Source organism: Roseateles noduli (assembly GCF_050626985.1).
Classification (GTDB): domain Bacteria; phylum Pseudomonadota; class Gammaproteobacteria; order Burkholderiales; family Burkholderiaceae_C; genus Roseateles; species Roseateles noduli_A.
Genome location: NZ_CP192463.1, coordinates 1804700 through 1862370, shown reverse-complemented (window position 1 = coordinate 1862370; position 57671 = coordinate 1804700). Strand labels below are relative to the sequence as shown.

47 protein-coding genes (2 of these 47 running past the window's edge) are annotated in these 57671 nt (G+C 70.8%); 36 read left to right on the top strand and 11 right to left on the bottom strand.

Going from position 1 to position 57671, the window contains the following annotated elements:
• On the top strand, positions 1 to 61 hold the final stretch of the coding sequence (locus ACQ4L4_RS08045; RefSeq protein WP_431103730.1) for an AraC family transcriptional regulator. Its footprint begins 878 nt before the window's first position; 61 of the gene's 939 nt are visible here — the last part of the coding sequence; its start codon lies off the left edge, out of view; the stop codon is at positions 59 to 61.
• 61 nt (positions 62 to 122) lie between these two features.
• On the opposite strand, the gene ACQ4L4_RS08040 is transcribed toward ACQ4L4_RS08045, so the two are convergent.
• From ACQ4L4_RS08040 to ACQ4L4_RS08030, 3 genes are all read right to left on the bottom strand, one after another.
• Positions 123 to 641 carry a DUF4148 domain-containing protein gene (locus tag ACQ4L4_RS08040; protein WP_431103729.1) on the bottom strand — a complete coding sequence of 173 codons (519 nt, stop codon included), beginning with the start codon at positions 639 to 641 and terminating at the stop codon, positions 123 to 125.
• A 59-nt stretch (positions 642 to 700) separates the two neighbouring features.
• Positions 701 to 1480: an alpha/beta fold hydrolase gene (locus ACQ4L4_RS08035; protein ID WP_431103728.1), complete on the bottom strand. Its 780-nt coding sequence runs from the start codon at positions 1478 to 1480 to the stop codon at positions 701 to 703.
• Positions 1481 to 1716: 236 nt separating this feature from the next.
• Positions 1717 to 2307: a MarR family winged helix-turn-helix transcriptional regulator gene (locus tag ACQ4L4_RS08030; RefSeq protein ID WP_431103727.1), complete on the bottom strand. Its 591-nt coding sequence runs from the start codon at positions 2305 to 2307 to the stop codon at positions 1717 to 1719.
• 161 nt (positions 2308 to 2468) lie between these two features.
• Here ACQ4L4_RS08030 and ACQ4L4_RS08025 point away from each other — a divergent pair, with 161 nt between their 5' ends.
• The 5 genes from ACQ4L4_RS08025 to ACQ4L4_RS08005 all read left to right on the top strand — a co-directional run bounded on the left by ACQ4L4_RS08025 (position 2469) and on the right by ACQ4L4_RS08005 (position 9430).
• Positions 2469 to 5429, top strand: coding sequence for an ATP-binding protein (locus tag ACQ4L4_RS08025; protein ID WP_431103726.1), 2961 nt, complete (start codon positions 2469 to 2471; stop codon positions 5427 to 5429).
• Positions 5430 to 5524: 95 nt separating this feature from the next.
• Positions 5525 to 6274 (top strand): LuxR C-terminal-related transcriptional regulator, encoded by a 750-nt coding sequence (locus tag ACQ4L4_RS08020; RefSeq protein WP_431103725.1) that lies wholly within the window; start codon positions 5525 to 5527, stop codon positions 6272 to 6274.
• Between the two features lie 220 nt (positions 6275 to 6494).
• Positions 6495 to 7037 (top strand): sigma-70 family RNA polymerase sigma factor, encoded by a 543-nt coding sequence (locus tag ACQ4L4_RS08015; RefSeq protein WP_431103724.1) that lies wholly within the window; start codon positions 6495 to 6497, stop codon positions 7035 to 7037.
• Positions 7034 to 7798, top strand: coding sequence for an anti-sigma factor (locus tag ACQ4L4_RS08010; RefSeq protein ID WP_431103723.1), 765 nt, complete (start codon positions 7034 to 7036; stop codon positions 7796 to 7798). Before ACQ4L4_RS08015 ends, ACQ4L4_RS08010 begins: the two co-directional genes overlap by 4 nt.
• Before the next feature lie 324 nt (positions 7799 to 8122).
• A complete protein-coding gene (locus tag ACQ4L4_RS08005) occupies positions 8123 to 9430 on the top strand; it encodes a nucleotide disphospho-sugar-binding domain-containing protein (protein ID WP_431103722.1) in 1308 nt (435 codons plus the stop codon).
• 52 nt (positions 9431 to 9482) lie between these two features.
• On the opposite strand, the gene ACQ4L4_RS08000 is transcribed toward ACQ4L4_RS08005, so the two are convergent.
• Positions 9483 to 10550: a helix-turn-helix domain-containing protein gene (locus ACQ4L4_RS08000; protein ID WP_431103721.1), complete on the bottom strand. Its 1068-nt coding sequence runs from the start codon at positions 10548 to 10550 to the stop codon at positions 9483 to 9485.
• 220 nt (positions 10551 to 10770) lie between these two features.
• Between ACQ4L4_RS08000 and ACQ4L4_RS07995 the strand changes: the two genes are divergently transcribed.
• From ACQ4L4_RS07995 to ACQ4L4_RS07855, 29 genes are all read left to right on the top strand, one after another.
• A complete protein-coding gene (locus tag ACQ4L4_RS07995; RefSeq protein ID WP_431103720.1) occupies positions 10771 to 12369 on the top strand; it encodes a GMC family oxidoreductase in 1599 nt (532 codons plus the stop codon).
• A gap of 64 nt (positions 12370 to 12433) precedes the next feature.
• Positions 12434 to 13093 carry a sigma-70 family RNA polymerase sigma factor gene (locus tag ACQ4L4_RS07990; RefSeq protein ID WP_431103719.1) on the top strand — a complete coding sequence of 220 codons (660 nt, stop codon included), beginning with the start codon at positions 12434 to 12436 and terminating at the stop codon, positions 13091 to 13093.
• 157 nt (positions 13094 to 13250) lie between these two features.
• Positions 13251 to 13748 carry a tetratricopeptide repeat protein gene (locus ACQ4L4_RS07985; protein ID WP_431103718.1) on the top strand — a complete coding sequence of 166 codons (498 nt, stop codon included), beginning with the start codon at positions 13251 to 13253 and terminating at the stop codon, positions 13746 to 13748.
• Positions 13749 to 13800: 52 nt separating this feature from the next.
• The gene (gene tssA / locus ACQ4L4_RS07980; RefSeq protein ID WP_431103717.1) at positions 13801 to 14850 is read left to right on the top strand and encodes a type VI secretion system protein TssA; all 1050 of its coding nucleotides are present in this window, start codon (positions 13801 to 13803) and stop codon (positions 14848 to 14850) included.
• A gap of 211 nt (positions 14851 to 15061) precedes the next feature.
• On the top strand, positions 15062 to 15616 hold the full coding sequence (tssB, locus tag ACQ4L4_RS07975; protein WP_431103716.1) for a type VI secretion system contractile sheath small subunit: 555 nt from the start codon (positions 15062 to 15064) through the stop codon (positions 15614 to 15616).
• Between the two features lie 23 nt (positions 15617 to 15639).
• Positions 15640 to 17154: a type VI secretion system contractile sheath large subunit gene (gene tssC / locus ACQ4L4_RS07970; protein WP_431103715.1), complete on the top strand. Its 1515-nt coding sequence runs from the start codon at positions 15640 to 15642 to the stop codon at positions 17152 to 17154.
• A gap of 200 nt (positions 17155 to 17354) precedes the next feature.
• Positions 17355 to 17891, top strand: a complete 537-nt coding sequence (locus ACQ4L4_RS07965) for an Hcp family type VI secretion system effector (RefSeq protein ID WP_431103714.1) — start codon at positions 17355 to 17357, stop codon at positions 17889 to 17891.
• A gap of 10 nt (positions 17892 to 17901) precedes the next feature.
• Positions 17902 to 18432, top strand: a complete 531-nt coding sequence (locus tag ACQ4L4_RS07960; protein WP_431103713.1) for an Hcp family type VI secretion system effector — start codon at positions 17902 to 17904, stop codon at positions 18430 to 18432.
• A 12-nt stretch (positions 18433 to 18444) separates the two neighbouring features.
• Complete coding sequence (locus tag ACQ4L4_RS07955; protein ID WP_431103712.1) at positions 18445 to 18957, top strand: type VI secretion system tube protein Hcp; 513 nt, start codon at positions 18445 to 18447, stop codon at positions 18955 to 18957.
• Positions 18958 to 18967: 10 nt separating this feature from the next.
• Positions 18968 to 19633: a type VI secretion system tube protein Hcp gene (locus tag ACQ4L4_RS07950; RefSeq protein WP_431103711.1), complete on the top strand. Its 666-nt coding sequence runs from the start codon at positions 18968 to 18970 to the stop codon at positions 19631 to 19633.
• Positions 19630 to 20322: a type VI secretion system baseplate subunit TssE gene (locus ACQ4L4_RS07945; RefSeq protein WP_431103710.1), complete on the top strand. Its 693-nt coding sequence runs from the start codon at positions 19630 to 19632 to the stop codon at positions 20320 to 20322. Before ACQ4L4_RS07950 ends, ACQ4L4_RS07945 begins: the two co-directional genes overlap by 4 nt.
• A 14-nt stretch (positions 20323 to 20336) precedes the next feature.
• A complete protein-coding gene (gene tssF / locus ACQ4L4_RS07940; RefSeq protein WP_431103709.1) occupies positions 20337 to 22268 on the top strand; it encodes a type VI secretion system baseplate subunit TssF in 1932 nt (643 codons plus the stop codon).
• Between the two features lie 10 nt (positions 22269 to 22278).
• A complete protein-coding gene (gene tssG, locus ACQ4L4_RS07935; RefSeq protein WP_431103708.1) occupies positions 22279 to 23448 on the top strand; it encodes a type VI secretion system baseplate subunit TssG in 1170 nt (389 codons plus the stop codon).
• Positions 23445 to 26216 (top strand): type VI secretion system ATPase TssH, encoded by a 2772-nt coding sequence (tssH, locus tag ACQ4L4_RS07930; protein WP_431103707.1) that lies wholly within the window; start codon positions 23445 to 23447, stop codon positions 26214 to 26216. Before tssG ends, tssH begins: the two co-directional genes overlap by 4 nt.
• A 10-nt stretch (positions 26217 to 26226) precedes the next feature.
• Positions 26227 to 28425, top strand: a complete 2199-nt coding sequence (locus ACQ4L4_RS07925) for a type VI secretion system Vgr family protein (protein WP_431103706.1) — start codon at positions 26227 to 26229, stop codon at positions 28423 to 28425.
• Positions 28422 to 29672: a hypothetical protein gene (locus ACQ4L4_RS07920; protein WP_431103705.1), complete on the top strand. Its 1251-nt coding sequence runs from the start codon at positions 28422 to 28424 to the stop codon at positions 29670 to 29672. Before ACQ4L4_RS07925 ends, ACQ4L4_RS07920 begins: the two co-directional genes overlap by 4 nt.
• A complete protein-coding gene (locus tag ACQ4L4_RS07915) occupies positions 29669 to 30436 on the top strand; it encodes a hypothetical protein (protein ID WP_431103704.1) in 768 nt (255 codons plus the stop codon). Before ACQ4L4_RS07920 ends, ACQ4L4_RS07915 begins: the two co-directional genes overlap by 4 nt.
• Before the next feature lie 41 nt (positions 30437 to 30477).
• Positions 30478 to 32208 (top strand): type VI secretion system-associated FHA domain protein TagH, encoded by a 1731-nt coding sequence (tagH, locus tag ACQ4L4_RS07910; RefSeq protein ID WP_431103703.1) that lies wholly within the window; start codon positions 30478 to 30480, stop codon positions 32206 to 32208.
• A gap of 77 nt (positions 32209 to 32285) precedes the next feature.
• Positions 32286 to 33623: a type VI secretion system baseplate subunit TssK gene (tssK, locus tag ACQ4L4_RS07905; protein WP_431103702.1), complete on the top strand. Its 1338-nt coding sequence runs from the start codon at positions 32286 to 32288 to the stop codon at positions 33621 to 33623.
• Positions 33620 to 35029 carry a type VI secretion system protein TssL, long form gene (gene tssL, locus ACQ4L4_RS07900; RefSeq protein ID WP_431103701.1) on the top strand — a complete coding sequence of 470 codons (1410 nt, stop codon included), beginning with the start codon at positions 33620 to 33622 and terminating at the stop codon, positions 35027 to 35029. The genes tssK and tssL overlap by 4 nt, the downstream gene beginning before the upstream one ends.
• A gap of 116 nt (positions 35030 to 35145) precedes the next feature.
• Positions 35146 to 38820, top strand: a complete 3675-nt coding sequence (tssM, locus tag ACQ4L4_RS07895; protein WP_431103700.1) for a type VI secretion system membrane subunit TssM — start codon at positions 35146 to 35148, stop codon at positions 38818 to 38820.
• Complete coding sequence (gene tagF / locus ACQ4L4_RS07890) at positions 38820 to 39518, top strand: type VI secretion system-associated protein TagF (protein ID WP_431103699.1); 699 nt, start codon at positions 38820 to 38822, stop codon at positions 39516 to 39518. The genes tssM and tagF overlap by 1 nt, the downstream gene beginning before the upstream one ends.
• Positions 39499 to 40896 carry a type VI secretion system contractile sheath domain-containing protein gene (locus tag ACQ4L4_RS07885; RefSeq protein ID WP_431103698.1) on the top strand — a complete coding sequence of 466 codons (1398 nt, stop codon included), beginning with the start codon at positions 39499 to 39501 and terminating at the stop codon, positions 40894 to 40896. The genes tagF and ACQ4L4_RS07885 overlap by 20 nt, the downstream gene beginning before the upstream one ends.
• A gap of 113 nt (positions 40897 to 41009) precedes the next feature.
• Positions 41010 to 41768: a hypothetical protein gene (locus tag ACQ4L4_RS07880; protein ID WP_431103697.1), complete on the top strand. Its 759-nt coding sequence runs from the start codon at positions 41010 to 41012 to the stop codon at positions 41766 to 41768.
• 33 nt (positions 41769 to 41801) lie between these two features.
• Complete coding sequence (locus tag ACQ4L4_RS07875) at positions 41802 to 42680, top strand: hypothetical protein (protein WP_431103696.1); 879 nt, start codon at positions 41802 to 41804, stop codon at positions 42678 to 42680.
• 66 nt (positions 42681 to 42746) lie between these two features.
• Positions 42747 to 43919: a hypothetical protein gene (locus ACQ4L4_RS07870; protein WP_431103695.1), complete on the top strand. Its 1173-nt coding sequence runs from the start codon at positions 42747 to 42749 to the stop codon at positions 43917 to 43919.
• Between the two features lie 37 nt (positions 43920 to 43956).
• Entirely contained in the window at positions 43957 to 45105 is a 1149-nt protein-coding gene (locus ACQ4L4_RS07865) for a hypothetical protein (protein ID WP_431103694.1), read from the top strand.
• A gap of 201 nt (positions 45106 to 45306) precedes the next feature.
• A complete protein-coding gene (locus ACQ4L4_RS07860) occupies positions 45307 to 45579 on the top strand; it encodes a hypothetical protein (protein WP_431103693.1) in 273 nt (90 codons plus the stop codon).
• A gap of 37 nt (positions 45580 to 45616) precedes the next feature.
• The gene (locus ACQ4L4_RS07855) at positions 45617 to 46147 is read left to right on the top strand and encodes a DoxX family protein (protein WP_431104900.1); all 531 of its coding nucleotides are present in this window, start codon (positions 45617 to 45619) and stop codon (positions 46145 to 46147) included.
• A gap of 135 nt (positions 46148 to 46282) precedes the next feature.
• Here ACQ4L4_RS07855 and ACQ4L4_RS07850 read toward each other — a convergent pair whose 3' ends face one another.
• Together ACQ4L4_RS07850 and ACQ4L4_RS07845 are read right to left on the bottom strand one after the other, a co-directional pair.
• Positions 46283 to 47074, bottom strand: coding sequence for an NPP1 family protein (locus ACQ4L4_RS07850; RefSeq protein WP_431103692.1), 792 nt, complete (start codon positions 47072 to 47074; stop codon positions 46283 to 46285).
• Between the two features lie 16 nt (positions 47075 to 47090).
• Positions 47091 to 49061, bottom strand: a complete 1971-nt coding sequence (locus ACQ4L4_RS07845; RefSeq protein WP_431103691.1) for a phosphatase PAP2 family protein — start codon at positions 49059 to 49061, stop codon at positions 47091 to 47093.
• Between the two features lie 161 nt (positions 49062 to 49222).
• Between ACQ4L4_RS07845 and ACQ4L4_RS07840 the strand changes: the two genes are divergently transcribed.
• Complete coding sequence (locus tag ACQ4L4_RS07840; protein ID WP_431103690.1) at positions 49223 to 51037, top strand: cellulase family glycosylhydrolase; 1815 nt, start codon at positions 49223 to 49225, stop codon at positions 51035 to 51037.
• A 33-nt stretch (positions 51038 to 51070) separates the two neighbouring features.
• Here ACQ4L4_RS07840 and ACQ4L4_RS07835 read toward each other — a convergent pair whose 3' ends face one another.
• From ACQ4L4_RS07835 to ACQ4L4_RS07815, 5 genes are all read right to left on the bottom strand, one after another.
• Positions 51071 to 51880, bottom strand: a complete 810-nt coding sequence (locus tag ACQ4L4_RS07835) for a hypothetical protein (protein WP_431103689.1) — start codon at positions 51878 to 51880, stop codon at positions 51071 to 51073.
• 136 nt (positions 51881 to 52016) lie between these two features.
• A complete protein-coding gene (locus ACQ4L4_RS07830) occupies positions 52017 to 54959 on the bottom strand; it encodes a GGDEF domain-containing protein (RefSeq protein WP_431103687.1) in 2943 nt (980 codons plus the stop codon).
• 205 nt (positions 54960 to 55164) lie between these two features.
• Positions 55165 to 55854, bottom strand: a complete 690-nt coding sequence (locus tag ACQ4L4_RS07825) for a response regulator transcription factor (RefSeq protein WP_431103686.1) — start codon at positions 55852 to 55854, stop codon at positions 55165 to 55167.
• Between the two features lie 87 nt (positions 55855 to 55941).
• Complete coding sequence (locus ACQ4L4_RS07820) at positions 55942 to 57543, bottom strand: sensor histidine kinase (protein WP_431103684.1); 1602 nt, start codon at positions 57541 to 57543, stop codon at positions 55942 to 55944.
• Between the two features lie 79 nt (positions 57544 to 57622).
• Positions 57623 to 57671, bottom strand: partial view of an SgcJ/EcaC family oxidoreductase gene (locus tag ACQ4L4_RS07815; protein ID WP_431104899.1) — the final stretch only. 398 nt of this gene lie beyond the right edge of the window; only the last 49 of its 447 coding nucleotides appear in the window; its start codon lies beyond the right edge, outside the window; it ends in the stop codon at positions 57623 to 57625.

Below are 57671 nucleotides of genomic sequence, written 5' to 3'. Positions count from 1 at the left end.
GACGCCGGGCGCCTTTCGCAAGGCCGGCGCGGACGCCCGGGCGGCGAGCTCCCGGACTTGAGGCGTGCGACGTGGCACGCAAGCCCGGATCGGCGTCGCCGGCCCGGGCTTCGGCTCAGCGCTCAAGTGCCTTGCGGCCGGTGTGCAGGCTCGCCCGTGCGCTCGGCCATCTGCGTCACGAGGGCGGCATATCGTTCACCGTGGCGCAGCGCGGCGTAGCGCTCACGCGCAGCGCCCAGTGCGGCGGTCTCGTGGCCCTGCTCCAGCGCCACGCGTTCGGCTTCGGCCAGGCCCGACTCCTGGTAGATCTTGAGATCGGCCAGCACTTCAGCCCGCGTCAGCGGCGCCGCGGGCGCAACGTGGCGTCGCGTCAGCGCGGCGTAGCGTTCGCGCGCGGGGCGCAGGTCGCTCGTCTCGTGTCCGTGCTCCAGTTGCACGCGCTCGGCGGCCGCCAGGCCCGACGCCTGGTAAGCCTTGAGATCGGCCACCACCTGGGCGCGCGTCGTCGTCGACGGCGCGCCGTTCCGATCGACGGGGTCCACCCGCGGATAGTGATCGGCATGGGCCGCGGCGCTGCCGAAGGCCGCGGCGCACACGGTCAGAGACAGGGCGATTCGATTCAGGGTGGATGGGTGGTTCATGGCAATTTCCTGGTGGGAGCGATGGTTGGCGGCGGGGGACGGGAGGGAACTCTCGGCCGTCACTTCGGCTGCACCTTGGCCGCGGCGATGATCGCGGCGGCGACTTCCGTCGTCTTCGAGAGCTGCGGCACGTGGCCGGCTTGCAGACGGATGGTCTTGGCCGAGATCCTCCGGGCGTTGTCCAGCTGCAGGGCGGGCTGGATCATCAGGTCGTCCTCGGACACGAGGAACCACGACGGCTTGGTGCGCCACGCCGCGGTCGTCACCTTCTCCTCGAAGTTCTTGCCACGGATCGGACCCTGCGTGGCCGCAATGAGCCGCGTCTCCGACAAGGGGACGTCCTGCGCGAAGTGCCGGGTGATGCCCTCGAAGGTCATCGAGATGAAGCCCTCCTTGTCGCTCACCACGTGAGAAAGGCCGCTCGGCGCCGGGTACTCCTTGTTGAGGTCGGCAATGGACTGCCCTTCGGACGGCGCGAAGGCCGCGACGTACACCAGCGACTTCACCCGCGGGTGATTGCCGATCTCGGTGATGACCATGCCACCCCACGAGTGGCCGACCAGCACCACCGGCCCGGTCTGCGCGTCCAGGGCGCGCCGGGTGGCCGCCACGTCGTCGGCCAGCGAGGTCAAGGGGTTGTTGACCGCGACGACGTCGATGCCTTCGGCCTGCAGCTTCGAGATGACCCCGTTCCACGAGGCCCCGTTGTCGAAGGCGCCGTGGACGACCACCACGGTGGTCTTGCCCACGGGCGTAGACGCCGATGCGGGCTCCGTCGCGACGATGGCCGCGAAGCTCAAGGTGGCGACCAGAAACGGCAGTTTGATGTTGGGCTTCATTTGAATCTCCTGGGAAAGGTGGTTGCGGAGGTCAGGCGACTGATGCAGCCTGTGGTCCGAACTTTCTGCTTCCCAGCCCTTTTCGCCATCACTCCCGTGGGCAGGAGATCAGGTCGACATCGGCACGATCAAATGAACATCAAACGGGACGTCCCTGCCCTGTCCAAAAGTGGCAGATCGCGCGTCACAGCGCTCGTCAGCGCTCGTCAGCGCTCGTCAGCGCTCGTCAGCGCTCGTCAGCGCTCGTCGGGCGTGAGGCACGCCTCGAACAGGCGCAGACCCGCCTCCAGGGTCTTCAAGCCGTCCGGGATAGAGGACAGGGGCGCCAACTGCTCCCGGTACAACGCGTCGGTGCGCGCCAGCACCGCATCGACGATCTTCTTGCCGCGAGGCGTCAGACGTATCAGGTAACCGCGCCGGTCGTTCGGATCGTTCATGCGTTCGGCCAGATCCTGCGCGGCCAACTTGTCGATCCGGTAGGTCGCCGTACCCGAGGTCACGCTGTGCATGCGCAGGATGTCCGTGGGCCGCAGCGCATAGGGTTCTCCGATGCGGCGCAGCGCCATGAGCAGCATGAACTCGTCGTACTTGATCCCCAGCGCCGTGCAGTGCTCGATGAGCAGCCGATCGATCAGCATGCCGATGCGCCGGATGCGGATGCCCAGCAGCATCGCTTCCGAGGCCTTGTCCCCCAACTCGCTGCGCCATTGGTCGATCAGCACGTCCGAGTTGCCCCACACCGGGCTCGTGTCAGGCGCATGAGGCTCGGGGAGCCGCTCGGCGAAATTGCTCAGCAGTTCGGAAACGCTCGTGCGTGGCTTGGCCAAGGTCTTGCCTCTTTGGAGGTATGGGGAAAAGCTGCTCCGTTGAAAGTATATCCAACATAAAGTATCTTGAAATTCAAGATACATTGCCGCGACGGGTCTCCCGCGCTTGCGGTGCATCCCTGTCCCGGAACAGACCCGAGTCGACCTCACGCCCACAGCCCATGAGCCCCCTGCCTGCCGACCCCCTGCCCCCGTCCCTCGCGCCAGACGCCGGATCGAGCAGCATCGAGCCTGGCCTGCTGCGCTTCGAGAACTTCGAGATCTGTCCTGGCCGCCGCACGCTGTGGCGCGACGGCGAACCCATGCGTCTGGGCAGTCGATCGTTCGATCTGCTGGTGGCCCTCTGCCGGCGTCCCGGAGAGATCCTCTCCAACCAGGACCTCATGGCGGCCGCGTGGCCGAATCGGGTCGTGGACGAAGGGGGCGTGCGCGTCCAGATCGCGGCGCTGCGCAAGGCGCTCGGCGACGGCGCGGGCGGACGGCGCTTCATCACGAACGTGCCGCTGCGCGGCTACTGTTTCGTTGCAGCGGTCGAGTCGCCCGATGCCGGGATGGCGCCAGCCCCCCTGCCCTCGGTGGCTCCGGAGCGGCCCACGGACCGCCAGGTGGGCGCCCGCGCCTGCGCGATGCCTTCGCTGCTCTCACCGCTTGTCGGCCGCGAGGACGACGTGGACGAGGTGACCCGTCGACTGCTGGAGCGGCCGTGCGTGACCGTGGTCGGTCCCGGGGGGATCGGCAAGACGAGCGTCGCCCGTGCGGCGGCGCAAAGGCTCAGCCAGCGGGAGGGATTCGACGTCGTCTTCGTCGAACTGGCCAGCCTGGCCACCGCCAACCGGACCCCGATGGCCGTCGCGTCGGCGCTGGGCATCATGGCCTCCGACACGGATCCGCTCCCTGCCATTGCGACCGCCTTGCGCCGCCAGGCGCTCACGCTCCTCGTGCTCGACAACTGCGAACACGTCATCGATGGCGCGGCCGCCACGGTCGAATACCTGCTGACCCATGCGCCCCACGTGCGCGTGCTGTGCACCAGCCGGGAGTCCCTGCGGATACAGGGAGAGTGGGTGCAGGGCCTCGGACCGCTGGCCCTGCCGCCCGCCGACGTCTCCAGCGCCGAAGAGGCCTTGCGTCACCCGGCCGTCGGCCTTTTCGTGGAGCGCGCCAACGCGACGGCCCGGGGATTCCAGATGGGAGACAGCGAGGCCCCGCTGGTCTCGAGCATCTGCCGCGGTCTGGACGGCATTCCGCTCGCGATCGAACTGGCAGCGGCAGCGGTCGACATCGTCGGCCTGGCCGGCCTGGCCGACCGCCTGGGCATCCGGCTGGCCCTGCTCGGCAGGGGGCGGCGCACCGCGGCCCCGCGCCAGCAGACCCTGCGGGCAACGCTCGACTGGAGCTACCAGCTGCTGTCCGCCGACGAGCAGTCGATGCTGGCCGCCTTTTCCATCTTCAAGGGCCAGTTCTCCTATGCGGCCGCCAGTGCGGTAGCGGGCCGATCGACGGACGCGCTCGACGCCGGTCTGGCGGGCCTGGTGAGCAAATCGCTGCTGGGGACGGACCGCAGCGGCAACGCCGTTCATTACCGACTGCTGGCGATCACGCGGGAGTACGCCTCGGAACGACTCGCCGCGGGCGACGAAGCACAGGACGTGGCGCTGAGGCACGCGACGTTCATCCGCGACCTCTTGAGAACGACCACCGACGCCGGTGAACAGGGCCGGCATCGGACGGCCGGGCAGGTCTGCGAACACGCTCGATGGATCGACGACGTGCGGCTGGCCATCCATGGGGCGTCCGCGCGCACCGAGACCCGGGCGCTGGGCGTCTCGATCGTGGCCCGGGCGGCGCCGCTGTACTTCTCGCTGTCGCTGCTGGCGGAATACCGCGAACTGGCGCAGCGCGCGCTGGAGATGATCGACGCCGTCGATTCCTGCGTCGACAGCGACGCCGAAGACGAGATGCACCTGTGCGAGGGCCTGGGGCACGCGCTCTGGCACACACGGGCGGACACCGCCGCGATGGCGACGGCGTTCCGGCGGGCGCTGGTGATCGCGGAACAGCGACAGGCGACCGCGTCCCGCATGCGTTGTCTCTGGGGCTTGTGGCTGGTCTGCAATGCCACGGGCGACTACGCGGGATCGCGCGCGCTGGCGGAGCGCTTCGGCGAGATCGAGGCTTCCGCCACGGATGCCTCCGCACGTCTCAGCCACGCCCGCATGATGGCGCTCGGCCTGCATCTGGACGGTGAACAGGACCAGGCGTCGCAATTCGCGCGACGGATCCTTGAGGAGCCCCCCGCCCCCAACGTCGCGGCGGGCACGGGCCTGTTCAAGTTCGACCAACGCGTGGCCGCACTGGCGGTCACCGCGCGGATCCAGTGGCTGCAAGGCCGGCCCGAATCGGCCCTCGCCGCGGCCGCCGAGGCGGTCAGGGAGGCCGTGTCGCTCGACCATGCGCTGTCCCTCTGCTACGCGATCGCCATCGGCGCCGCGCCGGTGGCGTTCTGGAGCGGCGATCTGGCACAGGCCAGGGCGTGGACCGGCCTCCTGCGCCAGAGTTCAGACGCCAGATCCCTGCACTTCTGGCGCGCCTTCGCCGACAGCTACCAGCAGTTGCTGGACCTCGAGGACGGGCGCCTGGCGCCGGGCGAGGTCTGCCCGAAGCCCGGCACGGACATCATGCTGCGGGACACGCTCTGCACGGTGCAGCCGTCGCTGGCGGATGATGTCGTGCTGGCGCGTGCGCGACGGGGCGAGTCCGGATGGTGCCAGCCTGAACTGCTGCGACTGGCCGGCGAGCGCCATCTGGAAGCCGGCGATCCCGAAGCCGGCCGGGACGCCATCAGGAAGGGCATCGCGGTCTCCCGGCGGCAGGGCGCGCTGTCCTGGGAACTCCGGTGTTGCATGAGCCTCGTGCGGTGGAGCCATCTGCTGGGCGACGCCGGGCATCATCGGGCCGAGCTCCGTGCCGTGTTCGCCAAGTTCCGCGAGGGATTCGACAGCCGCGACCTGCGCCTCGCCGCGCAGTTGCTGGAACGGTCCGACGCGCGGCAACGGATCGTGCCGGACCCGGTGGATCGTCGTCCCCATCGGATGTGCGACGCATCTCCTCTCAACGCTTAACAACGCTGAACTGGCCCGGCGAGGCCCTGCCCGCCATGATTGGATCCAAGACGAGCCCGGTCGGCCGTCCGTCCAGTCAACATCGAGGAGTGGCCATGAACAGCTTTGAATCCGCCCACCGCATCCGGGTCCTGGTCCTGTACGACGAATCCATCGTCGCCGCGGGGCTCTGCGCGACCCTGTCACTGCAACCCGACCTCGAGCTTCACTCGGGCGCCCGGGCCGATGCCAGCGGCGGTCCGTTCGACGTCGTCGTGTGCGACCACGAGACCGGCATCGCCCTGGCTCAGGAAGACCTCCGGGGCTCCGGCAGGAGCGGCGCGGAACCGCCGACGCTGATCCTGACGTCCCAGTCCAGCGAAACCGCGGTGATGCAGGCGATGGCGCGTGGCGTGCAAGGCTACGTGCTGCTCGGCAGCCCGCTGGAGGAACTGCTCGGCGCCATCCGGGACCTGGCGCGCGGCAAGCGTTATCTGAGCCAGGGGGTGGCCCATCGCATCGTCGAAAGCCTGGGGCGTGAAACCTTGACCACGCGTGAGAGTGAAGTGCTCCAGCTGCTCGGTCGCGGCCAGTGCAACAAGTCCATTGCTCGCGACCTGGCGATCTCCGTGGGCACCGTGAAGACCCACGTCAAGGCGGTGATGGCGAAGCTGGGGGCGGAGAGCCGGATGCACGCCGTGACCGTGGCTGCCCAGCGCGGTCTGATCGCGCTGGCCGAGGACACGGGCAAGTCGTCGACGTCTGCGCGCATGCGCACTCGCACAATCCCTCCAAAGAGTGACTCCGGCCGCTGGATCACGCACCATCAACAGGCAGATGCATTGAAGGCCGCACTCGTCGGCTGAGGACGTCACATCACCGCGCCGGTCGTGACGAACAATCGCCCCCCATTCCTTCGTCGCGCAGCCCGCCTCGGACCTGACCTCGTCGTCCGCCGGGCTGGCCGACCGTTTTTTCCCACCAGGAGGCCGCAGCCTCCCGTCGTCTCGGCGTCCTGATCCAGGAACCATGAACACAAGCGAACAAGCCTCCAGCCCTGAGTTTGCCGATCCTCTTCGTCCCCTGATGGCCCGGGTCGCCCTGCGGGACCGCGCCGCGTTCGAGCGCCTGTATCGCGCCACTTCGGCGCACCTGTTCTCCATCGCCCTGCGCGTGCTGCGCGATGAGGGCCGCGCCGACGAGGTGCTGCAGGAGGCGTACGTCAGCGTCTGGCAGAAAGCGGCCAGCTACCAGTCCGATGCGGCCACGCCGATGACCTGGATGATCAACATCGTGCGCAACCGCGCGATCGATGCGCTGCGCGCGGGCCGCAATGAACGCGCCAGCACCGTCGAGCTGAACGACGAGGCGATGGACGTCGCGGCCGATGCCGCCGGCGATCCGCACGTCCTGTTCGACCAGAGCCTCGTGAAGGCGCGCATCGACGACTGCATGCTGGGTCTGCCGCCGGCCCAGAGACAGGCCCTGGCACTCGCCTACTATCGCGGCATGGTGCATACCGAGATCGCCGAGATGCTTCACTCCCCCTTGGGCACGGTCAAGAGCTGGGTCCGTCGCGGACTCGAGCAGTTGAAGTCCTGCCTGGACAACGCGGGGGTGCGCAAGTGAACTACCTCCGCCCCGAACGACTGGATCCGCTCGCCCGCGACTATGCGGCGGGCACGCTGGCCGGCGGCGCACGTCGTCGCTTCGAGTCGCTGATGCGCGACTCGGCCGCCGTGCGGCTGGCCGTGGAGGTCTGGCAGCAACGACTGGCCACCCTGGAGGCCGCCACGCCGCCCCTCGCGCCGCCCGTGGGCACCTGGAACGGCATCCAGCGACGCCTCTTCCCCGACGAACTGCGCAGGGCCCCGCCCGCCCCCGCCGGCGGCGGCTGGTGGCGCTGGCTGGTACCCGGCGGCGGGCGCGGCGCGGCCGCGGTCTCGGGTTGGGCCGTCGTCGGCGCACTCGCCGGCGCGCTGGCCTGCGTGGCCGTGCTGCGCAGTGCTCCGACATGGATGGAAACGGTGCAGGCGGACCAGGCCACGCCCGCGAGCTATGTGGGCCTGCTGCATGACGCCAAGGGCCAGCCGACCCTGGTGGCAAACTCCCGCCGCCACGGCACGCTGATGACGGTGCGCCTGCTGCAGCCGCTACCCGTGCCTGCCGGCCAGGTGGCGCGCCTGTGGGCCCTCCCCGACAACGGCGCGCCGATCCTGCTGGCCACGCTGCCCGCCAAGGGCACGACGCAGGCGTCGCTCGCCGACACCTCGGAACGGCTGTTCAAGTCGGTGCGCCGCCTCGCGGTCAGCATCGAACCCGCGGCCACCGCGCCGACCGTGCCTCTCACGCCCTTCGTCTGGGAAGGCGACTGCGTGAAGGTCTGGTGATCCGCTGATCGCCCGCGGCGCCGTACCGACGGTGCCGCGGCATCCGGGGACCCTGTGCGTCTCATCGCCGGGGTCAGGTCTTGCGCCGATCTGCGTTACCAACCCTTTCATGCGCCCTGGCCATCCGTGCATGGCCTTGTTCCGTAGGTCCTGATGTGTCCCCGATTGCAATGACAGCCTGCAGCCTGCCGGGCGGCGCGATCGGCCTCTCACATCGACAGGGCCTGCCCATGAACGACAAGACCTCCTTCCCCTGCGCCGGGGATCCCCTCGACAAGGACCCGCAGCTGACCGCGCCGCTCAGGTCCCTGGAGTGAGGCCTGCATGCCCGTTGTCATTTTCGCGTGCACCCTGGATGCCCACGCCTTCGAATCGCTGCTGCCCTTCGCCTCCACCCTGGCGCGCCGCGGTTGCCGCGTGCTCTTTCTCGCCGAGCCGAGCTTTCGGGCGCGCGCGGAAGCTGCAGGCCTTGAGTTCGTGCGGATGAGCGACTTGGACGACGAGGAAGACGTCGATGTCGCCGGCCTTCCCCGCCGCACGGACGTGGCCAGGCGGCTGCTCGCCTTCGAGCGGACGATCCGTCGCCATCACGTCGATCGCCTGACCGCTCAGCACAGGTCGCTGCAATCGCTGCTGGCCCGCATCGCTGCACAGCACCCGGACGGTCCTGCGCCCGTGCTGGTCCACGACACGATGTTCCTCGGCGCCTGGCCGCTCCTGCTGGGAGCGGCTGGTCACCGTCCCGCCGCGATCCTGTCGATCGGCGTCATGCCTCCGCCTTTGTCGGATGAGTTCACCGCACCCTTCGGATTGGCCCTGCCGCCCGATGGCAGCGATGCGGGAAGGCGGCTGAACGCCGCCATGAACGCGCAGTTGCACGAACTGTTCGCAGGGACACAGGCCGCGCTCGACAGGGCGCTGCGACGCTGCGGCGCGACGCGTCCGCCGCCGTTCGTGCTGGACGGCGTGGTGTCGCTGCCCGACGGGGTCCTGCAGCTGAGCGTTGCGCAGCTGGAATACGCGCGCGGCAACGCACTGCCCACGCTGAGCTACATCGGGCTCGCGCCTGCCGGCGCCGGCGCCGCCGCCCTGCCCGCGTGGTGGTCCGATCTGGACACCGCGCGTCCCGTCGTCCTTGTGGCTGCGGGACGGCTTGCCGGAGGAGACCTGGACCCGCTCGTGCGCTCGACGCTCTACGCGCTCCGGAACGAGCCGGTACTGATCGTCGTGGCCGTCGACTGGAACGCCAGACGCTTCGGTCCCTTGCCGGTCAACGCGCGGTCCGCCCCGGAACTGCCGCTGGAGGCCCTGCTGGCGTGGGTCGACGTCGTGGTGAGCCATGGCGCGTATGCGGACACCCAGCGCGCACTGTCGCACGGCGTTCCGGTGATCATGGCGCCTCAGACCGAATCGGAGCGGGAACTCGCCGCGCGGGTGGTCCGGGCCGGCGCGGGCGTGCAGTTGACGACGGCCTTCTCCGTCGAGGAGATCCTGGTCGCGGTGCAGGCGGTCGTGGAGACGATGGCGTTTCTCGTGGCGGCCCGCCGCCTGCGCGACGCGTATCTCCGCCACGATGCCGTCGAGGCCGTGGTCGCGGCCGTCCTCGCGCACGCGACGCCGCCGAGGCCATGAACGCCTCCCGCGAGGAACGAGGACTGGGCGACGACGTCCTGGACAGCAGCGCTCAGTGGCCGCGGCTTCTCAGGTGCCGGAGCAGCACCGCGTCGCTGGCGATCGCGGCCAGGTCCTGCAGGGTCCGGCGCTGGCCGGGATCCAGCTGTCGCGGCCGGTAGTCGATGACGCAGATGGATCCCAGGGCGAAGCCGTCGGGGTCGTACACCGGCGCTCCCGCATAGAAACGGAAATTCGGCGCCTCCGCCACCGCCGGATTGGCGGCGAAGCTCTCGTGCCTGGACAGGTTCCTCACCTCGAAGACGTCCCGCTGCAGCACGGTGTGATTGCAGAAGGCCCAGCTCCTGGGCGTCTCCGGCAAGTCCAGCCCCTGGCGCGACTTGAACCATTGCCGATCCGCCGTCAGCAGCGTCATCAGCGCCACGGGGGCCTTGAGCTCGCTCGCGGCCAGCCGCGTCACCCGGTCGAAGGTCGATTCCGGCGCGGTGTCCACCAGCCCCGACCGCGCCACGGCCTGGAGCCGGCCCGTCTCGTTCGGCGGCACCGGGAAGCCGTCGCCGAGCGTCGCAACCGCCTGGACGTGGTCTTCCGTCAGCGGGATCAGCACGCCGCCCAGCCCGTCCAGGCTGGTCTTGACGACCCGCGCAGGCAGCTTCACGGTGCCGCGTCTGCCGGTGGGGATCACGGCGACGAGGGCCGCTTCCCTGAACTGGCCCGAGACGGCCAGCGCCTCGATCAAGCCGACCGCTGCGCCTTGAAAGGCGGCGACGTCGACGACGACCGCGGCGGGGACCCGCTCCCCGACCGCCGCGGCGGCGGCCCAGGTGTCGGTGTGGAACACGGGGGTGATGTGCGCGATCCGCCGCAGGACAGCCTCGAATCCGGGCCGCCCGGCCTCGTCGGTGACCACGAGCACGGTGGCCGACGCCACATGCGCGGCGACGACGGCGGAGGCCCCGCCCGGGAGGATCGCGTCGACGGCACTGCGAAGCACGCGGCGATGGCCGCCAGGCGTTTTCCAGGACGGGAGCTTGCCGCCCTCGATCATGAGCTGGGCGGTGCGAACCGAGATGCCCAGGATCTTTGCTGCTTCGGTGGTGGTGAGGACGTCGTCTGCCATCTGCGGGAGGTTGCAAGCCCGGACCGGGAGGTCCGGCGCTGCATGAATTCCAGTTTACGCCGCGTCGCCATGCGCCCGGAGGGCTCGCGCGAAGCATCCCCACGATCTGAGTCAAATTCGACAAAGTTCGATGTATTTGGTAGATTTGAAACTTCACATCGCATTCGGACCGCCTTCGATCCGATCGTTCCCTCCACTCACCGACGACCCCACCGAGCCCATGGCCCCGACCCCCACCGAATCCACCCGTCGCCCCCTGACCGACGACGCCCGCGCCCCCCGCGACACCCACTTCGACTTCATCGTCTGCGGCGCCGGCACGGCCGGCTCGGTGGTCGCCGGCCGCCTGGCCGCGAATCCGGACGTGCGCGTCCTCCTCCTGGAGGCAGGCGGGGACGACGACTGCCCCGAGGTCATGGAACCGGGTCGGTGGCCGCTCAATCTCGGCACGGAACGGGACTGGAACTTCAGCGCCGCGCCCAATCCCCACCTCAACGACCGCAGCATCCCGCTGAACATGGGGCGGACCCTGGGCGGCGGCTCCAGCATCAACGTGATGCTCTGGGCGCGCGGCCACATGAACGATTGGGAGGACTTCGCGCTGGCCAGCGGCAACGACGCCTGGAACTACCAGTCGGTGCTGAAGATCTACCAGCGTGTCGAGGACTACTGGGGCGCTCCGGATCCGCAGCGACGAGGCGTCTCCGGGCCCGTCCACGTGGGTCCCGCAACACGTCCGCAGCCGGTGGCGACGGCCCTGCTCGAGGCCGCCCGGCAGATCGGCATCCCGACCTTCGACAATCCCAACGGCGCGATGATGGAAGGCCGCGGCGGCGCGGCCATCAACGACCTCATCGTCAAGGAAGGTCGCCGCCAGTCGATCTATCGCGCCTATGTGCATCCGCGTCGCGGCCAGGCCAATCTCACGGTGCTCCCCCACGCGCTGGTCAGCCGCCTGGTGTGGTCCGGCAAGCGCGTCGTCGGCGTCGACGTCGTGCGGGACGGGCGACTGGAACGTTTCACCGCCGATCGCGAAGTCATCCTGTCGCTCGGCGCCGTCAACACCCCCAAGGTGCTGATGCAATCCGGCATCGGTCCGGAGGCCGAGCTCGCCCGGCACGGCATCCCGCTCGTCCAGCATCTGCCCGGGGTCGGCGCCAACCATCAGGACCATGTGTCCTTCGCGGCCATCTTCGAGTACGAACAAGCCCAGGAGGTTGGCCACGGCGGCTCCGAGGCGACCCTGTACTGGTCGAGCGACAGCGCGATGCGCCTGCCCGACATGTTCCATTGCCAGGTCGAGTTCCCCGTCCCGAGCGCCGAGAACGCCGCCCTGGGCGTCCCGCAGCACGGCTGGACCATGTTCGCCGGGCTCGCCCATCCGAAGAGCCGCGGACACATCGCCCTGTCAGGTCCCGAGGTCACGGACGCGCCCATCATCCGGCCGGGCACGCTGTCCGATCCGGACGACCTGCGTTGCGCGCTCGACAACATCCGCCTGGTGCAGGAACTCGGCGCGCAGGACGCCTTCAAGGGCCTCGTCAAGCGGGAGAGCCTCCCGGGCAAGCTGTCGGGGGCGGCGCTGGAAAACTACGCGCGCAATGCCGCGGTGACCTACTGGCATCAGTCCTGCACCGCCAAGATGGGGCGTGACGCGATGTCGGTGGTGGACGGTGCCTTGAAGGTCTACGGGGTGGAGGGCCTGCGCATCGCCGACGCGTCCGTCATGCCGCACATCACCAGCGGCAACACCATGGCGCCTTGCGTGGTCATCGGGGAGCGGGCCGTCGAGGAGATCCGCGCCACCTACGGCCTCTGACCCGCACGACACCTTGCCGATGAGGTACCGGCCCGCCCCTGCCGCACCCGATGATGCGGCGACCTTGAGAGAGTGGCTCACCCGCGTCGTCCAGAGGGATCGCGACGCGTTCGAGCGGCTCTACCGCGCCACCTCGGCGCATCTGTTCTCCATCGCCCTGCGCGTGCTCCGAGACGAGGCGCGGGCCGGCGAGGTGCTGCAGGAGGCCTACGTCAGCATCTGGCAGCGGGCGGACAGCTACCGGTCGGACGTCGCCACGCCGATGACGTGGATGATCAACATCGTCCGCCATCGCGCCATCGACGCGCTGCGTTCGAGCCGGCGGGAACGCGCATGCACGGTGGAACTGGACGACGGTGCGCTGGACATCGCCGCTGAAGCGAGCGGCGATCCGCACGCGCTGCTGGAGCTCAGCCTGATGAAGGCCCGCATCGACCGCTGCATGCTGGCGCTGTCCGCGGCGCAGCGCCAGTCATTGGCGCTGGCCTACTACCGCGGGCTGGTGCACACGGAGATCGCGGACCTGCTCGACACCCCGCTGGGCACGGTGAAGAGCCGCGTCCGCGGCGGGCTGGACCAACTGCGCGCCTGCCTGGAGGGCGCGCAGGCGCGCATGTCGCGCGCCTCGTCCGCTTCATCCACGTCAACCGCCTCTCCGGCATCACGAGCGGCCGCTTCAGAGCGTTGGCACGGTGCCGCCGTCGATCACAGGCTCGGCGTTTGAGCGCATCCCGCCCCAGCGTCCGTCGTTACAAATCCTTTCGCCTGCGCGCGCATCCGCGCCGCGACGGCTCCCGTAGGTCCTGATGTCGACGATCGCAGCGACGCTCCGCAGCCAGCGGACCGCGCGATCAGCCCCCTGACATCGAAAGGACCCCACCGTGAACAGCAAGCCCTCCTTCGCCCTGGCCATCGCCTTGAGCGCCTTCTGCCTGCAGGTGACGCTGGCCGCCGACATGGCGCCCACCACCCCGACCGCCGCCGCGCGCAAGGACGCCTCGCTCGACAAGGCCCGCCAGTACATCGACGCCCGCCAGTGGGACGCCGCGCTGAAGGAACTCAAGCGCGTCGACGACCGCGGCAACGCCGACTGGAACAACCTGATGGGCTACACCCTGCGCAAGGGCGGCACGCCCGACCTGGCAGCCTCCGAGCGCTATTACGACGCCGCGCTGAAGATCGATCCGCGTCATCGCAACACGCTGGCGTACTCCGGCGAGCTCTACCTGATGAAGGGCGACCTGGCGAAGGCGCAGGCGCGCCTGTCCACGCTGGCGACCGAGTGCTCCGCCAAGTGCGAGCAGTACGACGAACTGCGCGCCGCCATCGACCGCTACCAGGCCAACGGCAACCGCTACGTGGCCAAGGGCAACTGGTAAGCGGACGCTTCGGGCACGACTTCGACAGGCAACGGCAGCGATGGACACCGCGATGGACGATTGGACCCGACCCCTGGACGCGGACGCGCCCGGCGGTCCGAACCTCGAGTACGAACCGGAATTCGCCGCGCTCATGGACGCGCTGCGCGGCCGCGAGGAGACGCAGTTCGCGCCCGCTGAAGCGCCGGATTGGCCGCTGACGCGGCAGCTCGCGCAGGACCTCCTGCCGCGCACCCGCGATCTGCGGATCGCCGTGGCCTGGGGCCGCGCCGGCGTCGTCGCCGACGGCCTGGCCGCGCTGCCCGATGCGCTGGCGCTGGTGGCCGGTCTGCTCGACCGCTGCTGGGACGGCCTGCATCCGCTGCCCGACGCGGACGATGCCGACGCCTTTGCCCGCCAGGGACCGCTGGTCGACCTGGACACCGCGCGCGGCCTGCTCGGCGACCTGCGGCACGCGCCGCTGCATCGCGACCGGCGTCTGCCGGCGCTGCGGCTGCGCGATGTGGAGGTGGCGCTCGAACGCCTGCCGGCGCGCGACGGCGACGAGGTCTTCACCGCGGATCAGCTGCGGCGCTTCTTCGCGGACGAGGCCGGGTTGACGGCGTCGCTGCGCGCGCAGGTCGAGGCCGCGCAAGCCGCGATGGAGCGACTGCGGCAGGTGTGGACGACACGCCTGGGCGCCGACGTCGGCCCGCGCCTCAAGGCGATCGGGCAGGCCGTCGCCGACCTGCGCGGGCTGTTGCCCGATGCGCGGGACGGCTCGCCGGAGAACGCGGCGGACGGCGCATCGTCGGCGGCGAGTCATGGCGACGATGCGGTCGACGGTTCGCCGGGCCGGGACGCCTCCGACGCAGCGACCGCGCCGCACGTCGCTCGCCTCACGATCCGAACGAGGTCCGACGCGCTCGCGGCGTTGCGGCGGATCCGCGAGTTCCTCGAACGCACCGAGCCCACCAACCCCGCGCAGTTGATGCTGCGGCGCGCCGAGCACCTCATCGACAAGGACTTCTTCGCCCTCGTGCGCGAGATCGCCCCCGGCGGCATCGCGGACGCGGCTCGCATCCTGGGCCTGGAAGAGGACGCGCTCGACGCTTCGGCGTAAACGGCTTCGGCATCAGCGGCTTCGGCATCAGCGGCTTCGGCATCAGCGGCCTTGGCATCAACGGCCTTGGCATGCGCGGCCTCGGGCACCGTCAGGCCGCCTAGCTTCCATCGCCGCTGGCCCTCACCCCTGCCCTCTCCCGCAAGCGGGAGAGGGCGCAAGACAACCGCCCGCGCTGGGCGCCATTCACTCAGACCTTTCTGGAGACCCCATGGGAAGCAGTCAGAAATTCATCGGCCGCAACCGCGCGCCGCGTGTGCAGATCGAATACGACGTCGAGCTTTACGGCGCCGAGAAGAAGGTCCAGTTGCCCTTCGTCATGGGCGTGCTGTCCGACCTGGCCGGACGCCCCGAGGAGCCGCTGCCGCCCGTCGCGGAGCGTCGTTTCCTCGACTTCGACATCGACAACTTCGACCAGCGGATGAAGGCGATGAAACCCCGCGCCGCCTTCGCCGTGCCCAACACGCTCACGGGCGACGGCCTGCTGCCGGTGGACCTCAGCTTCGAAAGCATGGACGACTTCTCGCCGGCGGCCGTCGCCGCGCGCGTCGAGGGCCTGCGTCCGCTGCTCGAGGCGCGTCGCCAACTCAGCAACCTGCTGACCTACATGGACGGCAAGGAAGGCGCCGAGGCGCTGATCGCCCGCGTCCTGCGCGATCCCGCGCTGCTGCAGTCGCTGGCCGAGCACCCCCTTGCCGCAGGCGCCGCCGCCGCTGCCGCCGAGGCGTCCACGGACGCACCGGCAGACGACGGCAACGCCCGCTGAGCCCGCACCACGAGGACCTCCCCATGATGGACGCCATCCGCTCCACCGCCCCCGCCGCCGGCCCGCTGGCCGGCCCGCTGGCCGGCATCACCCACGAGGGCAGCGACTTCGCCGCGCTGCTCGACAAGGCCTTCAAGCCCAAGTCCGACGAGGCCCGCCTGCAGATGGAGGGGGCCGTGCGCACCCTTGCGCAGCACGCGCTGGCGCAGGTCGCGCTGATCGGCAAGGACACGGTCGCCAGCATCGAGTCGCTGATCGGCGCGCTCGACCGCAAGCTCTCGGAACAGGTCAACCTGATCCTCCACCACGAGGACTTCCAGCGCCTGGAATCCGCCTGGCGCGGCCTGCAGTACCTGGTCAACAACACCGAGACCGACGAGCAGCTCAAGATCCGCGTGATGCCGATGGCGAAGCAGGAACTCGGCCGTCTGCTCAAGCGCTACAAGGGCACGGCCTGGGACCAGTCCCCGCTATTCAAGAAGATCTACGAGGAAGAGTACGGCCAGTTCGGCGGCGAGCCCTTCGGCGCGCTGGTCGGCGACTACCACTTCGACCATTCGCCGATGGACGTCGAGCTGCTGGGCGAGATGTCCAAGATCGCCGCCGCCGCGCACGCGCCCTTCATCGCCGCGGCCTCGCCGGCGGTGATGCAGATGGAATCGTGGCGCGAGCTCGCCAACCCGCGCGACCTGACCAAGATCTTCACCACGCCCGAGTACGCCGCCTGGCGCTCGCTGCGCGAGAGCGAGGACGCGCGCTACCTGGCGCTGTGCATGCCCCGCTTCCTCGGCCGCCTGCCCTACGGGCCGCGCACGAACCCGATCGACGAGTTCGACTTCGAGGAGGATACCGGCGACGAGCACCAGGACACCTACACCTGGTGCAACGCGGCCTTCGCGATGGCGGTCAACATCAACCGCGCGTTCAAGCTGCACGGCTGGTGCTCGCAGATCCGCGGCATCGAGTCCGGCGGCGCGGTCGAGAACCTGCCCACGCACAGCTTCCCGACCGACGACGGCGGCGTCGACATGAAGTGCCCGACCGAGATCGCCATCTCCGATCGCCGCGAGGCCGAGCTCTCGCGCAACGGCTTCATGGCGATGGTCCACCGCAAGAACTCCGACGTGGCGGCCTTCATCGGCGGCCAGTCGCTGCAAAAGCCTGCCGAGTACGACGACCCCGACGCCACCGCCAACGCGGCGCTCGCCGCGCGGCTGCCCTACCTCTTCGCCTGCAACCGCTTCGCCCACTACCTGAAGTGCATGGTGCGGGACAAGGTCGGCTCCTTCAAGTCGCGCGAGGCGATGGAACGCTGGCTCAACGACTGGATCCTGCGCTACGTCGACGGCGATCCGGACAACAGCACCGAGCAGACCAAGGCCGAGCGACCGTTGGCCGCGGCCGAGGTCGTGCTGGAGGACATCGAGGACGCGCCGGGCTACTACCAGGCCAAGTTCTTCCTCAAGCCGCACTACCAGCTCGAAGGCCTGTCCATCTCGCTGCGGCTGGTGTCGCGCCTGCCGTCGGAACGCTCGTAGGCATCGCCCCGAAGCGCGCCTCCGTCCTCGGAGTGACGCCGGCGTGACGCCGTCGTGACCCCCTCTCCCGCTTGCGGGAGAGGGGGTGAGGGCCCGCGGCCTCACGCACGAACCGACCCATCGTGCCTCTTTCATCGGTCCCCGCTCACGCGGGGCCTTCCCGGCGCTCGTCCCTACGACGCCGATTTCCGGAGTGATCCATGCCAGGAAACGCATTCATCAAGTTCGAGAAGACCGACGGCGGCAACGCCCCCGGCGAGTCGCAGCAGCTCAGCCACCTCGGCACCGCCGGGTGGATCGAGATCAGCGACTGGAGCTGGGACGTCGACGCCGAGGCCAGCCACCTCAAGGGCACCGGCGCGGCCGTCGGCAAGCCCAACCCGGGGACGCTGAGCTTCTCGCACTACTACGACAAGTCCTCGCCGGTGCTGCTGCAGTACATCGTCAAGGGCACCCACTTCAAGACGGCCACGATCGACCTGCTCAAGCAGACCGGCAAGGACGAGCCCGAGCTGTACTTCCAGCTCGTCGCCAAGGACGTCTTCATCACCAAGGTCGGCAGCAAGGGTGGCGAGGACGGCACGGTGACGCAGGACGTCGAGTTCGTCTTCAAGCAGCTGGCCATTGGCTACAAGCGCCAGAAGAACGACGGCAAGCTCGACAGCGCCCTGTTCTTCCGCTGGAACATCGCCGAGATGACCCAGCAGACCCCCGAGATCAAGCTGACCATCAAGTAAGGAGCCCCTCATGGCAGGCAATAGCTTCATCAACTTCGGCAAGGCCGACGTGCCGCAAGGCGAATCGCTGCAGAAGGGCCATCACGGCGACGACGGCTGGATCGAGATCTCCGACTGGAGCTGGGACGTCGAGGCCGACCACAGCGTCACCAAGGGGACCGGCGCGGCGGTGGGCAAGCCCCAGCCCGGCACGCTGTCGATCACGCACTACTTCGACACGTCCTCGACCGCGATCCTGTCCAAGATCGTCGCGGGCAAGCACTTCCCGACCATCACGATCGAGATGCTCAAGACCACCGGCGCCATCGACGGTCCGCAGGCCTACTTCCAGGTCAAGGTCACCGACGCCTACGTCACCAAGGTCGCCACCAAGGGCGGCGAGGACGGCACGCTCAACCAGGACGTCGAGTTCGTCTTCAAGGAGATCTTCATCGGCTACAAGCCGCAGAAGAACGACGGCAAGCTCGACACGACGACGGGCTTCGAGTGGAGCGTGAAGGACATGAAGACCGCCACGACCATTTCCGGCAAGCTGGCCTGAGAGGCGGTCGCCATGTCCCTGCCCGTCGCCTTCCTCGACTTCGCCTGCCTGGGCCGGCCCGCGCTCGGAGAAAGCCGCGTGCAGGGCTTCGAGGACCAGATCGTGCTGCACGCGCTGGCCTGGTCGGCCAGTGCGGTGCACCTGGCCTCGCGCGGCCAGCGCGAGCGGACCGAGCTCCGGCCCGGCCACGTGACGCTGTCCAAGTACCTGGACCGCAGCAGCATGCTGCTGTACCGCTGCGCCAGCGAGACGCGGCGCTACGACCGCGCCCGCATCACCGTCATCGATCCTGCGCTGTCGGGCGCCGGCAGGCCGCCGGTGCCGATGCTCACGATGGAGCTGCAGGACGGCACGCTGACGCACATCGCCACGCGCACCGAAGACGGCGCCCACGCCAAACCCATCGTGGAGGAGCTGACCCTGTCCTTCAAGGACCTGCGCCTGCGCTACTACCCGCTGGACGCGTCCACGCTGCGTCGACCGACGCCCACCACCGTCCAGCTGCGCAGCAGCCGATACGAATGAGGAGCCGCCCATGACGCAACGCGCCCGTCTGTACATGTCCGCCGTCGGCGACGGCGGCCCGATCGCCGGCGAGTCCCGCGTGCCCGCGATGCGGGACTGGATCGAGCTCGAGGACTGGCAATGGCAGCTGGCCGCCGACGGCGCCGCCGGCCGCCACCCCGAACCTTCGGTCCTGTCCTTCAGCAAGCGCATGGACCGCGCCAGTGCGGGCCTGCTCTCGGCGATGGACCGCGGCATGCCGATGACGGTCACGCTGTGCATGGAGGACGCGGCGCAGGAACTGCTGAGCCTGACGATCAAGCTGCGCCAGGCGCGCCTGACCCGCTACGCGCTCGCGCTCGGCGACGAGGGGGCCTCCGTCAGCCTGCTGGAGAACTGGGAACTGGACTACCGCGAAGCGGAATTCCTGTATCGCGAAGACCGCCGCTCGGGCGTCACCTCGACCACGATGACGCGGCTGGCGGGCGCGTCGACGGCGGCGCCGACGCCGACGACGTCGGGAACGACGTCGGGAAGTGCGGGCGTTGCGGGAGTTGCGGGCGCGTCATCGCCGTCCGAACCCGTGGGCCGCGCGTCCGATGCCTCGCACGACTTCGCGCTGCGCGACCTGGAGACGGTGTGGTCGGACATGCTCGCCAACCGCACGTCGCCCGGCATGCAGGGGCTGCCGCGATGAGGACGCCCGCCGTGCACGACCGCCTGAAGCCGTCGTTGCTGGACCGGCTCATCGGAACTTCCGACCCCGCATCGTCGACCGCGACCTTCACGCACGATGCGCGTGACATGCCGGAAGCCCAAGGCTCGCGCGTCTCGGCCGCGGCGGTGGTCAATCGCCGTCAGCTGCGGGCGTCGGTCGCGCGCGACCTGATCTGGCTGCTCAACGCGACGCGACTGGAGGCGCCGGCCGACGACGATCCCTGGATCGACGCTGCCGCGCAGCGTCCGGCGGCAGGTCCCGACACTCGCGGCGCGCTGTCGCGATCTGCATGGCGGGACGCGCCGCTGGCGCGCGCGTCGGTCCTCAACTTCGGCTTGCCCGCGATGACGGGCCGCGCGCAGTCGTCGCTGGACCGGCGCCGGCTGCAGCGGGATCTGGTCGAGGCGATCCATCGCTTCGAGCCTCGTCTCGTGCCGGAATCGCTGGAGGTCTCGATCGACGATGGCGTGGGGAGCGGCATCAACGGCACGGGCACAGGCAACGGCGGCGGCGGCAGCGGCGGACGCTTGCCGCGCGGCGCGCATCGCCCGCTGCGCCTGGTGATCCAGGGCCAGCTGCGACACGACCCGGTGCCGCTGACCTTGTGGATGGCGGCGGAGCTGGACCTCGACACCGGTCACGCGCGGCTGCGCGATCTGCGCGGCTGATCCAGGAGACAAGCATGCATCCCCGACTGCTGCAGTACTACAACCAGGAACTGCGCTACCTGCGCGACCTGGGCCAGGAGTTCGCCGAGGCGCATCCCAAGGTCGCAGGCCAGCTGGGCCTGGGGGCGAGCGCCCAGGATCCGTACATCGAGCGCCTGCTGGAAGGCAGCGCCTTCCTGGCCGCACGCGTCCAGCTCAAGCTCGATGCCGAGTTCCCGCGCCTGTCGCACCGGCTGCTGGACATGGTCTATCCGGGCTTCAACGCACCGCTGCCGTCCATGCTGGTGGCCAGGGTGCAACCGGCGCCCGATCCGCAGCTGCTGACCGGGTATCGGCTGCCGCGCGGCACGGCGCTGCACGGGGCGGCCACGACGCTGACGAGCACGCGCTGCGAGTTCCGCACCGCGCAGGACACCGTGCTGACGCCGGTCTCGGTCGCCGAGGCGCGCCTGGTTCGCGAGCACGCGGCGCTGGACGCCGTGGGCGGCCTCCCCGGCGAGCGGCCGCGCGCGGCGCTCGTGCTGAGCCTGCGACTTCCGGACGGTCAGCGCTTCGATCAGCTCGGCGTCGACCGCCTGCGCTTCTTCCTGACCGGCGCGCCCGACGTCGCCGCCTCGCTGGCGGAACTGACGCTGTCGCGTTGCGTGGCCGTGCTGGCGGGCGCGCCCGGCCGCCTGCAGCTGCTGCCGGCGTCCTCCGTCTCCCCCGTCGGCTACGCGGACGACGAGGCGTTGTTGCCGGCGCCGCCGCGCGCCTTCGCCGGCCTGCGCATCCTGCAGGAGACGCTGGCCTTCCCGGAGCGTTTCCAGTTCTTCGAGGTGGATGCGCTGTCGACGGCGTTCTCGCGCGTGGCCGGGCCGGTGCTGGAGCTGGTCCTGGCGCTGACGCAGGCCGACGACGCGCCGCTGGGCGCCGTGTCCGCCGCCAACGTGCTGACCAACTGCCTCCCGGCGATCAACCTCTTCCCGTGCCGCGCCGACCGGCTGCTGCCGGGCTCGGACCGGCACGAGTTCCATGTCGTCGTCGATCGCAGCCGACCGCTGGACCACGAGGTCTACGCCGTCACCGCGATGACCGCCCACGATGCCGAGGGCGGGTCGCGACGCTTCGAGCCGCTGCACGGCACCGCGCGCATCGGCGCGGGCCCGGTCCGCCGCGTGTATTCGACGCGACGCGAACCCCGCCCGCCGAGCGAGCGGGTGCGTCAGGAAGGCGGTCGCTCGTCTTACGCCGGCACGGAGGTCTTCCTGTCGTGGTCCGACGGCTGGGAGGCCGAGGCCGGCAGCGAGATCGGAGGCGCCGCCCCCGACGCGCGGTCGACCCCGGCCGCGGTCCAACCCTTGCCGGACCAGGTGGCCCTGGATGTGCTCTGCACCAACCGCGACCTGCCGCTGTTCCTGCGCGGCGGCCACGCCCCGCTGACGCTCGACGCGGGGATCGCGCTCACCGAAGTCCGCGCCGTGGCCGGACCGTCGCGCCCCCTGCCCGCCCCGGCGGAGAGTTCGGCCGCCTGGCGGCTGCTGAATCTGCTGTCCTTGAACTACCTGTCGCTGATGGACACCGGCGCGGATGCCCAGGACGGGAGCAACGGAAGCGCCGCGGGCGCACTGCGCGAGCTGCTGTCGCAGTTGCCCCAGGCCGGCGACGCCGACGTCAGCCGCCAGATCGGCGCCCTCACCGGGCTGAGCACCGCGGTCGTGCACCGCCGCCATCCCGCGCCCGGGCCGATCGCGTACGCGCGCGGCGTGGAGATCTCGCTGACGCTCGACGAGCAGCGGCTGGGCGCCGGCAGCGGCCATAGCGCCTACCTGCTCGGGGCCGCGCTGCACCAGTTCCTGTCGCGGCACGTCTCGCTGAACAGCTTCGTCGAGACGGTGCTGCTGTCGACGACCCGCGGCGAGATCGGCCGTTGGGCGCCACGCGTTGGCGCGCGTCCGTTGCTCTGAGGCATCGGTCGTGACGCACTCTGCTCTGCCCCCCACGTGGCTGCTCGATGCCGTCGCCCATCCGAAGCGGCAAGACCTGTTCGCGTTGCTGCGTCGCTGGGAATCGGCCCACCCGTCGCTGCCGCGACTGGGCGAGGCCCGACGCCCCGCGCAGGAGCCGCTGCGCGTCGGCCAGCCGGCGGAACTCGACTTCGCGCCGGCCCCCGTTCAAGCGGTGTCGCTGGCAGGCCCGACTCCGCGTGTTCGGCAACGCGCCTTCGGCCTGACCGGCCCCAACGGTCCGCTGCCGCTGCACCTCACCGAGCTGGCCCGTGAGCGCGAGCGCCATCACGGCGATCCGGCGATGCAGGATTTCCTGGATCTGCTGACGCATCGTTTCGCGCTGCTGTTCCACCGCGCCTGGGCGCAGGCGCAGCCGGTGCAGGCGATGGACCGACCGGACGACGGCGGCCAGGCCGGGCGCCTCGGCGCGCTGGCCGGACTCGGCCTGCCAGGCCTGCGCGAGCGCGACGCGCTGGGCGACGCCCCCAAGCTCGCCTTCCTGGGGCGGCTGTCCCGGCAGGTGCGCGATGCCGACGGCCTGGCGGCCTGGTGCGGCGAGGCCTTCGACGTGCCTGCGCGCGTGGAGCCCTGGTGCGGCCACTGGCTGCCGCTGGCGCCAGACCTGCGCGCCCGTGCGGGCGGCCTGCCGGCGCGCGGCGGCGCACGCGTCGGCCTGGGTCAAGGCGTGGCGCTCGGGACGTCCACCTGGGACGTGCAGCACAAGTTCCGCGTGGTGCTCGGTCCGATGGGATGGGATCGTTATCGCGGGTTCCTTCCGGACGGTGCGTCGCTGCCGCGCTTGCGTGCGCTGGTGCGGCAGTGGGTCGGACTGGCGCTGGACTGGGACCTGCGGCTGGTGCTGGACCACCGCGAACTGCCGCCGCCCCGCGTGGGCGCGAATTCGCCAGCGGCGCTGGGCCGCGGGCTGTGGCTGGGCACCGCGCCCCGGCAACGTGACGGCGACGACCTGCTGCTGCCCGCGGAGGCTGCCTTGTCACCGGGGGCTGCATCTGCATCTGCGACTGCGACCGCGACCGCGACTTCATCTGCGCCAGCGCCTGCATCCGTCGCGGCCCCTTCTTCCGTATGTCCTTCAACGACTTTCACGACGTCGATCCCGACGCTGCCCCCCGCATGACCACGATCCGTCGCGCCGACCTGTTCGGCAAGCTGCATCCGCTCCCCTACGGCGCCATCGAGAACGCCACCGTGCTGTGCAAGCTGCGCGGCAATCCCTACGTCGAGCTGTCGCACTGGTTCGCGCAGATGATCCCCGACGCGCGCAGCGATCTCTCCACGATCCTCCACCACTACGGCATCGACACCGCGCAGCTCGCGCGCGACGTGACGCAGGCCATGGACCGGCTGCCGCGCGGGTCGACGGCGGTGTCGGACTTCTCCGAGCACATCGAGGCCGCGATCGAGCGCGGCTGGGTGCAGGCCTCCCTGCGCTTCGGCCAGGATCGCGTGCGCACCGGCGCGCTGCTGCTGGGAATGCTGGAGTCGCACACCCTGCGGCACGCGCTGCTGGCCGTGTCGCGGCAGTTCGAGCGCATCCACGCCGATGACCTGGCGGAGCGCCTGCCCGCCTTGTGCCGACGCACCGGCGAGGCGCCCTCCCAGGACACCACCGATGCCGCGGCCTCGCACGGCTCGGCGAGCTCGCCGCCGGGGTCGACGGAGGCGGGCGCCGCGCTGATGGGTCAGCGCAAGGCGATCACCGCGTACTGCGTGGACCTGACCGCCAAGGCACGCGCCGGCGAGCTCGACCCCGTCACCGGTCGGGACGACGAGATCCGTCAGCTGATCGACATCCTGATGCGCCGCCGGCAGAACAACCCGCTGCTGGCCGGCGAGGCCGGCGTCGGCAAGACCGCCGTGGTCGAAGGCCTGGCGCTGCGCATCGTGCAGGACGACGTGCCGCCCGCCTTGCGCGGCATCGACCTGCTGGGGCTGGACCTGAGCCTGCTGCAGGCCGGCGCGGCGATGAAGGGCGAATTCGAGCAGCGCCTGCGCGCGCTGATCGACGAGGTGCAGGCGTCCGAGCGGCCGGTGGTGCTCTTCATCGACGAGGTGCACACCCTCATCGGCGCGGGCGGCGCGGCCGGCACCGGCGATGCGGCCAACCTGCTGAAGCCGGCCCTGGCGCGCGGTCGGCTGCGCACGATCGGCGCAACGACCTGGGCCGAGTACAAGCGCTTCATCGAGCCCGATCCCGCGCTCACGCGGCGCTTCCAGCTCGTCACGGTGGCCGAGCCCGGCACCGACGCCGCGCTGGCGATGATGCGCGGACTGGCGGCCGGCCTGGAGGCGCATCACGGCGTCGAGCTGACCGACGAGGCGCTGCAGGCCGCGGTGCGTCTGTCGCAGCGCTACATCCCCGCGCGGCAACTGCCGGACAAGGCGGTGGCCCTGCTGGACACGGCCTGCGCGCGCGTCGCGGTCAGCCAGCATGCGACGCCGGCGGCCGTCGAGGACGCGCGCCGCCGGATCGACACCCTCGCCCTCGAGGCCGCGATCCTGGCGCGCGAAGCCGCGACCGGCGGCGAGGTCGAGGCGCGCCTGGCCGCGCTCGCGCGGCAGCGCGACGAGGCGGCCGCCGAACTGGCGTCCCTGACGCTGCGCTGGGACGAGGAGCGTGCGGCGGTGGCGCGCCTGCTCGCGATGCGCGAGGACCTGAGAAGCTCGGCGTCCACGTCCGTGTCCGCGTCCGCGTCGGCCGATGCCCCGACCGACGACACCGCGCACGACCTGGCCCCGGGCCCGACCCCGGGGCGGAGCCCCCAGGCGATCGACGCGCTGCGCGAGGCCCAGGCCGCGCTGTCGACGCTGCAGGGCGAGTCGCCCCTGGTGCTGCCCGTCGTCGACGCGCAGGCCGTGGCCACGGTCGTGGCCGCCTGGACCGGCGTGCCGGTCGGCCGCATGGTCGCCGACGAGCGCGACGGCGTGCTGCGCCTGGGCGAGACGCTGGGCCGGCGCGTGCTCGGACAGCAGCCGGCGCTGGACATGATCGCGCGCCGCCTGCAGACCGCGCGGGCCGGCCTGCAGGATCCGGACAAGCCGCTGGGCGTCTTCCTGCTGTGCGGGACTTCCGGCGTGGGCAAGACCGAGACGGCGCTCGCCCTGGCCGAGGCGATGTACGGCGGCGAGCAGCACGTCATCACCATCAACATGAGCGAGTTCCAGGAGGCGCACACCGTCTCCACGCTCAAGGGCGCGCCGCCCGGCTACGTCGGCTACGGCCAGGGCGGCGTGCTGACCGAGGCGGTGCGACGCCGGCCGTACTCGATCGTGCTGCTCGACGAGATCGAGAAGGCCCATCCCGACGTGCATGAGCTGTTCTTCCAGGTCTTCGACAAGGGCCGCATGGAGGACGGCGAGGGACGATCGATCGATTTCCGCAACACGGTGATCCTGCTGACCTCCAACGTCGGCAGCGAGTGCCTCATGCGCCTGTGCGCCGACGAGGCGGTGACGCCCGAGCCGGACGTGCTCGCGCAGGCGCTGCAGGGGCCGTTGTCGCGCGTCTTCCCTGCCGCGCTGCTGGGACGCATGGTGACGGTGCCGTACCGCCCGTTGTCGCCGGCGCTGATGGGGCGCATCGCGCGCCAACGGCTGGCGCGCATCCAGGTCCGCGCGATGGAACGCCACGGCGTGGCGGTGGACTTCGATCCCGAATTCGTCGCGGCCCTGCTGGCGCGCTGCGACCAGCCCGAATCGGGCGGTCGCGTGATCGATCGCGTGCTGTCCGACACCGTGCTGCCGCGAATCTCGCTGGAGCTCCTGAGCCGCATCGGGGGCGGCCCCTCGCCGAAGCTGTCGGCGCCGCCGCCGCCGCTGAGCGCGATCCGCGTCGGCGCCGCCGAGGGCGCCTTCACCTACGCGTTTGCCTACGCCTTCGCCTGAGGAGCCCGCCGTGAGCCCTGCCGCGCCGATCGAGTCCGCCACGCCCGTGCCGGTCCCCACCGCCACGCCCTCCGCCGCGAGCAGCGCGCCGACCGGGGCGCCTCCGCTTTCCACCGCGCCCAACGAGGCCCGCTTCCTCGGCCCGGTGGCCGGCGAGGAACTGCTGTTCCGCCGCCTGCAGTGGCGCGAGGAACTCGGCCGCCTGCCCGAGCTGCGGCTGGAGCTGCTGCGCTCCAGCCAGAAGGCGCCGCTGGCCGCGGCCCGGCTGCTCGGCCAGCCCGCCGCGGTGGGCCTGCGCCAGGACGACGACACCGAACGCTTCCTGCACGGGCTCATCACCCATGTCGAGCGCGGGGGCTACGTCGGCCGCTTCGACGTCTACCGCGTGCACCTGCGTCCGTGGCTGTGGCAGCTCACGCTGGGCGCCGACTGCCGCATCTTCCAGGACCGCACCGTGCTGGAGATCCTGGACGAGGTCTTCGCCGCCTACCCCGGTGCCGGCCCCGTCGAGAAGCGCTTGCGCAATGCCCGTTTCGCGCGCCGTCCCTGCACGGTCCAGTACAACGAGAGCGACTTCAACTTCATCGCCCGGCTGCTCGAGGACGAGGGGCTCTACTTCTTCTTCCGCCATGAGCGCGAGCGCCACGTGCTGGTGCTGTGCGACTCGCCGTCCAGCCACCGGCCGGCGCCGGTGCCGCTGCGCTGGAACGAGGCGCAAGGCGTCGCGACGCTGCGCGAGGACGTGGTCCTGCAGTGGACCCGCGCGCAGTCGCTGCAGCCCTTGAGCGCGACGGCCACGGACTTCGCCGCCGAACTGCCGAGCGCCGACCTGCGGCGCGACGCGACGCGCAATGCCGTGGGACGGACCGCGGGCCGGATCGAGCGTCACGTCTATCCGGGCGGCCACGACGACCTGGCCATGGCCGGCGACGTCGGCGCCAAGCGCACGGCGGCGGCGGCGCGCCTGCGACGTCAGGTCGACCGATTCGACAGCCAGGCGGTGGTGGCGCAGGGCACGACGCCCTACCGCTCGCTGAGCGTGGGCCAGACCTTCGACTTCACCGGGCATGACGACGCCGGCCGCTGGCTGGTGACCGGCGCGATCGCCGACATGGAGTTCGCCGGCTACGAGGCCAACACCGACGCGCGCAGCACGAGCTACGTCTGCCGCTTCGCGGCCGTGCCCGCGACGGTCGCCTACCAGCCGCCGCCCGCGGCGTGGCTGCCGCGCATCCAGGGCCCGCAGACCGCGATCGTGACCGGCCCCGCCGGCGAGGAGATCCACGTCGACCGCCACGGCCGTGTGAAGGTGCAGTTCCACTGGGATCGGCTCGGGCGTCGCGACGAGCGCAGCTCCTGCTGGGTGCGCGTCAGTCATCCGTGGGCGGGCAAGGGCTTCGGCATGGTCGCGCTGCCGCGCGTCGGCGACGAGGTCATCGTCGAGTTCCTCGACGGCTGGCCGGACCGCCCGGTCATCACCGGACGGGTCTACAACGGCGCCCAGCCGGCGCCCTACGCGCTGCCGGCCCATGCCACCGTCAGCGGCGTGCGCACGCGTTCCAGCCAGGGCGGCGCGTCCGGCAGCGGCAACGAGTTGCGCTTCGAGGATGCGCGCGGCGCCGAGCATCTGTGGATGAAGGCCGAGCGCGACCTGCATCACTGGGTCGGCCGCGATCAGGTCGACACGGTGAAGCGCGATGCGCGCGCGGACATCGGCCGCCATGCGCAGGTGCGCGTCGGCGGCGATCTGTCGGTGGCGGTGGAGAAGGCGTCGCGCCTGCGCCTGGACCAGGACGTGCATGCGACGCTGGGCGCCGACCTGCGGATCGGCGTCGCCGGCGCGGTGGACGCGTCGGTCTCCGGCGGACTGACGCTGAAGGCCGCCGGCCCGGTGTCCATCGACGCGGACGGACCGGTGGACGTGTCGCTCGGTCAGGGCGCGCGCGTGACGGCCACCGGGCAGGTCAGCGTGCAGGCGATGGCGCTGACGCTGGAGGCGCAGGCATCGATCAGCCTGCGCGTGGGCCTGTCGTTCATCACGATCGGACTCGAGGGCATCTCGATCATGGGGCCGCAGATCAAGCTGTTCTCGGGCGTCCCGCCCTTGCCGGCCTTGCCTGCCGTTGCGGGCGTTCCCGCAACGCCGACGGCGCCGGAGGCGATGCCCGAGCATGTCGATCCGCTCGGACCGGACGGAGGGGCGAAATGAGCGCCAGCACGCCATCGATCCACATCGCGCTGAGCCGCCCGCCGTCCGCGCGCGAGCGTCGACGTTATGTGCACGAAGACAGCGGCTGGTTGTTCACCCCGGTCCGGCGCGAGGACCCGGCGTGGACGTCCACCGCCAGGTGCGCGCTGCCCGAGCGGCTGCACGCGCTGGCGCCGACCGTCGACGGCCCCGTGCCGAACTGGCGCGCCCGGGTGGCATGGCGCGATGAGCGCGGCGAGGTCACCGGGTCGGATGGACAAGCCGCGCTGACCATCACCGGCATGGCCGGTCCGACGCGCCGGGAGCGCGGCGCGTCGATCGACATCGAACATCCCGGGACCGCGGCGGCGCTGTTGCCGCCGGGCATCGCGGCGGAGGCGCCGAAGCAGTTCGCCCGCCTGGCCCTGGGCTGGAACACGGGCACCGACGCGACCGCGCCGGTGCCGCCGCGTGCCGAGAGCTGGCTGATCACGTTGCCCGAGGAGCAGCGGCTGCTGGTCTGGGCCCGCGCCGCACGGGAGGACGAGGCCGCGACGACGGACACCCGGGTGCGGGTCGAGTCCGACGGCCGGGTGCTGGACCCCGGCGCGTGGCGGGACAGCTTCGAGGCGTTGGACCGTCAGACCGCCGAGGCGCTCGACCGCCTTCGCCAGGCGTGGCGATCGGCCGAGGCGGTCTCGTCGACAGGACTCGCCGGTCGCCCCGCCCTGCTCGCCGCCGAGGCCGGCGTCGCCTGGGGTTATCGGGAAGGCGCTTCGCTCGACCTGGCGCCGACGATGCACATGACCGGGGCGCTGCGCGGATGCCTGTGCCGCTGGGCGCTGTCGTGGCATGGCCTCGTCGACATCGACGGCGCCCGCGCCCGGGTCCGCCTGGACGTGGTCGACGACCCGGCGCTGATGGCGTTCCGACGCGAGTGGGACTGCGCGTGGTCCCCGTCGTCGGATCCGACGACACTGCCGTGGGCGCCATGGCGTCTGCCGTTGCGGCTGACGATGGACACCGTGGCGAGCACCTCCGCCTCGTTGATCGCGGACATCGATTGGGCGAGCGAACCGCCCGCCATCGTCGGCGGCGTCGGCCTGCGACCTTCGTCTCGCGGCAACGGGCTCGAATGGGCGTTCGTGGCGGCGCTGGAACCCGTCGCGGTGCGGGTGGGCCTCAGCGAGCCGTGGACCGGCCGCCGCGAGCGGACCCTGGACTGGCTGCCGGCCCTGCCCCTCGTCGATTGGCGCTGCGACGCATGAAGCGCCACCTGACCTTGCGCCTGCGGGCGGACGGCTGCGCCGCCGAGGCCGCGCTGAACGGGATATCGCTGGCACGCGTGAGCGCATGCGGCGGCTCGACCGTCCTCCCCGTGCACGAATACCTGCTGCGCGGCGTCAACCGGCTGAGCTTGCGCGTCGATCCGGCCTCGGTGGATCACGCCCAGGCATCGACGCCGATCGAGGCCGTGCTGGAACTCCGCCTCGCGAGCCTCGGCGAGGCGTCCGCCGGTGCCGGCCATCGTGTGCTGGCCCGGGCCGCCTGGGCCAAGCCGGCCGCCTTCGACATCGACGTCGACGTCACGCTGCCGATCGACTTCCCGCGCTGGCGCTGGCTCGACGTGCCGCCGCTCCCGGTGACATCGCTGGCCGCCGTGCGTGCTCGCGCGCTGCAGTGCGTGCAGCAGCGTGTGCTCGAGTTCCGCGGCGGCGATGCCGACGGCTGGTTCGCCCTGACGCGACTGGCGCTGGAGGAACGCGGAGTGGCGTATGGCGGCGATGTTCGCGTTGCCCAGGCTGCGTTCCTGAACACCTTGCGCGCCGCACCCGACGGACGGCCCTGGTCGTGGACCTGGCCCGCGGACGAGGACCTCGTGCTGCGGCCCGAGGCCGACGGCCGCCTGCTGAGCTGCCTGCGACGCGCAGGCGGCCCCGCGCTCGAGGCGCGCTCGCGCGACGGGCGGCACACCTGGACCTTGCCGCTGCGCCTGAGCTGGCTCGACGAGCGCCTGCACGGGTTGCGCTGATCGTTCCGCATCCCCCTTGCCTACAGAAAGAAGGACACGCCATGCTGACCCTGACCGTCGTCAACGGCCCCGGCGCGCCGGCCCAGTCCGCCCGCTTCGACGAGCTGGGCGGCACCATCGGCCGCGCCGATTCCAACCTGCTGGTGCTGCCGGACCCCGGCCGCACCATTTCCCGCGTGCATGCGCAGATCGTCTACCGGCGCGGCGGCTATGTGCTGCTGGATCGCGGCAGCAACCCTGTCCTGCTCAACGGCGAACCGCTGACGGAAGGCCCGTCCCGGGAACTGGCCCAGGACGACCGCGTGCAACTCGGCGCGTACACGCTGCACGTCGACCTGCGCGCGTCGCAGGCGGTGGGCGCCGACGACGACGCGCCCACCGTGCTGGACCTGAGCGGGCGAAGCGGCCGGGGCAGCGCCGCCGGCCTGACCGGGCGCCCCGGTCCGGTGACGGATGCTCCGGGCACCGCCCCCGCATCGACCCTCGCATCGACCGCTGCATCGACCGCTGCATCGACCGCTGCATCGACCGCTGCATCGACCGCTGCATCGACCGCTGCAATGGATCCTTTCGCCGCTTTCGGGGACTGGGATGACGCGACGGAAGATCCGCTCGGCCTGGGCCTGGGCCTCGCACCCGCGTCGCGACGCGGCGATGTCGGTCGCCCTGTCGCCCATGATGAGGGCCACGTGGACGGACCGATGTCCGTCGGCACGCGTCCGGCGTCCCCCGCAGCGCTGACGCTCACGACGCCGCTTGCCGGCGTCGAGACACGACCGGAGCGTCGCGCGCTGGAATCCATGTTCGGCATTGATGAGGCCGGACCGCTCGGTGATCCACTCGGTGGTCCGCTCAATGAGTCGTTCGATGACTCGTTCGGTGCTCCCCTGGGGAGGCCGCGGAGTCCATCGCTCGACAATGCGCCGAGCGACGTCAGCACCGCCGCGGACGCGCACGCCGACGATTGGCGCCAAGCCTTTCATCCCAGGACGGCGTCATCACCCGCACCGGTCGAGCGGGTCGCGCCGCCCCCGACTCATGCGGCGGCGTCGACCGGGGCCGCGATTGCGTCGGCAGTGATCCACGCCGTGGCGCCGACCTCGGAGACCACCGTCGCGATCGCGGCGCCGCCCGCGGCTGCCGTGCCCGCCGCGCGTGCGGATGTCGGCATCGCGGCCCCGGACGATGTCGCCGCCGCACTCGCGCAGGGGCTGGGCCTGCCGCGTGACCAGTTGCCGGTCCTGACGCCGGCGCTGGCGCAGTTGATCGGCGAGCTGCTGCGCGATGCCGTCGCCGGCACCGTCGACATGCTGCTCGCCCGCGCGACGCTCAAGCGGGAGGTGCAGGCCGCCGCCACGATGATCGCGACGCGGGACAACAACCCGCTGAAGTTCTCGCCCAACGTGGACGTCGCGCTGCGCCATCTGCTGCAGCCGGCCGTGTCCGGTTTCCTCGGTCCCCGCGCCGCGATGCGTGACGCCTTCGACGACCTGCGCGCGCACCAGGTCGGCCTGGTCGCCGGCATGCAGGGCGCGTCGGCCCGCGTGCTGCGCCGACTCGACCCGGACCGCCTGGCCGAGCGCCTGCGCGCGCCGTCGCTGGTCGACAAGGCCCTGCCGATGGCGCGCAAGGCCGCCCTGTGGGAGCGCTTCGTCGAGCACTACGAGCACCTTGTCCAGGACGCCGACGAGGCGTTCCAGGCGGCCTTCGTCCAGTCCTTCCGCGCCGCGTACGAGGAACATTTCGAAACGCTTCGGCAGGCCGGACGCTGAATTCCGATGCTCACGGCCGCATCCGTCCGGCGCGAGGTGCCGTATGTCCCGGTATCCCTGTCGACGTCACCCCACTCATGACCTGGCACCACAAAGTCATCTGGACGGAGGGCATGTTCCTCCAGCCGCAACACTTCCAGCAGCACGACCGCCATCAGGCCGCGCAACATCTGGCCCGCCTGACGGCGGTCACGCCGCACGCCCGCGGCTGGCTGTCGCTGCAGCTCGACGGCGGTGCGCTGGCGATGGGCAAGATCGCGCTGCAGTCGGGCCACGGCCTGCTGCCCGACGGCCTGTCCATCGACCTGCCCGGCGACGATCCGGCGCCGGCCGCCCTCGACGTGCCGGCGGACGCGCGCGACGAGCTGGTGGTGCTCGCCGTCTCGCTGGCGCGGCCCGGCGCGGCGCAGACCGACGCCGAGGGCCCCGCCGGCGCGATGGCGCCGCGCTACCGCGTCCATGAGGCGGACGTTCCCGACGACAACGCGCATGCCCCGCGCGCCGCGGCGCTGCAACTCGGGCGGCCGCATCTGCGACTGATGCTGGCGCGCGATTGCGACGATGGCCAGGCGGTGCTCGGCGTCTGCCGCATCTCGGAGCGCCGCGTCGACCAGCAGGTGGTGCTGGACACGGCCTACGTGCCGCCGACGCTCGACGCGCTGCGCAGCGAGCCGCTGCTGCGCTGGATGCGCGAGCTGCACGGGCTGCTCAGGCAACGCGGCGACGCGCTCGCCGCGCGGCTGACCGAGCCCGGCCGCGCGGGCGTCGGCGAGATCGCCGACTACCTGCTGCTCGGCGCGATCAACCGTCACGAGCCGCTGCTGGCGCAGCGCCTGACCGGCGGACTGCTGCATCCGCGCGAGGTCCACGCGGCGATGGTGGCGCTGGCCGGTGACCTCGCCGTGTTCGGCGACTCGCGCCGGCCCCAGCCCCTGCCCGCCTACGACCACGACGATCCCGCCCTGTGCTTCGCGCCGCTGATGGCGGTACTGCGTCAGGCCTTGTCCATCGTGCTCGAGCAGGGCGCGATCCCCATCGCGCTGCAGGAGCGCAAGCACGGCGTGCGCGTCGCGCTGGTGCCGGACGTGGAGCTGCAACGTCACGCGCAGTTCGTGCTGGCGGCCGCGGCCCGGATGCCGGCGGATTCGCTGCGGTCCCGCCTCCCGGCCCAGGCCAAGATCGGTACGGTGGAGCACATCCGCGACCTCGTGAACCTGCAGTTGCCCGGCGTCACGCTGCGCCCGCTGCCGGTGGCGCCGCGGCAGATCCCCTTCCACGCGGGCTTCCAGTACTTCGAGCTGGACACGCGCGACAGCGACCAGTGGCGCCAGTTGGCCCAATCCGGCGGCCTGGCCGTGCACATCGGCGGCGAGTTTCCCGGGCTTGAACTCGAACTCTGGGCGGTGCGCGCATGAACCGCGAACTCGATCTGGACCGCGGTCTGGAGAATGGTCTGGAGCGCGGTCTGCAAGACGGTCCGCAAAACGGTCCGGACAGCGCGGACCCCTTCGCCGCGCTCGACGCGCCGCGCGCCTCGACGGCCGGCGGCCATCGTTCGGCCGTCCATGCCCGCGCGAACGCGCCAGCCTCGGCCGCGCAGGGCGCGTGGCGCGACGCGGAGCCCTTGACCCTCGACGCGCGGCCCGACGGCGGGCTCGATCCGCTGATCGCCGCGGCGCAGCCGCTGCTGGCCGCCGCGCCGCGGCTGCGGCAGTCCGCGCGACAGGAGGATCCCGCCGCGCTCAAGAGCGCGCTGGCCGACGGCCTGCGCCGTTTCGAGCAGACCGCCGCGCGCCACGGCGTGCCGCGTGACCGCGTGCTGGCCGCCCGCTACGTGCTGTGCACGGTGCTGGACGAGGCGGCCGCGTCCACGCCGTGGGGCGGCAACGGTGTCTGGGCCGCCAACAACCTGCTCGTCCAGTTCCACGACGAGACCTGGGGCGGCGAGAAGGTCTTCCGCCTGATGCAGAAGCTGGCGTCGGACGTCGTCGCCAACCGCGATCTGCTGCAGCTGATGTATCTGGCGCTGGCGCTTGGCTTCGAGGGCCGCTATCGCGTGGCCGACCAGGGGGCGGCGCAGGTGCGTCACCTGCGTCATCGCATGCACGAGCTGCTGTCGAGCCGGGCGGAGGCCGTCCCCGCGGCGCTGTCGCCGGCGGGCGTGCCGCGCCCCGACCCCGCCAACGCCATCGACGCAGCCCGGCGGTTGCGGGACGGCGTCTCCGTCTGGCTGGTGAGCGCCGTCACCGTGGCCCTCCTGGCGCTGAGCTACGGCGGGCTTCGGCTGGCGCTGTCGGACCGCACGCAACCGGTCTTCGCGACGCTCGCCGCGCTGGATGCGCCCGCGCCGCCGCGCGCGGCCCCGGCCGCGGCCGAGGTGCCGCGACTGGCCGGTTTCCTGAAGCCGGAGATCGATGCCGGCCTTGTGACCGTCACCGATCTGGCCGACCGTTCGGTCATCGTGATGACGGGCGACCGCTTCTTCGACGCGGGCAGCGCGACCCTGGATCCGTCGCTGCGCCCGCTGCTCACGCGCATCGGCGACGCCTTGCGTCCGCTGCCGGGTCAGGTCTTGATCACCGGACACACGGACGGCACGCCGATCCGCACGGCGCGTTTCCCCTCCAACTGGCACCTGTCGCAGGCGCGCGCGGAGGCGGTGCGCGACGTGCTGACCGAACGCGTGCCGCCGACGCGCCTGCGCGCCGAGGGGCGGGCCGCGGCCGAGCCGGTGGCGGACAACGCCACGCCCGCCGGACGCGCGCGCAACCGCCGCGTCGTGCTGACCTTGTGGCTGAAGCAGACGTCCGCCACGCCGTGACGGCTGGACGCCTTGATGCCTCGATGCCGCCACATCCCTGATGTCACGCGATGACGTCGCATGACGTCGCCACGCCGTGCGCCCTCGCCTCCGCCGAACCCAACCCCGTTGCCGCCATGAATCGAGATGAGAAGTTCCTGGCCGTGCTGCTGCACGGCCGCACCCAGGCCCTGATCGCCCTGACGGCGCTCAGCGCGCTGATCTGGTGGGCCGGCCCGCTGGTCGGCATCGGCGAAGCGCGGCCGCTGGACACGCCGGCCGCGCGGGTGGCGGCGATCGCCTTGGTCCTCGTGGCTGCCGCGCTGATCCTGGGATGGCAGGCCTGGCATCGCCGTCGGGCCGAGCGCTCGCTGCTGCAAGGGCTGCGCGACGGCGATGCCGGCGCGGCGGAGCGCAAATCCGAACTCGAATCCCAGGCCCTGACCCAGCGCTTCGCGCAGGCGCTGCAGCTGATGGACCAGAGCGCGCGGCGCGGGCGCCGCTGGCCCTGGTCGCGCCGCCGCAACCTCTACGCGCTGCCGTGGTACCTGTTCATCGGGGCGCCCGGCTCCGGCAAGACGACCGCCCTGACCAACGCCGGCCTGAACTTTCCGCTGGCCGGCCATCTGGGCCAGGGCACGGTCCGCGGCGTCGGCGGCACGCGGCATTGCGACTGGTGGTTCACCGACCAGGCCATCCTGATCGACACCGCCGGACGTTACGCGCTGCAGCAGTCCGACGCCGCCGCCGATGCCCAGGGCTGGCGCAAGTTCCTCGCGCTGCTGCGGGCCACCCGGCCGCGCCGCCCCATCAATGGCGTGCTGCTGACGATCAATGTGCAGGACCTGCTGCTGCAGGAGACCGAGGAACGCGCCGACCATGCCCGTCGCCTGCGCGCGCGGCTGGAGGAGTTGCACGACCAGCTCGGCGTGCAGGCGCCGGTCTACGTGCTGGTCACCAAGTGCGACCTGCTGGCCGGGTTCGACGACAGCTTCATCGCGATGAGCCGCGAGGAGCGCGAGCAGGTCTGGGGCTTCCCGCTCCCGGAGGCCGCCGACGCTCACGGCTCCCGCGGCGAGGACGTTCGCGCCGACGCTGGCGGCGGAGCCGGCACCGGGCGCGAACCGGGGCTGCTGGCCGCCTTCCAGACGGGCTTCGACGGTCTGTCCGAGCGACTGCGCCTGCAATTGCCCACGCGCCTGGAGCAGCAGCCCGATCTTGCACGGCGCGCCGCGATGTTTGCGTTCCCGACGCAGTTCGCCGGCTTGCGCGATCTGCTGGGGCCTTTCCTCGGCGACGTCTTCGCGACGCCGGCCGGCGAGCGTCCCCCCACGCTGCCACGCGGCGTCTACTTCATCAGCGCGACGCAGGAAGGCACGCCGATCGACCGCGTGCTGGGCACGCTCTCGCGCCGCTTCGGCATCGCCGTGTCGACGGTCCGCTCAGGCAGGCCGGACGGCGCGAGCGGCGCGAACGGCGTGGGTGCCCCGGCCGTGGCCAAGGGGCGCAGCTACTTCCTGACCGGCCTGCTGCGCGACGTGGTGTTTGCCGAGCAGGATCTGATCGGCGCCAGCCCCCGCGCCGCCGCGGCCCGTCGCCGTCTGCGGCAGATCGCGTTCGTCACGCTGGGGCTGGGCGCGGTCGCCGTGCTTGCCGGATGGGCCGTGTCGAATGCCCGCAACCGTGCCTATGTGGGCGAGGTCGAGGCGCGCCTTCCGGCCCTCAGCGCCGATGTGAAGGCCCTGGCCGCCGACGACGCGGTCGGCGCCCGACGGCTGCTGCCCGTGCTCGACAGCGTCGTGGACGCCCCCCGGCCGGCCGACTTCGACATTGCGGAGCCGCCCGCGCTCAACACGCTGGGGCTCTACCAGGGCGACCTGCTGCAGGCCGGCATGCGCATCGGCTACGGCCATCTGCTCGAACATGCGCTGTTGCCGCGCGTCGCGCGCCGGCTCGAGGCGCGCCTGCGCGCCACCGATCCCGCCCGGCCGGCGCAGCTCTACGACGCGCTCAAGGGTTATCTGATGCTGCATGCGCCGCAGCGCTTCGACGGCCCCTGGCTGATCGACTGGGTGCTGCAGGACGACGACGAGGCGCTGTCCGGTCCCGCCGGCTCCACGCAGCGCGCGTCCTTCGAGCGACATCTGCGCGCCGCGCTGGCGCAGGGCGTGCCGGCGCCCGTCGCGCCGCGCGACGAGGCCTTGGTGGCGCGGGCGCGCGAGCAGCTCGCCGCCTTCCCGCTGGAGCAGCGCGTCCTGGCGCGCATGCAACGCCAGCCTGTCGTCGCGGACGTGCCGGAGTTCACCGTTGCCGCGGCCGTGGGCCCGACGGTCGCGCAGGTGTTCCAGCGCGCCAGCGGCCAGCCGATGACGCGCGGCGTGCCGGCGTTGTACACGCGGTCCGGATACGCCCGGCTCTTCCTGACCGACGCGCCCCGGCAGGCACGCCATCTTCTGGAAGAAGAGCGCTGGGTGCTGCCCTCGAGCCCGGCGCGCGAGGCGGTGTCGGAGGCGGCCTTCGTCGACGCGCTGCGCCGCGTGGGCACCTTGTATGGGCAGAACTACATCCGGCACTGGGATGCGCTGATCGGCGACCTGAAGCCGGTCCGCGTGGACTCCCTCGATCGCGGCCTGGCCGTGGCGCGGGTCCTGGCCTCGCCGGACTCGCCACTGCCGACGCTGATGCGCGCCGCGGCGCGGGAGACGCGACTGGGTCCCGAGGCCGCGGGGACGGCCGCGGGGACGGCCGGCGGGACGGGCGCGTCCGGCGCCGCGGGCGCCACCGCCTCGGCCAGCATCGCGGCCGACGGACGCGGGGCCGTGCCGCGCTCTGCCGCGGAGCTTGCCCTCGCGGGCAGCGCCGAGAACGCCATCAACGGGCACTTCGCGTCCTTGCAACGACTGGTCGCCGGGCAGCCCGCGCCAATCGACGAGGCCGGTCGCCTGTTCAACGAACTGCTGTTGCAACTGGCCGCGATCGACGCCGCGCAGAAGAGCCGCAGTGCGCCGCCGCCGGTCGGCCCGGCCGTCGGTGCGGCGCGAGCTGCAGCCGGCCTGCAGCCTGAGCCGGTGCGCGGCCTGCTGGAGGCGCTGTCCGACGTCGGGACCAGCCAGGGCCGGGTGGCCGAGCGTCTGGGGCTCTCCAGCGAGCTGCGTCCGGTGACGGACTTCTGCGCGCGCACCGTCGCCGGTCGCTTCCCGTTCACCTCGACCTCCCGGACCGATGTGCTGCCGGACGACCTCGGCCAGTTGATGGGCCCCGGCGGTCTGATGGACGAGTTCTTCCAGCGCCGCCTGGCCGCGCTGGTGGACACCGGCAGCTCGCCGTGGAGCTTCCGCCCGCTGCCCGACGGGCGCCGGCCCGGCGGTGGCGCCGCCCTCATCGAGTTCCAGCGCGCCGCTCGGGTGCGAGAGGCGCTCTTCAAGAACGGTGGGCGCACGCCCGCGGCCGGCATCACCGTGCGGGTCGCGGAGTTGAGCGGCTCACGCGAACTGCGTCTGGACGTCGACGGCCAATCGCTGCGGTTCAAGGGCCCGGATTCCGCCCCGCAGGCCATCACGGTGCCGGGCCGCACGGGTTCGCAGATCAAGCTGTCCTTCAACAACTCCACGACGCAGACCTTCGACGGCCCCTGGGCGCTGCTGCGCATGATCCAGCAGCACGAGGTCGCCGCGGACGGCAGCCCGGAACGCATGAGCGTCACGGTGAGCATCGACGGCCGCAAGGCCCGGCTGGAACTGATCGCCAGCAGCGCCGTGCATCCGCTGCGGCTGCGCGAGTTCGGCGCCTTCCGCTGCCCGGAGGTTCTCTGATGGCGATCGCCTGGTTCGGCAAGCTGCCCGCGATCGGGGACTTCGCCCATCGTCGCCTGAACCTCGATGCCATCGAGCGCCTGGATGGCTGGCTCTCGGACGGCCTGGCGCAACGCATCCAGGATGCGCCCGACCTCTGGCTGGACGCCTACGACCACGCGCCGCGCTGGCGCTTCGCCTGGGCCGCCGGCGTGCTCGCGTCCGACGGGCCGTGGAGCGGACCGCTGTGCGGTGTGCTGCTGCCGTCGCGCGACCGCGTGGGGCGGCGCTTCCCGCTGATCGCGCTGCGCGCGATGCACGCTCCGCTGTCGCCCGCCGCGCGCGAATGGCTGTCCGGCCTCGAGTCCGTGCTGTGCCTGGCCGTGACCGAGGCCTGGTCCATCGCGCAACTCGAGGACGCCCTGGGCCTGCTCGACCACGTCGCGCCGCTGCATGCGGACCGCGCGGCCGCCGCGCCGGGCCGCCCTGGGACGGGGCAGACCTGCTGGGCCGCTTCACCGGTGTCCGTCGGCGAGGCGCCGGCCTGGCGCACGCACGCCGGGCTGCCGGTCGGCACCGCCTTCGCGGCCTTGATCAGCGCCCGGGACCAGGTCGAGGGGACTCCCACCGAGGGCACCGCCACCGAGGGCGCCCCCATCCCGATTGACTCCCGATTGACGATTGATTCCGGAGAACTCCATGACCGCCTCCTTGATTGACGCCGGACGACTCGACGCCGTCGCGCCCTCGTGGAACCCACGCCGGCCGCTGCGCATCGCGCTGCTTGGCCACTTCGGCGCCACGCCGGCCTCCCGTGCGGCGGACACCGCCGCGATGTCGGCGCGTCGACCGCGCCGGATCGATTTCGACACCTTCGACGACGCCATCGCGCACGCCGATCTGACGCTGGACGTCGCGCTGCCCGACGGCAGGATCGCCGGACTGCGCATCGCCGCCCTGGACGATCTGCATCCCGACGAACTGCTCCGCCAGCTGCCGCGCGGCAGCGCGACGCCCGATGCGCTGCGCGCGGTGCTCATGCACCCCGAACTGCGTCGGCTGGAATCCGCGTGGCGAGGCGTCGACCTGGTGGTGCGCGAGCTTGGCCCCGGCGCCGCGCTCGAGATCCATGTGTTCGACCTGACTGCCGCCGAGATGGCGGCCGACCTCGACGCTGGCGACGACCTCTCGCGGTCTGCCTTGTACGCATGGCTGGTCGGGCGCCCGTCCGAAGACGCCGACGGCGGTTACGGCGCGGTCGCCTGTCTGCACGACAACGATGCGACGCCGACCGACCTGGGTCGGCTCGCGCGCCTCGCGCGGATCGCCGCGCAGGCCGGCGCGCCGCTGTTCACTGCGATGTCGACCGACACGCTCGCCGACCGCCGGCATCCGCCGGAGAAGGCCGTGCGCGCCGCCTTCGACGCGCTGCGCGCCCGCCCGGAGGCCGGCTTCCTGTGCCTGGCCGGTCCCCGCTTCCAGCTGCGCCACGCCTACGGACGCGCCACCGATCGGATCGGCGCGTTCGACTTCGAGGAATTCGATCCGCGACTCGGCCTGCGTTCGATGTGCTGGGGGCATCCGGCGCTGGTGGCGCTGCTGGCCTGGCACCGCGGTGGCGACCTGATGCTGCGCGACCGACCGCTGCACGTGGTGCGCGACGCCGACGGCGACCAGGTCGCCCTGCCCTGCACGGATCGACTGATCCGCGCCGACATGGCCGTCACCTTGCGCGAGTACGGCGTGCAGGCGCTGATGGCCGCGCGCAACGAGCCCGCGCTGCGCGTCCTGGGTCTGGCCGCCGTCGACGGCACGGCGCTGTCGCGCAACGGTCCCAAGCCGGTGGTGAAAGCCATGCCGGCGGAAGCCATGGACGAGGCCAGGACATCGGCGGCGATCGACGACGTCCTCGAATCGCGTCCGGACCGGTCGCCTGCGCCACCCGCGGCCGCCGGCCCCTCCGATGCGATGCCGCCGGCCTCGTCCGGGACGACCCGCTCCGACTCCGACTCCGACTCCGCCGCGTCCGAGGACGCCATGGACGCCATGGACGCCATGGACGCTGAGTTGGCCGCGCTGCTGAAGTCGTTGGAGTGAGGTCTTCCGACCCATCGACAAGCACCGCGCGCATCGAACGACATTCACCGCGCAGCGCCGCCGACCCTGGTGTGGCGCCACGCGCCACTGACCGACTCAACGATTGGATCCTCATGCCCAACCCTGCCTCCCGGAACGACGACGCGTCGTCCTCGTCCTTGCAGTCCCCGAAAGCGCTCGTCGCGCTGCTGACGCAGTGTCGACACGATCCTCTCCGAAGAGTCGCCTGCGCCTTCGTCCCAGGCGCCTCGAACAAGCCCGACCTCTTCGTCGTCCATGCCAGGCTCAACGGCAGGAAGCTGCTCGCGGAACTCTGCGCGGAAGCCGGCGCCAAGGGTGGAAGCGCCGGCGAGGCCTGGCTCGAGGAGGACGTGCTGATGCTCAAGCTCGACAAGCCGTCGGCCGGCGTCGAGAAGAAGGTGCTGGCCGCGGTCAAGCGACACGGCTTCCGCATTGAACGAGTGACGCTGGCCGGCGACGAGACGAGCCCCAGGTCAGACAACGTCGACCCATCGTCCGCATTCAAGGCCCGGCCAGGGGCCTTGATGTCTGAACCGCGTGCCATGGCCCCGACGAACGAGGTGGGGGTCGATTGGGTCGACCAACGTGCGGGAGTCCTCAAGGTCCTCAGGGCCGCGGCAAGTCAGATCGCGGCTGCCAGGCATGCGAGGTCGGCCGCGGCGATCATCGAGATCCAGGCGATCGTCGGGAAGCTGGGTGGCGAACCGTCGACATTCGAGCAGATCGACCACTTGCAGGGCTGGCTCGACTCGGACGACGTGGTGCAAGACGTCTGCGACCTGTGCGAAGACATCCGTACGCCGCTGCTGCAGTCCTTGAACGGCCTGCGCAGCCGGATCGCCTCGCGTTGAACGCGCCTTTCCCATCGAACCTTCATCCGCCCCATGTCCAAATCACAGAGTTCCGCAGTTCGCGAGGTGTGGCTGTCTTCGCCCGACCTCCTTGAACGGCATGTCAAGAAAATCCAGTCCCGCGTCGATCAATACATCGACGAGTTCCGCGCAGACGTCGCCACCCTCGAGCTGTTCCTGCGGCGTTGGCATCCATTGCCGATCAGCCACCAATTCGTGGCGAATCGGATGGAGCGTTTGAAGCCGGAACTGGACGCGTTCCTCCTGAAGACTCAGGAATTGGCATTGCAGGCCATGAGCTCACGTTCGGCGCTCGCGCAAGTCGAGAAGAACCTGGGGTGGTACGCAACCAGTCCCGATGCGAGGACGCTGCTGAAGCGGACCTTGCAGGAATCCCAGGTCAGCTACGAACCGAAGTTCGAGCGCACCTTGCTGACCACCGAGCGAACGACCTTGGGAGAGATTCGCCAGTCCGACGAGGACTTCTTCGTCGACTACCTCGATGCCAGCCGCCCGCGGCTGACGGTCTATCGGGGAGACGGCCGCGGCGTCAACGCGCAGTCGCTGGCCGGCTACGTCCGGGAGCCGATCCTGGCCGGCGGCCGTCCTGACGTGAGCTTCTTCGGCGTCGTCCAGCATCTGGAGTCGAGCACCAACAAGAACGGCATGGTGTCCACGACCACAGACCGTGCGCAAGCCCTCGACTGGGCCCTGGACGGCAAGAAATACGGTCTGCTGTATACGCTCAGCGTGACGCGCTACATCGACACCATCGACCTGCTGCGCCAGCGCAATTTCAAGCACCGTTTCCCCGCGCAGCTGGAAGTCCTCGTGCCGGATCGGATCCCCGTGAGCGAGATCGTCTCGGTAGAACTTTTCAGCAGCGATCGGCGCCTGCTCGGGACCGCCTGACCCACCGTCGGGCTCGCGCCGCCTTGGGCGTGCCGTCCCACGGATCTCAACGAAAGGAACGAGAAGATGACTTCACTGTCCGATGCGGTGCTGCCTGCGCCGTTGGGCGCCAGGATGGCGCCGCTGTTGCGCGAGCTCGAAAAGGGCGGAACGATGTCCGCACTGGTCGGCATCGCCGGCAAGGAGACCGCGGTGCTGGTCTCCCGGCAGGCCATCGCCAAACCCGGTCGTGACCTGCTGACCGACCATCTGAAGGGCGCCGGCACGCCTCGCTTTCAAGCCGGTGAGTGCCACTTCGAAGACGGCGCCTACACCTTCGTGCTGGCCGACCCCGCGGAGGACCTGGGCAAGCGTTTGAGCGCGGCGCTGTTGAAGCAACTCGGCAAGCGCGTGAAGGTCCAGGTGCGCGGCATCGCCGGGAGCAACGACGATCAGGCGGGAAGTGCCACGCCGCAGCCCGCACCGCGCGACGAGCCATCCTCGTCGCCATCGCCATCGCCATCGCCATCGTCCCCCGCACCGGTGCAATCGCCGCAATCGCCGCAGACGGCGCAGACGGCGCAGACCAAGACAGCTACCGCCAGCACGGCGCCCGGACACGCCTTCAATGCCCGGCTGGCGACCCTGCTGCCCGAGGTCAAGAGCGCCATGAGCACGACGTCGACGCTGGGCGAGCAACTCAAGCTGAAGATCAGCGAAGCCGGCGTGCATGCGCGCAACAAGCGGTTTGACGAAGCCAATGCGCTGCCGGATCGCGTGGATCAACTCCTTGCGTCGGCGCGCGCCAATGCGGACGGCGTCGCCGCCGGGGCCCCGGAATCCGCAAGGGAACGGCTCGACGAGGCAGGCTTCCTCGAGCATTGGCCGCAGGCCAGACAGACCTGCCTCTCCGCCGTCGCCGCCGTCGACCGGCAAGTCGCGCAACTGATCTCGGTGCTCAAGGCGTCGCAGGATCAGGAACTCCGTGACATCGCCGAGTTCGGCCTGCCCGCCGTCACGGGCAACTTCAAGGTGCCGCTGTCGGCGGCGATCGTCGAGTTGGACATGGCCCGCGGCACCCGGCTGCCCTCCGCGGCCCGCAAGGTCGCCGACGCGGCACGCGCTTTCGCGGACTACCTCGACCGCGAGGAGACGGTGCGCGTGACCGACGAGAACGAGTTCGGCGTGACCGTCTCCATCCGTGCCACCTTGGGCGAGGCGCTGCGCGCCATCGAAACACTGACCGGACGCGTGATCTGACCAGACCCGCGTTCTTCCACTTCAAGGAACTCAGCTCATGCATTCCCTCTTCAAGTCCCCGTGGGCGCTCCGAATTCGAGCAGGACAAGCGATCAAGGCGCGGCGGGTCCCGGAACTCAATGATCCCGGGCACCGTCTGGAGATCGACCTGGGACCGGACTGGCAGGGCCCGAAGCCGACGATCCATCCGGGCGCCATCAAAGGCTATGAGCGCATGAGCGACGAGGAGATCACGCAGGCCACGCGTGTCGTGGCCGCGAAGATCAAGGGCGGCAAGGCGTTGCTGGGGGACATGTGCCAGAACCCGGCGCAGTTCACGGATCCCCGATCGAAGCCGGGCAAGAAGGAGGTCTCCGACCTGATGTGGTTCCTGCGCATCAAGGCGGAGGAAGTGGCGCAGTCGCCCTTCGAGAAAGGCGCGTTGAGCATTCCGGATCCGGCCAACGTGATCCGCGGATATCTCGACCGCTGCCCGGACGCCTACAACCGGCTCTCCAGTCATCTGCCCGAACAACAGGCGTTGCCGGGCGGCTCCCCCCGCGGCATCGATTTCGACCAGGGGGACGTCGCGAACCCGGACGAGCTGCTGCCCTACGGCATGGGCACCCTGCTGATGCAGTCGACCAGGATGAGCTCGGGCGACGAGCGTCTCTTCATCAAGCTGGAGGGCCATGGCACGCCGATGCCCTTGCTCGACGACTACCAGGCATGGCAACGCGGTGCCAAGGATGCCAGCACGCTGCCGGCCAGTCGCGACCTGGCACTGAAGGATGCGGCGCACACGGCGGTCCATGCAGGGAAGTACCTGCTGTCGAAGTTCCACCTGCATGGTCAACGCCTGAGGGGCCTGCCGCGCTTCACCGAGAACCAGATCGACGGCAAGGGCTCAAGCGTGTCCCGGGAACTGGTCCCCGCCTATCGGAGCGTCATCGCGGCGGCTCGTGCCGCCGGCCTGCCCGTGCTGGCCCTGCAGCGCGGCAACTTCGAGGCGGAGATCCACGCGATGGTCGACAACCTGGAGACCTTTCTCCAAGGCGCCACGGCCGACGCCCAGCCCATTCCGAAGCCGGTGCTGGATGCACTGGGCGACTTCGATCGATTCGTCGCGGAGCACAAGCTCTTCGAAGCGTCCGAGAACCGCCACATGAGCGAGGTCGTCCTCACTCGCGGGTCGTTGGGGGTCTGACCACACGGCGCGCGCGGCCAGGTGCCGTGGCGCCGTTGCATCGTGTTGCGAAGCGTCCCGCATCCGTCCGTCCGGACGCACCGTAAGTGTCGAGGTCCCAGGCGCAACCACCGTGCCGCCTGTCCCAATGCAGGCCCCAACCCGGGGCCACGGGGACGCCCGGTGCCAGCGACATGGCACAACCACCGTCCAGGACCTCGAATGAACCCGACCACCCACCCGACCACCCACTCGTCCAACCACCTGTTCCGCGCCCCCGCCGCCCACTCCGCGAAGGCGCTGCTTGTCGGCGCCGCGGGCTCCCTCGCCCTGTTCATCGGCCTCGCCTCCGCGCACGGCCCGCTCCAGGAGCGGTCCGCAATCGTCACGCTCGACCCGGTCGTTGTCAGCGCCAGGCGCGAGCAACTGCCCACGGTCTTCATCCATGGCCGACGCGACCGCGCCGAGGACGTGCGTCAGATCGCGGAGCTCTGAGATCGACATGTCACCTGGATGTTCATGACGCCGTGGACTGGCGCGTCCCGCCAAGTCCCTCCGCCCGCACCCGCCCCGACTCTTCACTGACTCCCTCAACGCCATGGATCATCTTTACCACGCCCTTCCCACCTTCCGCGCGGATGACCGCGCGGCACCGGCGCGGGCCACCCTGCAGCTGGCCAGTCGCCTCCTGCTGTCGCTCATCTTCATTCTTGCCGCGTTGCACAAGCTCGGCGCGCGCGAGGCGACCGTCGCGATGATCGACGGCGTCGGGCTGCCCTTCCCCGGCTTCTGCTACGGGATGACCGTTGCCATCGAACTCGGTGCTGGTCTGGCCGTGGCCATCGGATGGCACGCGCGCAAGGCGGCGGTCGCGCTGGCCCTGCTCACGCTGGTGGCCGGCAGTCTCTTCCACAACCAGTGGAGCGACCCCAACCACTTCATCCACTTCCTGAAGAACCTCGGACTCATCGGCGGCCTGATGCAGATCGCGATGAACGGACCCGGTGCGTTGAGCCTGAAGCCTCAGTCGACACGTCGTGTCCGGCGACGGAGCAGCCCCTGATCGACGCAAGCCGCCTGCTCGGCGACGGGGCCGGGGCCGCAACGACGCGGCGGCATGGTGTGAGCCCGTCCCAGCCGCAGTGGCGCAGCGCGCTCGGCCACCTGCCCATCGTCAGGACGGACACCGTGCCGTCGCTCACTGCGCCGCGTCCAGGCTCGCCTGCGTGAAGGCGGGATAACCCGCCGGGCGGTAGTTGTTGAGGTTGTTCAGGAAGTTGCTGTCCTTGACCGGGACGTTCGCCGAGCCGTAGTCGAAGGTGTTGAGCAGGCTGCGCATCGTGGCGTTGCTCACGCCGTCACCGGTCATCGATGTCCAGCTGACGATGGCGGGCGTCAGCCATTGGCCGTACGGGTTCTCCGCGGCGACCTCGGTGGCGCCGGCGAAGCGCATCGCGTGCGTCAGCGCGCCGTCCTTGTGATAGACGAAACGCACATGCCCGTTCTGCACCGCCAGCGTGTTCACCGCCGCGTTGTTCAGGGCGCCGTGGGCGCTGTAGCCGCCGTGGGTGACCGCGCCGTTGGTCGTCCAGATGGCCACGTGCTCCCAGTCGTGGCGATGCCCGCCGCCGATCCCCGTCGTCTGGTCCTTCAGGAAGTACAGGGCGTAGAAGTGTCCGCAGTACACGTTGCCGCCGCTGGTCACGCAGGCATGGCGATGCAGCGTGTTGGCGTAGTCCAGGAAGTCGGCGCGACGGCAGCCGCCGGTGATGCTGCCCGAGGTCTTGAGACCGCCGTTCTGCTGGCCGCCGCGGCTGATGCCGGCGCTGGGCAGGCAGCCGTCGGTGTCGAAGTCGAACAGCGGATAGGTGGCCGCGATCGGGACGTTGACCGGCCAGGCCGCACTCAGCGCGGGGAAATCGTCGGCGCGCACGGACGTGGTCGCGAGCGCGGCCAGAAGCGCCAGGGCGGCGATGCGGATGCGATGCATGGTCAACGTCCTCGGGTCAGTTGATCCGGATCTGGAGACCGGTGGCGGTGTAGGTCGGCGTGGCCGTGACGCCGTCCACGACGAGCTTGTCGAACCTGCCCTGCAACGCGGCGGCCTGGATCACCGTGAAGGTGTCGCCGCTGCGCGGCGTCGTGCCGGCCTGGAACTTCAGCGTCAGCGTGCCGCCCGCGATCACCACCTTGCCTTGCGCGGCCAGGCTGCCGGCGTTGCTCGCACCGAGGTGCAGCTCCAGCGTGCCGGTGGCCAGTTGGGTGTAGTTCGTGACCGCGACCGGCACCGGCGCCTGCGTCGTCAGCGTGCCGGTGTCGACATAGACGTCCCCGGTGCCCAGCGCCTTGGCGCTGTCGGCGCGCAGGACGCCGCCGGAGACCTGCGTGCCGCCGCTGTAGCTGTTGCTGCCCGCGAGGGCGAGCGTGCCGCTGCCGAGCTTGGTCAGCTTGCCCGCGCCGCGGATGTCGTTGCGCCAGACATCCAGCGCCTGGAAGCCGCCCTTGGCCGCGTCCATCGTGACGCCGACATCGCCGTCGAAGGCGGCGTACCCGTCCGCCGCGGCGAAGAGGTTCAGGCGGCCCCAGCCTTCCGCGTCGTCCATCACCGGGTAACCGGAGCTCAGCGCGGTCGTCTTCAGCACGACCCGACGCTGGTCGGCGCTCAGGTACGGCAGGCGCGTCTCGAGCAGCACTTCCGCGCCCTTGGGCACGACGGCGCCCTGGGTGGTCGCGCCGATCGGGCTCAGGCCGAAGGTCATCAGGCGCTGCACCGTCGCCTTGTTGGTCGCGTGGTCGGCGTAGGCGTCCTGCGCGGCCGGCAGCGAGTGCGCATAGGCCTGCAGCGCCGCGGCGTCCTTGGCGCCCACGGCCGCCATCAGGGCCGTGCGGGCCTGGTCGTAGGCCGCCTGGCGGTTGGTCTTGTTGGGATCGTTGACCAGGTTGGCCGCCGCGGCCGCCACGCCCTGGATGCGTCCGCCCACCACGTCCAGCGGCGAATGCATGCCAGCGAGGATGCGGTTCTCGCCCAGCACGAGGGCGCGGGTCACCATCTCCTGGTAGCGCTCGGGCACCAGGTAGGCCATGGCCAACGCCTTGCGGACACCTTCCGCGGTGTGGCCGCTGACGAAGCCGCCGTCCGTCGTCGGCGTGCTGCTCTTGGCGGGCTCCAGCGCCGGAACGACCTTGACGCTGGCGCTCCAGCGCCATGGCCGCGCGTACTTGTAGAAGCGCTTGGCCGGCTCGGTCGACGCGTTGGCGCCGATGGCATTGACCAGGTCGATCGCCGCGCCGAAGCCGTGGCTGTTGGCGGCGCCGGCATTGCCGATGTCATTGCCCTGGTCGTTGTAGAGCACGGTGGTCGCATCGGGCGCGATGCCCGTGATGGTCGTCGTCTGCTCGCTGAGGGTGCGCCACGCCGAGGTCAGCGGGCCCATGCCGTCGCTGATGCTGTAGCCCTTGCCGCGCCGATCGTCGAGGTAGGCGGCCAGCTCCTGCGCCGCGGTGCGACGGCCCGTCGCGTCGACGACGTACTGCACGTTGGCGGCGTGGACGGCGGCGTTGAGCACCTTGCCGTCGGTCGCATCGCCGGGCAGGCCGCTCCACGCGGAGGCCGCCACGGCCGCGAAACCATCGCGGGCCGGCGCGCTCGATCCCGCGTCGACCAGCGCCGTGCTCGGCTGCCAGATGTCGAGGAAGCCGGCGACCACTCGCACGCCCGCATTGGTTTGCAACGTGGCGTAGCGCGCGTCACCGCGCTGGTTGGTCGCGATGGTGTCGACGAAGGGCGGTGTCTTCGCCTCGTCCTGCACCGCCGCGGTGTCGGTGGTGCCCAGCCCCTTCGGCGCCGCGGGTACCACCAGGGGCGTGTCCTGTTCGTCGTCGTCGGACGAGGAGCAGGCGCCGAGCAGAAGCGCCGGCACCAGCACGGGAAGAATGGCCAGGAGCAGTCGGTTGCGTTTCGGTTGGGAATTGATCATGGGAGTCGTCGACAAGGAATGGTCGCCGGCGACTCTAGAAAGCCCCGATGTCGAGGTCGTGACAGCGTAGTCATTCGTTACCCATTTTGGCGAGACACGCACATCGGAACTTCGGACACTGCAGGCGCTCAACCGCCCTCGCACTTCGTTCACGGACCGCCATGCATCCAGTCCCACGTCGATTCGTCCAACGAGCCAGTCTCGTCGCCCTCGCCTTCGGCGCGATCGCGCCCGCCTACGCGGCGCTGAGCCTGAACGTCAGCCAGGACCTCTGGTCCGGCGGCTTCTGCTCCCGGGTCAACATCCGCAATCCCGGCACCACGGCCAGCGGCGTCTGGACCTTGCGCTTCGAGCTGCCCAACGGGCAACTGAACGGGAGCTGGAACGGCCAGTTCAGGAACGAGTCCGCGACCACCGTGGCGGTCACCGGCACGAGCTGGAACTCGCCGGTCGCCCCGAACCAGAGCTTCGAGGTCGGTTTCTGCGGCACCGGCACGGCCCCCAGCGCCGCCTCCTTCCGCATCGCCGAGGCCAGTGCGCCAGCACCCGCACCCGCGCCAGCACCCGCACCCGCGCCAGCACCCGCACCCGCGCCAGCACCCGCACCCGCGCCAGCACCCGCACCCGCGCCAGCACCCGCACCCGCGCCAGCACCCGCGCCAGCGCCAGCACCCGCGCCAGCGCCAGCACCCGCGCCAGCGCCAGCACCCGCGCCAGCGCCAGCACCCGCGCCAGCGCCAGCGCCAGCGCCAGCGCCAGCACCAGCACCTGCGCCAGCACCTGCGCCTGCGCCAGCGCCAGCACCTGCGCCTGCGCCTGCGCCTGCGCCGGCACCTGCACCCGCCGGCGATCTGTCCGTTCCGGCCACGGGGCAATTCAAGCTGCCGTTCAGCGTCGCGGCGGACGGTCGCATCCTGGACAACCAGGGCACGGCGGTCTCGATCCGGGGCGTCAACTGGTTCGGCTTCGAGACACCGGACCTGGTCGCGCACGGCCTCTGGCAGCGCAACTACAAGGACATGATTGCCCAGATGAAGGACCTGGGATTCAACGCGGTGCGCCTGCCCTTCTGCCCGACGACGCTGCGTTCCACGGGCCGCCCCAGCGGCGCGCTGAACACCAGCGTGAACCCCGACCTGGCCAACAAGACGCCGCTCCAGGTGATGGACCGCATCGTGGCCGAGTTCGCGACGCGCGGCTTCTACATCCTGCTCGACCACCATCGACCCGACTGCAACGCGATCTCCACGACGCCGCAGATTCCCGGCTACTCGCTGGACCAGTGGGTCGCCGACCTGCAGTTCGTCGCCGACCGTTACCGCCACGTGCCCAACGTCTTCGCGATCGACCTGAAGAACGAGCCGCACAGCACCGGCGGCTCCGGCGCCTTCTGGGGCACGGGCAACATCGACAACGACTGGAAGCTCGCCGCCGAGCGCGCCGGCAGCGCGGTGCTGGGCACCAACAGCCAGCTGCTGGTGTTCGTCGAGGGGGTGTCCGACAACCAGGGCCGTTGCGAGAACCCCGATCCGCACTGGTGGGGCGGCAACATCGAGCCGGTGGCCTGCTATCCGATCGACGCCACCCGGATCCCGCGCAACCGCCTGGTGCTGTCGCCGCACATCTACGGGCCGTCGGTGAGCGCGCAGCCCTACTTCGGCGACGGTACGGGCTTCCCGAACAACATGCCGGCCATCTGGCAGAACCAGTTCGGTCGGTTCATGGGGACGCATGCGGTGGTGCTCGGCGAGTTCGGCGGCCGCTTCACCGACAAGGATCGCCAGTGGCAGATCAAGATGGTGGACTGGATGAAGTGCAAGGGCGTGCGCAACTTCTTCTACTGGTCGTGGAACCCCAACTCCGGCGACACCGGCGGTCTCCTGCTGGATGACTGGCAGAGCGTGTCGCTCGACAAGTACAACAACCTCAAGCGCCTGTGGGACGGGTCGGCGGTCGACGCCAACGTCTGCAAGTAGGCGCCTGCGACGTGGCGCTCGACGTCGCCCGCGTCAGCGCGTGCGGGCGGCCAGGAATCGTTGCAGGGCGTCCTCGCGAAGGCGGGTCACGATGCCCTGCCGCTTCATGTTCTGGAGCGTGTCGGACAGCATCGGCACGAGGGCCTCGTGCCGGCGATGCAGATAGGCATGGCCGGTCGTGGACTCGACGATGCGCAACAGACTCGGCGCCGGACCGGCCCGGACCTGCGGACTGGCATCACCGAACGCGAGGTAGTCCTGGACGGCTTCCTGCACGTCGAAGTAGAGCGCGACACGCTTGAGCTGCAGCCGCCGGACGCCTTGTTCGATGGTGGTCACGGTCGACACATGCCCGGGTGCGGCCTCGCGAGCCAGCAGGGCAGCGAGTTCCTGGATGCCTCGCCGGTGCTCGCACGTCAACCCCTGGGCCCGCACCGCGGACCACCCGGGAAAGTCGACCAGGCCGGAATCGCCCGCCGCATACACGGCGAACTCGACGGTGTTGTTCGCTTCCGGCACGCGCACCAGCGACGGATAGAGGTCGCCGTAAGCCCGGGTCCGGCCGAGTTCGCCGTCCGCCTCGCCGGCCTCGATGGCCAGCGGTGCCCGCCCCGCGGGCACGTCCAGGAACTCGAACCCCACGCCGAGTGAAGCGAGCGCCTCGCGGTAGACCGCAATGAGCCACTGCGTCCGCGGATCATCGAATCGTCGCGAGAAGGTGAAGCGCAGGAGGCGTGGCCGCGCCGCCAGCGCCGGAACGGAAACACACAGGGGCGCCGCCAGCGATGCCAACGCGCGCAGGCAGTCCCTTCGCCCCAGCAATCGAGTCGTGCTCGCGCTCATGGATCAAGGCGCTGGTCGGCTTGCCCCCTGCCGTGCACGCCAGGCTCTGCGGTGGTCGTGCGCCCAGGAACGACTGTAGTCCAAGGCATGGGGCTCCGGTAGCCGCCCGGCCTGGAGGACACGCGGGCGAGCGGCCTCACGGGGCCTCAATCCTCTCGGTCAACTGCGTCCGGTCATCGGCCCGTGAACCGTCACACGGGACGTCCTCGTGGAAGGCCACCCGGTTGCGTCCGCTGTTCTTGGCGCGATACAGCGCCTGGTCGGCGGCCTCGAGCAGCGTCTCGCCCGTCGTCAGCGCTCCACCGAACATCGCCGCGCCGAAGGAACTCGTCACCCGGCCGATGGCGGTCGGCTCGCGGTTGACCTCGACCTGCATGCGGCACAGCCGCTCGCGGTCCGCCGCTTCGTTCAGATCCATGCCCGGCAGCACCAGCATGAACTCCTCGCCGCCCAGACGCCCGACCGCGTCGTACGGACGAATCTCGCCGCTCAGCCGCTCGGCGAAGGTCCTCAACACCGCATCGCCAGCCGGATGTCCGTACGTGTCATTGACGCGCTTGAAGTGATCGATGTCGATGATCACGACGCTCAACGGCAAACGCTCGCGCCCCGCCCGCGTCACCTCGCGATCGAGCACCTCCAGGAGCGCACGGCGGTTCCACACGCCGGTCAGCGCATCGCGACTCGCCAGCACTTCGAGCTGGGCACGGGAGTCCTCCAGGGCCTGCGTCCGCTCGCGGACCACGGCCTCCAGTCGCAGCTGCTGATGGTGCCACTGTCGCCGGCGCCATCGATGGATGCCGTAGACCAGCCCGAGCAGCAGCAGCAGCCCCAGCGCGCGGGCCCAGCCCGTGGCCCACCAGGGGGGATCGAGCGTGAAGGAAAAGGAAATCGGCTGCGACCGCACACCGCTGTCGGGATCGGCGCTGCGGGCCTCGATCTGGTACGACCCGGGCGCTAGCCCGGTCAGTTCGATCTCTGCATGTGGCGCCGGAAACCAGAGTTCATCGCGCCCCGCCAGGCGGTACTCGATGCGCAGGCTGGGGTCCGAGAACTGCGCGGGGGCCAGCAGCAGGTGGAAGCGGTCCTGCGACCACGGGAGCGCCTCGCCATCCCGCACGGGGCGGGGATCGCTGCCATGCAGCGCCGACAGCAGCAGCGGCGGACGGATCGTCTTGGCGAACACCGCGGAGGGATCCACCAGGTGAGACAGCCCCCGGCTGGTGCCCACCCACAGCGAGCTGTCCGAGTCCTCGTACAGCGCGAAGCCGGAGGTGTCGTTCCCGATGAGCCCATGGGACTGATCCAGCACCTTCCATTGCGTGCCGTTCCAGACGACCAGGCCGGCATCGGTCCCGAACCAGAGCCAGCGCCGGCTGTCCGCGAGGATCGACATCACCTGCCGCCCTTCGAGCGCCGGACTGGCGATGCGTTCGGCCTTGGGGGTCGAGCCGTCGCGTCGGAGATGCCAGAGTTCGCCGTATCCGCTGACGGCCATCACGGTGCCGTCCGCCAGACAGGCGAGCATGCCGGCGCCTTCCTTCATGGGCACCTGAGGTGACCAGACATCGTCGCGCTGGCTGGCGACGCCCTGCCAGCCGGCCATCCACACGGTGCGATCGTCCGTGTCGCAGAGGTCCTCGAAGCTCTTGGCCTGCCCGCGGGGGCCGGGCAGGACTTGCGGCTGGCCCACCGGACCTTGTGGCCATCTCAAGGTCTGTTGCGTCGTCATCAGCCAGAAGGCGCCGTCCCGGGCCCGCATCGCCCGCAGAAAGCCGTCCTCCGGACCGCGCGGGGCGATGGGGACGCCCTGCGCACGACGATCCCGCATCCGATGCAACGCGCCGCCCGGCGTGATGCCCCAGAGCCCGCCCTGCCCATCCGGCACCAGTTGCGAGATGTCGCGCTTGTGCCGGAGGGCGACCTGGCGGAAGCGTTCCGCCTTCGGATCGAAGACGCCCACGCCGCGTCCGGTGCTCACATACAGGTCCCCCGCCCCGGTGCGGCCACCGCCGCCGCCGACCCGCAGGATCGACCAGACCACATCGTTGGGCAGACCATCGGCGGCGCTCCAGTTGACCCAGCGGCCATAGCCCTGCCAGTGCAGGAGACCCGTCCCGCGCAGCCCCATCCAGAGTTCGCCTTCGCGGTCGCTCATCAGCGCGATGAGGCGCCCGTCCCCGGGCAAGCCCTGGTGCCGGCCGAACAGCGCCCAGCCCTGCCCGTTCCACCGCAACAGTCCCTCCTGGGACGCGGTGAGGACGCGGCCTGAGGCGTCCTGCACCAGCGGGTACTGATTCATCGCATCGTCCCGCGTGCCAGGCGGCGTCCTGTCCGCGAAGTTGCCCGCTGGATCCACGAGCTGGATCAGCGCCCCCCGCGCGCGGGCCCAGATGCTGCCGTCCTCCGCCTGCAGCAGCGAGGACCATTCCCGCCGATCCGGAACGCCGCGATCGACGGCCCACTGGGTCAGGACATCGCCCCGGAGTCGGCAGATCGCTTCGCCGCAGCCCAGCCAGAGGCTGCCGTCGCGATCACGCAGGACGCTGAAGACCTGCAGCGGTCGGTTCAGCCGGACGCCGAGCTGCTCGGGCGTGCGGGCGATGGTCGTCTGCAATGTCCCGGCTGCCGGGTCGAAGGACACGTGCAGCAGCCCTTTGTCGGTGGTCAGCCAGGCCTCGTCGTCGACCGCCGCCAGGGACTGCGCGTAGACGCCGATCTCCGTGTCCTTGGGCAATGGGGCGGATCGCAGCAGCCCTTCCCGCCAGAGCCACAGTCGGGACTGGGAGCTGATCCAGAGATTGGCGCCGTCGGCCGCCAACGAGGTGACGCTGCGGATCTCGCTCGAGCCCACGCGGACGATGCGAGCGCCGTCATGGCGATACAGGCCGTTGTCCGTTCCCGCCCACAGCAGCCCCGGCGCGTCCTGCGCCAGCGCGTTGATGGACAGGTTCTGCAGTCCGTCCGCCTGGCCGAATTCGCGCAGGTTCATCTGCTCCGCAGAAGCGCTCCCCACGCCGAGCGCTGCGAACCACGCGATCGCGCCCTGCATCGCTCGGTGGCGCCAGGCATTCACCATCTGTCCTCCTGTCGGGCTCCTCGGATCCTTGCTCGCGTCGTCGACGACGCCGCACCGTCAGCTCGGAAGACTAGCCGCCCGTGCGGCTGGCGCCCCGTGAGGGTCGTCCGGGCAGGTGATCAATTCCACGCCTTCTCCACCCGGATGTCGTGGCGAGCGGCGAAGCATCGGGAGGCGACAAGGACGAATGCCGGCGACGGCCCGCCTAGGCCGGACTGTCGTCGAGGCGGTAGCCGAGTCCCCGCACCGTCTTGAGCAGCGGCAGCGGATGCCCTTCGTCGATCTTGGCCCGCAGGCGGCGCACGTAGACGTCCACGATGTTGGTCAGCGGGTCGACGTTCACGCCCCACACGTTGGACAGGATGCGCTCGCGGCTGAAGAGCCGTCCCGGGGCGCTCATCAGCAGCTCCAGGAAGGCGAGCTCCTTGGCCGTCAGCGCGACCGGCCGGCCGGCGCGGCTGACCTGCATCTTCTCCCGGTCGAAGACCAGGTCGGCGACCTGCAGCGTGGCCGCGTCGATGCGCTGCTCGCGCCCGCGACGCTGGAGCGCGACCAGGCGCGCGAGCAGCTCCTCGAAGTCGAAGGGCTTGGTCAGGTAGTCGTCGGCGCCCAGGCGCAGGCCGCGCACCTTGTTCTCCGCGCCGTCCATGGCGGTGAGCATCAGGATCGGCACCTGACACCCTTCCGCGCGCAGCGTCTGACAAAGTTCCAGGCCGCCCAGGCCCGGCAGCATCAGGTCGAGGATGACGAGCCTGAAGTCCCCGGCGCGCACGCGGGCCAGGCCGTCGGGACCGGTGCTGGCGATGTCCACGGCGTAGCCCTCCGCGGTCAGGCCGCGCGAGAGGAAGTCGGCGATGCGAGGGTCGTCCTCGATGACGAGCAGATGGCGGTTCATGGTCGATGGGAGCGGGGAATCGGGGCGGACAGGGGAAGGTGGGGAAACAGGGAGCCGGACGGCAGGCTCCGGCGGGGAACGAGCGTGTCAGACGGGCCGCGAGAAGGGAAGCACCAGCCGGACCGTGGTGCCGACGTCGACCCGGCTGTCGATGTCGATGCGCCCGCCGTGGGCATCCAGGATGGCTTTCGCGATGGACAGGCCGATGCCGGTGCCGTCGGCCCGATGGCGCCGTGCGCGCGCGCCGCGGACAAAGCGCTCGAACACCTGCCCCAGCTCTTCGGCGGCGATGCCGATGCCCTCGTCGCGCACGCTCAGCACGATGTCGTCGTCGCGCAATGCCCAGTCCACGCGCACCGTGCCATCAGGGCGGGAGTAGCGCACCGCGTTGTCGATGACGATCATGAGCGCCTGCCGCAGCCGGACCGGGTCGACGTGCACGACGATGTCCGCCTGCACCGGGCTCGTCTCGATGCGCTGCCGATGCGTCGCGGCCAGCGTGCGCGCCTGCGCGACGGCATCGTCCATCAGCGGCGCGAGCGCGATGCGTTCCAGCACGAGATCGAGCTCGTCCGCCTCGGCGCGAGCGACCAGCATCAGATCGTCGACCACACCGGTGAGCTGCTTGACCGCCGAGACGATGCGGCCGAACGCGACGCGGTAGTCGGCCGCCGGCAGCGTCGCGGCGCGCAAGGCGAGATCGGCCTCGCCGCGGATGACGGTGGCCGGGGTGCGCAGTTCATGGCCCAGGTCGGCGAAGAGCTGACGCCGGCGTTGATCGAGGCCCTGGAGACGTTGATGCGCCTCCTCGAGCTCGTGGGTCCGGGCGCGGACCTGGTCCTCGAGGCGCTGCCGCACGGCCTCGGCCGCTTCACGATGCAGCTGCAGCTCGTGCGCCATCGCGTTGAAATGCGCGGAGACGCGACCGAACTCGTCGCTGGATTCCACCGGGATGCGATGGTGGAGGTGCCCGGCCTGCAGCGCCTGCGTGCCGGCCAGCAGCGCGTCCAGCGGGCGCTTGAGATGGCGGCTCAGATGCACGTACAGCGCGAGCGCCAGCGCGAAGGTCACGCCGACCATGAGCACGGCCTGGCCGCGCAGCCGCGCGATCCCGTCCTCGGTCGCGGCCCGTGCGATGGGCACCGCGCGGCGCTGATGCTCGATCGCCCGGTTGAGCAGATCGCGCAGGTCCCGACCGTGGGTCTTGTCGAAGACCTGGTTGAGCTGGTGCCAGACCGCATCGAACGCCGTGCGGTCGCGCTGCGGCTGCAGGTCGTGCAGCTGGCTGTGCAACTGCGCGATGTTGTCGCCGAGCAGTTGACTGATCTCCACCAGTTGCGTGACCTCTTCCGGAATCGTGCCGCCGTCCGTGGCGGCCATGCGTTGCCAGGACTCGAGGTGGCGGCGCGACATCTCGGCCAGCCGGTCCGCGCCGGCTTCCATGTCCCCGAGCAGCTTCTCGCGCGTCGCGGGCAAGGCGCCGGCGCCCATCACCTGCTGCGCGGCCCAATTGCGCAAGCGCTGCTTGTTGGCCGACAGGTCGAGCAGCTCCGACAACAGATCGCTGGTCAGGCGGCTGTGCGCGGCATAGCTGTCCACACGCGCCGCGCCCCAGTGGACGAATGCGGCCTGCACGCAGACCAGCGCCAGCATGGCGGCCAGGGCCAGGGTCAATCTCAGTCGATACATGGGCGCGGATTCTAGGAACTCGCGCATCGAGCGCCTTGTCCGCCCGCCGCCATCGCCGAGGATCGCGGCGGGCGCCGTCTCATCGGGACGTCGCCTCCGGCATCGCCGACGAGTGGTGATGCGCGATC

Bases quoted from the DNA above. Each gene is read 5' to 3' on its own strand.
- ACQ4L4_RS08040 (WP_431103729.1), bottom strand. From the start codon at position 641: ATGAACCACCCATCCACCCTGAATCGAATCGCCCTGTCTCTGACCGTG.
- ACQ4L4_RS08035 (WP_431103728.1), bottom strand. From the start codon at position 1,480: ATGAAGCCCAACATCAAACTGCCGTTTCTGGTCGCCACCTTGAGCTTC.
- ACQ4L4_RS08025 (WP_431103726.1), top strand. From the start codon at position 2,469: ATGAGCCCCCTGCCTGCCGACCCCCTGCCCCCGTCCCTCGCGCCAGAC.
- ACQ4L4_RS08020 (WP_431103725.1), top strand. From the start codon at position 5,525: ATGAACAGCTTTGAATCCGCCCACCGCATCCGGGTCCTGGTCCTGTAC.
- ACQ4L4_RS08015 (WP_431103724.1), top strand. From the start codon at position 6,495: ATGGCCCGGGTCGCCCTGCGGGACCGCGCCGCGTTCGAGCGCCTGTAT.
- ACQ4L4_RS08005 (WP_431103722.1), top strand. From the start codon at position 8,123: ATGCCCGTTGTCATTTTCGCGTGCACCCTGGATGCCCACGCCTTCGAA.
- ACQ4L4_RS08000 (WP_431103721.1), bottom strand. From the start codon at position 10,550: ATGGCAGACGACGTCCTCACCACCACCGAAGCAGCAAAGATCCTGGGC.
- ACQ4L4_RS07995 (WP_431103720.1), top strand. From the start codon at position 10,771: ATGGCCCCGACCCCCACCGAATCCACCCGTCGCCCCCTGACCGACGAC.
- tssA (WP_431103717.1), top strand. From the start codon at position 13,801: ATGGACGATTGGACCCGACCCCTGGACGCGGACGCGCCCGGCGGTCCG.
- tssB (WP_431103716.1), top strand. From the start codon at position 15,062: ATGGGAAGCAGTCAGAAATTCATCGGCCGCAACCGCGCGCCGCGTGTG.
- tssC (WP_431103715.1), top strand. From the start codon at position 15,640: ATGATGGACGCCATCCGCTCCACCGCCCCCGCCGCCGGCCCGCTGGCC.
- ACQ4L4_RS07965 (WP_431103714.1), top strand. From the start codon at position 17,355: ATGCCAGGAAACGCATTCATCAAGTTCGAGAAGACCGACGGCGGCAAC.
- ACQ4L4_RS07960 (WP_431103713.1), top strand. From the start codon at position 17,902: ATGGCAGGCAATAGCTTCATCAACTTCGGCAAGGCCGACGTGCCGCAA.
- ACQ4L4_RS07955 (WP_431103712.1), top strand. From the start codon at position 18,445: ATGTCCCTGCCCGTCGCCTTCCTCGACTTCGCCTGCCTGGGCCGGCCC.
- ACQ4L4_RS07950 (WP_431103711.1), top strand. From the start codon at position 18,968: ATGACGCAACGCGCCCGTCTGTACATGTCCGCCGTCGGCGACGGCGGC.
- ACQ4L4_RS07945 (WP_431103710.1), top strand. From the start codon at position 19,630: ATGAGGACGCCCGCCGTGCACGACCGCCTGAAGCCGTCGTTGCTGGAC.
- tssF (WP_431103709.1), top strand. From the start codon at position 20,337: ATGCATCCCCGACTGCTGCAGTACTACAACCAGGAACTGCGCTACCTG.
- tssH (WP_431103707.1), top strand. From the start codon at position 23,445: ATGACCACGATCCGTCGCGCCGACCTGTTCGGCAAGCTGCATCCGCTC.
- ACQ4L4_RS07920 (WP_431103705.1), top strand. From the start codon at position 28,422: ATGAGCGCCAGCACGCCATCGATCCACATCGCGCTGAGCCGCCCGCCG.
- ACQ4L4_RS07915 (WP_431103704.1), top strand. From the start codon at position 29,669: ATGAAGCGCCACCTGACCTTGCGCCTGCGGGCGGACGGCTGCGCCGCC.
- tagH (WP_431103703.1), top strand. From the start codon at position 30,478: ATGCTGACCCTGACCGTCGTCAACGGCCCCGGCGCGCCGGCCCAGTCC.
- tssK (WP_431103702.1), top strand. From the start codon at position 32,286: ATGACCTGGCACCACAAAGTCATCTGGACGGAGGGCATGTTCCTCCAG.
- tssL (WP_431103701.1), top strand. From the start codon at position 33,620: ATGAACCGCGAACTCGATCTGGACCGCGGTCTGGAGAATGGTCTGGAG.
- tssM (WP_431103700.1), top strand. From the start codon at position 35,146: ATGAATCGAGATGAGAAGTTCCTGGCCGTGCTGCTGCACGGCCGCACC.
- tagF (WP_431103699.1), top strand. From the start codon at position 38,820: ATGGCGATCGCCTGGTTCGGCAAGCTGCCCGCGATCGGGGACTTCGCC.
- ACQ4L4_RS07885 (WP_431103698.1), top strand. From the start codon at position 39,499: ATGACCGCCTCCTTGATTGACGCCGGACGACTCGACGCCGTCGCGCCC.
- ACQ4L4_RS07880 (WP_431103697.1), top strand. From the start codon at position 41,010: ATGCCCAACCCTGCCTCCCGGAACGACGACGCGTCGTCCTCGTCCTTG.
- ACQ4L4_RS07875 (WP_431103696.1), top strand. From the start codon at position 41,802: ATGTCCAAATCACAGAGTTCCGCAGTTCGCGAGGTGTGGCTGTCTTCG.
- ACQ4L4_RS07870 (WP_431103695.1), top strand. From the start codon at position 42,747: ATGACTTCACTGTCCGATGCGGTGCTGCCTGCGCCGTTGGGCGCCAGG.
- ACQ4L4_RS07865 (WP_431103694.1), top strand. From the start codon at position 43,957: ATGCATTCCCTCTTCAAGTCCCCGTGGGCGCTCCGAATTCGAGCAGGA.
- ACQ4L4_RS07860 (WP_431103693.1), top strand. From the start codon at position 45,307: ATGAACCCGACCACCCACCCGACCACCCACTCGTCCAACCACCTGTTC.
- ACQ4L4_RS07850 (WP_431103692.1), bottom strand. From the start codon at position 47,074: ATGCATCGCATCCGCATCGCCGCCCTGGCGCTTCTGGCCGCGCTCGCG.
- ACQ4L4_RS07845 (WP_431103691.1), bottom strand. From the start codon at position 49,061: ATGATCAATTCCCAACCGAAACGCAACCGACTGCTCCTGGCCATTCTT.
- ACQ4L4_RS07840 (WP_431103690.1), top strand. From the start codon at position 49,223: ATGCATCCAGTCCCACGTCGATTCGTCCAACGAGCCAGTCTCGTCGCC.
- ACQ4L4_RS07835 (WP_431103689.1), bottom strand. From the start codon at position 51,880: ATGAGCGCGAGCACGACTCGATTGCTGGGGCGAAGGGACTGCCTGCGC.
- ACQ4L4_RS07830 (WP_431103687.1), bottom strand. From the start codon at position 54,959: ATGGTGAATGCCTGGCGCCACCGAGCGATGCAGGGCGCGATCGCGTGG.
- ACQ4L4_RS07825 (WP_431103686.1), bottom strand. From the start codon at position 55,854: ATGAACCGCCATCTGCTCGTCATCGAGGACGACCCTCGCATCGCCGAC.
- ACQ4L4_RS07820 (WP_431103684.1), bottom strand. From the start codon at position 57,543: ATGTATCGACTGAGATTGACCCTGGCCCTGGCCGCCATGCTGGCGCTG.